Annotated in this window: 54 protein-coding genes, 2 pseudogenes and 1 riboswitch (1 of these 57 cut by a window edge); of the genes and pseudogenes, 30 read left to right on the forward strand and 26 right to left on the reverse strand. The window is 73.2% G+C overall.

Annotation, left to right across the window (positions count from 1 at the left end):
- The 4 genes in view from ACFYP4_RS17495 to ACFYP4_RS17510 are tightly spaced (at most 15 nt apart) and all read right to left on the reverse strand, a layout consistent with a single transcriptional unit that may run on beyond the window.
- Positions 1–6, reverse strand: the start of a protein-coding gene (locus tag ACFYP4_RS17495; RefSeq protein WP_358853765.1) for an urease accessory UreF family protein. 669 nt of this gene lie to the left of the window's left edge; only the first 6 of its 675 coding nucleotides appear in the window; the start codon lies at positions 4–6; the stop codon falls past the left edge of the window.
- The gene (locus ACFYP4_RS17500) at positions 6–1727 is read right to left on the reverse strand and encodes an urease subunit alpha (RefSeq protein WP_358853766.1); all 1722 of its coding nucleotides are present in this window, start codon (positions 1725–1727) and stop codon (positions 6–8) included. Before ACFYP4_RS17500 ends, ACFYP4_RS17495 begins: the two co-directional genes overlap by 1 nt.
- Positions 1720–2031: an urease subunit beta gene (locus ACFYP4_RS17505; protein ID WP_358853767.1), complete on the reverse strand. Its 312-nt coding sequence runs from the start codon at positions 2029–2031 to the stop codon at positions 1720–1722. Before ACFYP4_RS17505 ends, ACFYP4_RS17500 begins: the two co-directional genes overlap by 8 nt.
- Positions 2032–2046: 15 nt before the next feature.
- Positions 2047–2349, reverse strand: a complete 303-nt coding sequence (locus ACFYP4_RS17510) for an urease subunit gamma (RefSeq protein ID WP_358853768.1) — start codon at positions 2347–2349, stop codon at positions 2047–2049.
- Between the two features lie 697 nt (positions 2350–3046).
- Positions 3047–3243, forward strand: a riboswitch (cyclic di-AMP (ydaO/yuaA leader).
- A gap of 3 nt (positions 3244–3246) precedes the next feature.
- On the opposite strand from ACFYP4_RS17510, the gene ACFYP4_RS17515 reads away from it, so the two are divergent.
- Both ACFYP4_RS17515 and ACFYP4_RS17520 read left to right on the forward strand, forming a co-directional pair.
- Positions 3247–3720: a C40 family peptidase gene (locus ACFYP4_RS17515; RefSeq protein ID WP_358853769.1), complete on the forward strand. Its 474-nt coding sequence runs from the start codon at positions 3247–3249 to the stop codon at positions 3718–3720.
- A gap of 81 nt (positions 3721–3801) precedes the next feature.
- Complete coding sequence (locus ACFYP4_RS17520) at positions 3802–4335, forward strand: DUF6328 family protein (RefSeq protein ID WP_358853770.1); 534 nt, start codon at positions 3802–3804, stop codon at positions 4333–4335.
- 43 nt (positions 4336–4378) lie between these two features.
- On the opposite strand, the gene ACFYP4_RS17525 is transcribed toward ACFYP4_RS17520, so the two are convergent.
- On the reverse strand, positions 4379–4831 hold the full coding sequence (locus ACFYP4_RS17525; RefSeq protein ID WP_358853771.1) for an ATP-binding protein: 453 nt from the start codon (positions 4829–4831) through the stop codon (positions 4379–4381).
- 248 nt (positions 4832–5079) lie between these two features.
- Between ACFYP4_RS17525 and ACFYP4_RS17530 the strand changes: the two genes are divergently transcribed.
- Positions 5080–5934 (forward strand): helix-turn-helix domain-containing protein, encoded by an 855-nt coding sequence (locus tag ACFYP4_RS17530; RefSeq protein ID WP_388786116.1) that lies wholly within the window; start codon positions 5080–5082, stop codon positions 5932–5934.
- 9 nt (positions 5935–5943) lie between these two features.
- The gene (locus ACFYP4_RS17535; RefSeq protein ID WP_358853773.1) at positions 5944–6168 is read left to right on the forward strand and encodes a DUF397 domain-containing protein; all 225 of its coding nucleotides are present in this window, start codon (positions 5944–5946) and stop codon (positions 6166–6168) included.
- 30 nt (positions 6169–6198) lie between these two features.
- Here ACFYP4_RS17535 and ACFYP4_RS17540 read toward each other — a convergent pair whose 3' ends face one another.
- Positions 6199–7332 carry an 8-amino-7-oxononanoate synthase gene (locus tag ACFYP4_RS17540; RefSeq protein ID WP_388786118.1) on the reverse strand — a complete coding sequence of 378 codons (1134 nt, stop codon included), beginning with the start codon at positions 7330–7332 and terminating at the stop codon, positions 6199–6201.
- Between the two features lie 156 nt (positions 7333–7488).
- On the opposite strand from ACFYP4_RS17540, the gene bioB reads away from it, so the two are divergent.
- From bioB to bioD, 3 genes are read left to right on the forward strand one after another with little or no spacing between them, the layout of a single operon-like run.
- Positions 7489–8709, forward strand: a complete 1221-nt coding sequence (bioB, locus tag ACFYP4_RS17545) for a biotin synthase BioB (RefSeq protein WP_388786120.1) — start codon at positions 7489–7491, stop codon at positions 8707–8709.
- Positions 8702–9982, forward strand: a complete 1281-nt coding sequence (locus ACFYP4_RS17550) for an adenosylmethionine--8-amino-7-oxononanoate transaminase (RefSeq protein WP_358853776.1) — start codon at positions 8702–8704, stop codon at positions 9980–9982. Before bioB ends, ACFYP4_RS17550 begins: the two co-directional genes overlap by 8 nt.
- Position 9983: 1 nt before the next feature.
- The gene (bioD, locus tag ACFYP4_RS17555; protein WP_358853777.1) at positions 9984–10709 is read left to right on the forward strand and encodes a dethiobiotin synthase; all 726 of its coding nucleotides are present in this window, start codon (positions 9984–9986) and stop codon (positions 10707–10709) included.
- Between the two features lie 23 nt (positions 10710–10732).
- Here bioD and ACFYP4_RS17560 read toward each other — a convergent pair whose 3' ends face one another.
- Both ACFYP4_RS17560 and ACFYP4_RS17565 read right to left on the reverse strand, forming a co-directional pair.
- Entirely contained in the window at positions 10733–11107 is a 375-nt protein-coding gene (locus tag ACFYP4_RS17560; RefSeq protein WP_358853778.1) for a fic family toxin-antitoxin system, toxin component, read from the reverse strand.
- Positions 11108–11111: 4 nt separating this feature from the next.
- Complete coding sequence (locus ACFYP4_RS17565) at positions 11112–11351, reverse strand: toxin-antitoxin system HicB family antitoxin (RefSeq protein WP_358853779.1); 240 nt, start codon at positions 11349–11351, stop codon at positions 11112–11114.
- Between the two features lie 206 nt (positions 11352–11557).
- On the opposite strand from ACFYP4_RS17565, the gene ACFYP4_RS17570 reads away from it, so the two are divergent.
- The 8 genes from ACFYP4_RS17570 to mug all read left to right on the forward strand — a co-directional run bounded on the left by ACFYP4_RS17570 (position 11558) and on the right by mug (position 21405).
- A complete protein-coding gene (locus tag ACFYP4_RS17570) occupies positions 11558–12460 on the forward strand; it encodes an ABC transporter ATP-binding protein (RefSeq protein ID WP_388786123.1) in 903 nt (300 codons plus the stop codon).
- 7 nt (positions 12461–12467) lie between these two features.
- A complete protein-coding gene (locus ACFYP4_RS17575; protein WP_388786125.1) occupies positions 12468–15035 on the forward strand; it encodes an ABC transporter permease in 2568 nt (855 codons plus the stop codon).
- 172 nt (positions 15036–15207) lie between these two features.
- Positions 15208–15633, forward strand: coding sequence for a GNAT family N-acetyltransferase (locus ACFYP4_RS17580; protein ID WP_388786127.1), 426 nt, complete (start codon positions 15208–15210; stop codon positions 15631–15633).
- 170 nt (positions 15634–15803) lie between these two features.
- The gene (locus tag ACFYP4_RS17585) at positions 15804–17144 is read left to right on the forward strand and encodes a hemolysin family protein (protein ID WP_358853783.1); all 1341 of its coding nucleotides are present in this window, start codon (positions 15804–15806) and stop codon (positions 17142–17144) included.
- Positions 17141–18154 (forward strand): hemolysin family protein, encoded by a 1014-nt coding sequence (locus ACFYP4_RS17590; protein WP_358853784.1) that lies wholly within the window; start codon positions 17141–17143, stop codon positions 18152–18154. Before ACFYP4_RS17585 ends, ACFYP4_RS17590 begins: the two co-directional genes overlap by 4 nt.
- A 301-nt stretch (positions 18155–18455) precedes the next feature.
- Positions 18456–19238, forward strand: coding sequence for an SGNH/GDSL hydrolase family protein (locus ACFYP4_RS17595; RefSeq protein ID WP_388786130.1), 783 nt, complete (start codon positions 18456–18458; stop codon positions 19236–19238).
- A 176-nt stretch (positions 19239–19414) separates the two neighbouring features.
- On the forward strand, positions 19415–20857 hold the full coding sequence (purB, locus tag ACFYP4_RS17600; protein ID WP_358853786.1) for an adenylosuccinate lyase: 1443 nt from the start codon (positions 19415–19417) through the stop codon (positions 20855–20857).
- Positions 20854–21405, forward strand: coding sequence for a G/U mismatch-specific DNA glycosylase (mug, locus tag ACFYP4_RS17605; protein ID WP_358853798.1), 552 nt, complete (start codon positions 20854–20856; stop codon positions 21403–21405). The genes purB and mug overlap by 4 nt, the downstream gene beginning before the upstream one ends.
- A 124-nt stretch (positions 21406–21529) precedes the next feature.
- Here mug and ACFYP4_RS17610 read toward each other — a convergent pair whose 3' ends face one another.
- The 3 genes from ACFYP4_RS17610 to ACFYP4_RS17620 all read right to left on the reverse strand — a co-directional run bounded on the left by ACFYP4_RS17610 (position 21530) and on the right by ACFYP4_RS17620 (position 23722).
- Positions 21530–21973 (reverse strand): hypothetical protein, encoded by a 444-nt coding sequence (locus ACFYP4_RS17610; protein WP_388786132.1) that lies wholly within the window; start codon positions 21971–21973, stop codon positions 21530–21532.
- Positions 21974–22058: 85 nt separating this feature from the next.
- Complete coding sequence (locus tag ACFYP4_RS17615; protein ID WP_388786134.1) at positions 22059–22781, reverse strand: ABC transporter permease; 723 nt, start codon at positions 22779–22781, stop codon at positions 22059–22061.
- Positions 22782–22783: 2 nt separating this feature from the next.
- Positions 22784–23722 carry an ATP-binding cassette domain-containing protein gene (locus tag ACFYP4_RS17620; RefSeq protein ID WP_388786136.1) on the reverse strand — a complete coding sequence of 313 codons (939 nt, stop codon included), beginning with the start codon at positions 23720–23722 and terminating at the stop codon, positions 22784–22786.
- A gap of 107 nt (positions 23723–23829) precedes the next feature.
- On the opposite strand from ACFYP4_RS17620, the gene ACFYP4_RS17625 reads away from it, so the two are divergent.
- The 3 genes from ACFYP4_RS17625 (at position 23830) to ACFYP4_RS17635 (ending at position 26927) form a co-directional block, all read left to right on the forward strand.
- Entirely contained in the window at positions 23830–24993 is a 1164-nt protein-coding gene (locus ACFYP4_RS17625) for a sensor histidine kinase (protein ID WP_388786138.1), read from the forward strand.
- Positions 24994–25007: 14 nt separating this feature from the next.
- Complete coding sequence (locus ACFYP4_RS17630) at positions 25008–25670, forward strand: response regulator transcription factor (RefSeq protein WP_358853791.1); 663 nt, start codon at positions 25008–25010, stop codon at positions 25668–25670.
- A 99-nt stretch (positions 25671–25769) separates the two neighbouring features.
- Positions 25770–26927 carry an ROK family transcriptional regulator gene (locus ACFYP4_RS17635; RefSeq protein ID WP_358853792.1) on the forward strand — a complete coding sequence of 386 codons (1158 nt, stop codon included), beginning with the start codon at positions 25770–25772 and terminating at the stop codon, positions 26925–26927.
- 172 nt (positions 26928–27099) lie between these two features.
- On the opposite strand, the gene ACFYP4_RS17640 is transcribed toward ACFYP4_RS17635, so the two are convergent.
- Complete coding sequence (locus tag ACFYP4_RS17640) at positions 27100–27861, reverse strand: GntR family transcriptional regulator (RefSeq protein WP_358853793.1); 762 nt, start codon at positions 27859–27861, stop codon at positions 27100–27102.
- 358 nt (positions 27862–28219) lie between these two features.
- Here ACFYP4_RS17640 and ACFYP4_RS17645 point away from each other — a divergent pair, with 358 nt between their 5' ends.
- Positions 28220–29050, forward strand: a complete 831-nt coding sequence (locus ACFYP4_RS17645; protein ID WP_388786141.1) for an alpha/beta fold hydrolase — start codon at positions 28220–28222, stop codon at positions 29048–29050.
- Positions 29051–29143: 93 nt separating this feature from the next.
- Here ACFYP4_RS17645 and ACFYP4_RS17650 read toward each other — a convergent pair.
- Positions 29144–29932: pseudogene (locus ACFYP4_RS17650) on the reverse strand (EamA family transporter); the annotation flags it as partial.
- Positions 29933–29978: 46 nt separating this feature from the next.
- Here ACFYP4_RS17650 and ACFYP4_RS17655 point away from each other — a divergent pair.
- The 4 genes from ACFYP4_RS17655 (at position 29979) to ACFYP4_RS17670 (ending at position 36231) form a co-directional block, all read left to right on the forward strand.
- The gene (locus ACFYP4_RS17655) at positions 29979–31433 is read left to right on the forward strand and encodes a PLP-dependent aminotransferase family protein (RefSeq protein WP_388786143.1); all 1455 of its coding nucleotides are present in this window, start codon (positions 29979–29981) and stop codon (positions 31431–31433) included.
- A 151-nt stretch (positions 31434–31584) separates the two neighbouring features.
- On the forward strand, positions 31585–33171 hold the full coding sequence (locus tag ACFYP4_RS17660; RefSeq protein WP_388786145.1) for an alkaline phosphatase D family protein: 1587 nt from the start codon (positions 31585–31587) through the stop codon (positions 33169–33171).
- Between the two features lie 260 nt (positions 33172–33431).
- The gene (locus ACFYP4_RS17665; RefSeq protein WP_388786147.1) at positions 33432–34637 is read left to right on the forward strand and encodes a DUF6493 family protein; all 1206 of its coding nucleotides are present in this window, start codon (positions 33432–33434) and stop codon (positions 34635–34637) included.
- Positions 34638–34776: 139 nt separating this feature from the next.
- Entirely contained in the window at positions 34777–36231 is a 1455-nt protein-coding gene (locus ACFYP4_RS17670; protein WP_388786149.1) for a GNAT family N-acetyltransferase, read from the forward strand.
- A 124-nt stretch (positions 36232–36355) separates the two neighbouring features.
- Here ACFYP4_RS17670 and ACFYP4_RS17675 read toward each other — a convergent pair whose 3' ends face one another.
- Complete coding sequence (locus ACFYP4_RS17675; protein WP_388786151.1) at positions 36356–37585, reverse strand: trans-sulfuration enzyme family protein; 1230 nt, start codon at positions 37583–37585, stop codon at positions 36356–36358.
- A 59-nt stretch (positions 37586–37644) separates the two neighbouring features.
- On the opposite strand from ACFYP4_RS17675, the gene ACFYP4_RS17680 reads away from it, so the two are divergent.
- Both ACFYP4_RS17680 and ACFYP4_RS17685 read left to right on the forward strand, forming a co-directional pair.
- The gene (locus tag ACFYP4_RS17680) at positions 37645–38184 is read left to right on the forward strand and encodes an Lrp/AsnC family transcriptional regulator (protein ID WP_358852833.1); all 540 of its coding nucleotides are present in this window, start codon (positions 37645–37647) and stop codon (positions 38182–38184) included.
- A gap of 33 nt (positions 38185–38217) precedes the next feature.
- On the forward strand, positions 38218–39909 hold the full coding sequence (locus ACFYP4_RS17685) for a DUF885 domain-containing protein (RefSeq protein ID WP_388786153.1): 1692 nt from the start codon (positions 38218–38220) through the stop codon (positions 39907–39909).
- A 146-nt stretch (positions 39910–40055) separates the two neighbouring features.
- Here the strand turns inward: ACFYP4_RS17685 and ACFYP4_RS17690 are convergent.
- Together ACFYP4_RS17690 and ACFYP4_RS17695 are read right to left on the reverse strand one after the other, a co-directional pair.
- Positions 40056–40223 (reverse strand): annotated as a pseudogene (locus tag ACFYP4_RS17690) (Imm21 family immunity protein); the annotation flags it as partial.
- 89 nt (positions 40224–40312) lie between these two features.
- Entirely contained in the window at positions 40313–40810 is a 498-nt protein-coding gene (locus tag ACFYP4_RS17695; RefSeq protein WP_388786249.1) for a rhodanese-like domain-containing protein, read from the reverse strand.
- A 160-nt stretch (positions 40811–40970) separates the two neighbouring features.
- Here ACFYP4_RS17695 and ACFYP4_RS17700 point away from each other — a divergent pair, with 160 nt between their 5' ends.
- On the forward strand, positions 40971–41417 hold the full coding sequence (locus tag ACFYP4_RS17700; RefSeq protein ID WP_358852831.1) for an Lrp/AsnC family transcriptional regulator: 447 nt from the start codon (positions 40971–40973) through the stop codon (positions 41415–41417).
- 36 nt (positions 41418–41453) lie between these two features.
- Here the strand turns inward: ACFYP4_RS17700 and ACFYP4_RS17705 are convergent, their stop codons facing one another.
- From ACFYP4_RS17705 to ACFYP4_RS17725, 5 genes are all read right to left on the reverse strand, one after another.
- Positions 41454–44447 carry an AAA family ATPase gene (locus ACFYP4_RS17705; protein ID WP_388786156.1) on the reverse strand — a complete coding sequence of 998 codons (2994 nt, stop codon included), beginning with the start codon at positions 44445–44447 and terminating at the stop codon, positions 41454–41456.
- 142 nt (positions 44448–44589) lie between these two features.
- Positions 44590–45753 carry an exonuclease SbcCD subunit D gene (locus tag ACFYP4_RS17710; protein WP_388786158.1) on the reverse strand — a complete coding sequence of 388 codons (1164 nt, stop codon included), beginning with the start codon at positions 45751–45753 and terminating at the stop codon, positions 44590–44592.
- A 59-nt stretch (positions 45754–45812) separates the two neighbouring features.
- Positions 45813–46439, reverse strand: coding sequence for a YigZ family protein (locus ACFYP4_RS17715; protein ID WP_388786160.1), 627 nt, complete (start codon positions 46437–46439; stop codon positions 45813–45815).
- A gap of 79 nt (positions 46440–46518) precedes the next feature.
- On the reverse strand, positions 46519–47076 hold the full coding sequence (locus ACFYP4_RS17720; RefSeq protein ID WP_358852827.1) for a histidine phosphatase family protein: 558 nt from the start codon (positions 47074–47076) through the stop codon (positions 46519–46521).
- A complete protein-coding gene (locus ACFYP4_RS17725) occupies positions 47073–47774 on the reverse strand; it encodes a hypothetical protein (protein ID WP_388786162.1) in 702 nt (233 codons plus the stop codon). The genes ACFYP4_RS17720 and ACFYP4_RS17725 overlap by 4 nt, the downstream gene beginning before the upstream one ends.
- 183 nt (positions 47775–47957) lie before the next feature.
- Here ACFYP4_RS17725 and ACFYP4_RS17730 point away from each other — a divergent pair, with 183 nt between their 5' ends.
- Positions 47958–48365 carry a CoA-binding protein gene (locus tag ACFYP4_RS17730; RefSeq protein ID WP_358852825.1) on the forward strand — a complete coding sequence of 136 codons (408 nt, stop codon included), beginning with the start codon at positions 47958–47960 and terminating at the stop codon, positions 48363–48365.
- Between the two features lie 52 nt (positions 48366–48417).
- On the opposite strand, the gene ACFYP4_RS17735 is transcribed toward ACFYP4_RS17730, so the two are convergent.
- Complete coding sequence (locus ACFYP4_RS17735; protein ID WP_388786164.1) at positions 48418–48969, reverse strand: DinB family protein; 552 nt, start codon at positions 48967–48969, stop codon at positions 48418–48420.
- 60 nt (positions 48970–49029) lie between these two features.
- Entirely contained in the window at positions 49030–49680 is a 651-nt protein-coding gene (locus tag ACFYP4_RS17740) for a TetR/AcrR family transcriptional regulator (RefSeq protein WP_388786166.1), read from the reverse strand.
- Positions 49681–49832: 152 nt separating this feature from the next.
- On the opposite strand from ACFYP4_RS17740, the gene ACFYP4_RS17745 reads away from it, so the two are divergent.
- Positions 49833–50393: an NAD(P)H-dependent oxidoreductase gene (locus ACFYP4_RS17745; protein WP_388786168.1), complete on the forward strand. Its 561-nt coding sequence runs from the start codon at positions 49833–49835 to the stop codon at positions 50391–50393.
- Positions 50394–50613: 220 nt separating this feature from the next.
- Here the strand turns inward: ACFYP4_RS17745 and ACFYP4_RS17750 are convergent, their stop codons facing one another.
- Entirely contained in the window at positions 50614–51186 is a 573-nt protein-coding gene (locus tag ACFYP4_RS17750; protein ID WP_388786170.1) for a helix-turn-helix domain-containing protein, read from the reverse strand.
- Positions 51187–51280: 94 nt separating this feature from the next.
- Between ACFYP4_RS17750 and ACFYP4_RS17755 the strand changes: the two genes are divergently transcribed.
- On the forward strand, positions 51281–52147 hold the full coding sequence (locus ACFYP4_RS17755; RefSeq protein ID WP_388786172.1) for an EamA family transporter: 867 nt from the start codon (positions 51281–51283) through the stop codon (positions 52145–52147).
- A gap of 140 nt (positions 52148–52287) precedes the next feature.
- Here ACFYP4_RS17755 and ACFYP4_RS17760 read toward each other — a convergent pair whose 3' ends face one another.
- Positions 52288–53091 (reverse strand): acyltransferase, encoded by an 804-nt coding sequence (locus ACFYP4_RS17760; protein WP_388786174.1) that lies wholly within the window; start codon positions 53089–53091, stop codon positions 52288–52290.
- A gap of 136 nt (positions 53092–53227) precedes the next feature.
- On the opposite strand from ACFYP4_RS17760, the gene ACFYP4_RS17765 reads away from it, so the two are divergent.
- Positions 53228–53761, forward strand: a complete 534-nt coding sequence (locus ACFYP4_RS17765) for a gamma carbonic anhydrase family protein (RefSeq protein WP_358852818.1) — start codon at positions 53228–53230, stop codon at positions 53759–53761.
- 12 nt (positions 53762–53773) lie between these two features.
- Here ACFYP4_RS17765 and ACFYP4_RS17770 read toward each other — a convergent pair whose 3' ends face one another.
- On the reverse strand, positions 53774–54460 hold the full coding sequence (locus ACFYP4_RS17770; RefSeq protein WP_388786176.1) for a DedA family protein: 687 nt from the start codon (positions 54458–54460) through the stop codon (positions 53774–53776).

Consider the following 54460-nt stretch of genomic DNA (forward strand, 5'->3'; position numbering starts at 1 on the left):
CGTCATCAGAAGAGGAAGTAACGCTGGGCCATGGGCAGTTCGGCCGCCGGTGTCGCCTCGACCAGTTCCCCGTCAATGTGCACGGCGAAGCTGTCGGGGTCGACGCGCACCTGCGGACGCGCGTCGTTCTCCCGCATGTCGGCCTTGGTCACCGCCCGCGTGGACTCGATGGGTACGAACCGCTTGCCGAGCGCGAGCCGTTCGGGCAACCCGTCCTCGATCGCCGCCGGAGCCACGAAGTTGAACGAGTTGGCGGCGGGGGCCCGTCCGATCGCGCCGAACATGGGCCGGGGCAGAATCGGCTGCGGGGTCGGGATGGAGGCGTTCGCGTCGCCCATCTGCGCGTAGGCGATCTGCCCGCCCTTGATGACGAGGTGCGGCTTGACGCCGAAGAAGGCGGGCTCCCACAGCACGAGGTCGGCGAGCTTGCCGGTCTCCACCGAGCCGATCTCGCGGGCGAGTCCCTGCGCCACGGCCGGGTTGATCGTGTATTTGGCGACATAGCGACGTACCCGGCGGTTGTCCGCGCGTCCGTCGCCGGGCAGCGCCCCGCGCCTGCGCTTCATCACGTGCGCCGTCTGCCAGGTCCGCATGACCACCTCGCCGATCCGGCCCATCGCCTGCGAGTCGGAGGAGATGATCGAGATGGCGCCCAGGTCGTGCAGGATGTCCTCCGCGCCGATGGTGGACGGCCGGATCCGCGACTCGGCGAAGGCCAGGTCCTCGGGGACGGACGGGTTGAGGTGGTGGCAGACCATCAGCATGTCGAGGTGTTCCTCGGCGGTGTTGACGGTGAAGGGCCGGGTCGGGTTGGTGGAGCTGGGCAGCACGTGCGGCTCGGAGACCACGGTCATGATGTCCGGCGCGTGACCGCCGCCCGCACCCTCGGTGTGGTACGCGTGGATCGTGCGGCCGGCGATGGCGGCGAGGGTGTCGCCCACGAACCCGGCCTCGTTGAGGGTGTCCGTGTGGATGGCGATCTGGACGCCGGTCTGCTCGGCGACGGTGAGCGAGGCGTCGATGACGGCCGGGGTGGAGCCCCAGTCCTCGTGCAGCTTCAGTCCGAGGGCGCCGCCGCGGATCTGGGACAGCATCGCCTCGTGCGAGACGGTGTTGCCCTTGCCGAGCAGGCCGATGTTGAGCGGGTACCGCTCCATCGCCTCCAGCATCCGGGCCAGGTGCCAGGGGCCGGGGGTGACGGTGGTCGCCTTGGAGCCCTCGGCCGGTCCGGTACCGCCGCCGACCAGCGTGGTGATACCGGCCGCCAGCGCCTCGTCGGCGATCTGCGGGCAGATGAAGTGGACGTGCGCGTCGATGGCGCCGGCCGTGAGGATCCGCCCGTTGCCCGCGACGATCTCGGTCTCGGGGCCGATGACGAGGTCCGGGTGGACGCCGTCCATCGTGTCGGGGTTGCCCGCCTTGCCGATGCCGGTGATCCGGCCGTCGCGGATGCCGACGTCGGCCTTGACGACGCCCCAGTGGTCGATGATCACGGCTCCCGTGATCACCGTGTCCGGGGTGCCGTCCGCGCGCGTGGCGCGCGCCTGGCCCATGGACTCGCGGATGACCTTGCCGCCGCCGAACACCGCCTCGTCGCCGGCGCGGCCGGGACCGCCGCAGCGGTCCTCCTCGATCTCGACGAGCAGATCGGTGTCGGCGAGCCGGATCCGGTCGCCGGTGGTGGGCCCGAACAGATCGGCGTACGCGGCACGCGAGATCTCAGGCATCGAGGGCACCTCCGGTCTCACCGCGCAGGCCGGGCACCACCCGGGCACCGGCGAGCGGAACGAGTTCGACGTCGACGGGGATACCGGGCTCGAAGCGCACGGCGGTGCCCGCGGCCACGTTCAGCCGCCTGCCGCGGGCGGCGGCGCGGTCGAAGTCCAGACCCGGGTTGGCCTCGGCGAAGTGGTAGTGGGAGCCGACCTGGACGGGGCGGTCGGCGGAGTTGAGGACGGTCAGCCGGGTGACCTCGCGGCCTTCGTTGAAGGCGACGGGCCCGTCGGCGAACAGGATCTCTCCGGGGATCATCGGGCCGCTCCCCCGTCAGACGATCGGGTCGTGGACGGTGACGAGCTTGGTGCCGTCCGGGAAGGTCGCCTCCACCTGGACGTCGTGGATCATCTCGGGGATGCCCTCCATGACGTCGTCCCGGGTGAGCAGCCTGCGCCCGGAGGCCATGAGCTCGGCGACGGTACGGCCGTCACGGGCGCCTTCCAGGAGGTGCGAGGTGATGAGGGCGACGGCCTCGGGGTGGTTCAGTCTCAGCCCGCGGGCCCGGCGCTTCTCGGCCACGTCGGCGGCCACGTGGATCAGCAGCCTCTCTTGCTCGTGCGGGGTCAGTTGCACGGCGTCCCACCTCACAGTCCTCGCCCGGACCGTGCGGGGTCCGGTTGCCGCAGCCACCGCGACGGGATAGGTGTAACACACAGGCAGATTGGGCGGTCAGGCTCAATCCGGATAAGGAAACCCCTGGTGGCGTGGATCGGCAGGCTAGTTGGACGGAGTTTCAACTACGTTAACCAGCTCTTGATCCGCTCATGACCCCCGGCTGGGCCGGCCCTGCCCGTCGGGCACCGCACGCGCCCACTCCGATGGACCAACGGGGCGGAAGCGAAGTCCACGCGCCGCCCGTGGAGCGGACCGTACGGATCCGCGGAGGCGAACGACGGGCCTCCCGCGTCACCTTGCCGCCGACGGCGGACACCCGGCGCGCCGTCGCCCGGGGCCGGCGGGCGCCGGCTTCGCGCGGCGTCCGGTCCGGGACACAAACGCACCAAACGGCGTACCCCCCAACGGCGTAGACGCACCCCCGGTCATAGACCCCCTCAACTTGCGCAACGCGTGGAGAGCCGGGGCGGAATGAAGCGTTCCGCCGCAGGTGCGGGCTTGGTCGACACCCCCAACTTCCGTTCGAAACAGGGGGTGTCCACCCGAACGGGTGAGTGGTGAGTAACCCCACAAATCTCCGATTCCGTTCGGATTTTCGGACTTCCATGAGTGAAGATCCCTGCGACGACAAGCCCCCGCCGAAGCGGCGGGGCGATCCGGGCGGACGCCGAGTCCTGCCGCCGCCCGGATGACCGGTCGACAGAAGTGGATCGGCAGGAGTGGAGGACCCAGCACGACGGGCCGCCGGAGAGATCCGGGCGGTCCTTGGGGTGAAGCCGCACATCGCGGCCGGGCTACTTCGCCAGCCCGAATCCGACAGGTCATCCTTCACAGGCGGCTGACGAAGGGTTGCGCATGACTGCGCTCAATCGTGTCCCGTCGCTGTGGACCCGGGCCGGTACGGCCTCGGCCCTCACCATCGCCGCCGTCGGCGGCAGCCTCGTGGTCCCCGGCGCCGCATCCGACGCCGCCGCGGCCACATCGGCGACGAAGGCGCTTCAAATCGCGGCCTCCAAGAAAGGTGCCCCGTACAAGTACGGCGCGACGGGGCCGCGCCGCTTCGACTGCTCCGGGCTCACGCTCTACTCGTACAAGAAGGCCGGCAAGAAGCTGCCTCGTACGGCCGCGGCGCAGTACAACAAGACCAACCACGTCTCCGCCTCGCACCGCAGGGCGGGAGACCTCGTGTTCTTCCATTCGGGCCGGAACGTGTACCACGTCGGCATCTACGCCGGGAAGGGACGGATCTGGCACTCCCCGAAGACCGGGGAGGTCGTGAAGCTCACGAAGATCTGGACGAAGAGCGTCTGGTACGGCCGGGTCGGCTGACCGGCTCCCTCCGGGGGCGGCGGCGGGCGCCGCCGCCCCCGGAGGGCGTGACCATGGCCGGAAACGGATACTCGTCCGCCCATGGACGACCGACACCCTCGATCCGCGCGGAACGAGACGCCCCCGGAGCGCGCCGACCGCAACTTCGCCGAGCTGCTCCAGGAGCTGCGCGTCGTCCAGACCGGCGTGCAGATCCTCTTCGCCTTCCTGCTGACCCTGGCGTTCACCCAGCGGTTCCCGACCCTCGACACGGTGCAGCGCGTCACGTACGTCACCACGCTGCTGCTCGCCGTGCTGGCCGCCGCGCTCTTCGTGGCCCCGGCGGCCCTGCACCGGTCGCTGTTCCAGCAGAACGCCAAGGCCACCATCGTGCGGGTCTCCTCCCATCTGGCCACGGCCGGGCTGTGCGTCCTGATGCTGGCGTTCACCGGCTCCGTCCTGCTCGTCGTCGACGTGACCCTGGGCAGGGGCGGCGGAATCGCCGCGGCGGCGGGCACGCTGGTCGTCTGCGCGGCGCTGTGGGGCGTCCTGCCCCGGCTCGTGCGGCGCGCCCTCCGGGCGAAAGGGGCTCCCTCGGGGACCCGGGAGCACGAAGGTCCGGGCCGGCGCCCGTGAGGGCCGCCACGGCCCCCGGCGGCGCGGCTGCGGGGTGGCGGTGTCAAGGTTCCCGGCCCGGCGTCACCGGCCGGGCCGGGAGGGACCACGGCAGCTCGATCACGACCGTCTTGCCGCCCTCGCGGGTGGGCCGCACGCTCAGCCTGCCGCCGCACTCGGCGGTCAGCCAGCGGATGATGACCAGTCCCCGGCCGTTGTCCTGCTGGACGGCGGCGGGCAGTCGCTTCGGGAACCGCGGGTGGCTGTCGGTGACTCCGATGCGCAGCTGTTCGTCACGCTCGAGCGCGACGTCCACGGTGAAGGTCGGAGACTGCCCGAGGGTGTGCTGGACGGCGTTGGTGGCGAGCTCGGACACGATCAGGCGTACGGTCTCGGCGGCCTCCGTGCCACTCGGCAGGCCCCAGTCGGCGAGGACACCGATGACGTAGGTCCGGGCCGCGCAGACCGATGCGGGATCGCTCGGGAGAGTGACGGATGCTTCCTGGTGATCTGCCATGGCGACGTCGTCCCTTTCCCACGGGACCCGTAGTCCGACACGGAGCGGATGATTCGAGTACGGTCCCGGACCGGTGCTTCGCGCCAGACTGCCATCGCCGCACCCGTCGCGGGCGCGATCCACCGGGATGTGCATATATCTGTCGCTCGATGCGGTGAACTCCACGCGAACGAGCCCGTTCGGCCGGGCACCGGGCGCATCCTCTACCGTCGCCGGGGACGCCGCTCACCGGGCGGAAGGAGGCGGCCATGCGACACGGTCCAGCGGTGCGGCGCCGCAAGCTCGGCGCCGAACTGCGCGCCCTGCGCGGCCGGGCGGGGCTCACCAGCGGCGAGGCGGCCCGGCTGGTCGGCTGGCACCAGTCGAAGGTCAGCCGGATCGAGACCGGCACCAGCGGCGCCAAGCCGCCCGACGTACGGCGGCTCCTCGACGCGTACGGCGTCCAGAGCCCCGAACTGCGCGAACTGCTCGTCGCCCTGGCCGGCTCCGACGGCGACGGGCGCCACTGGTGGCACGCCTACCGCGGCGTGCTCCCTCCGGCGTACCGCGACTTCATCAGCCTGGAGTCGCAGGCGAGTGCCATGCGCACACTGGAGACCTGCGTGGTGCCGGGCCTGCTGCAGACGCCGGAGTACGCCCGCGCCGTCACCCGGGCCGCCGTGGAGGGCCTGGAGGACGGCAAGCTGAACGCGCTGGTGGAGGTGCGGCTGGCCCGGCAGGACGTGCTGCGTTCGCATCCGCCCCTGGAACTGAGCGCCGTGCTGGACGAGGCCGTGCTGCGGCGGACCGTCGGCGGACGCGCGGTGATGCGACGGCAGCTGGAACGGCTCCTGGTGGCGGCGCGCCTTCCGCACGTACGGCTCCAGGTCCTGCCGTTCGCGTCCGGAGCCCACGTCGGGATCAGCGGCCCTTTCGTTATCTTCTCATTTCCGAACACATCTGATCTGGATGTGGTTGTTCTTGACCACATGACGAGTAGCTTCCACCTCGAACGGAAAGAAGACCTCCGGGCCTACACCGAGGCCTTCAACACCCTTCGGGCGCACGCTCTTTCGCCCGGGGACTCCGTGGACTACATCGCCGCGATACGTGACGGCGCGTGAGGAGGCATCATGTCGGCACCGCCTCGGTCCGTACGTTCCAGTACGTCCCTGCACGGCGTGCGGTGGCTGCGCAGCAGCCGCAGCACCGGAATGAACAACTGCGTCGAGACCGCGCGACCGGGGCCGGGCCCGTGGGCCGGGCTCGTGGCCGTCCGCGACTCGAAGAACACCGCGGGACCCGCCCTGCTCCTCGCCCCCGCCGCGTGGGAGCAGTTCATCGCCGCACTGGGCTGATCCCCCCACCGGGGACGGCCCCCGCCGTGTTCACCTCGTCCGGCTGATCACCCGTACGGCGTGCTCGATCTGGTCCTCCGTGAGATCGGCGCGGGCGGTCAGCCGCAGCCGCGAGATGCCGTCGGGCACGGACGGCGGGCGGAAGCAGCCGACGGCGAGACCCGCCTTCCGGCAGTCGGCCGCCCAGGCCACCGCCCGCTCCGGGGACGGCGCCCGTACGGACACCACCGCCGCGTCCGGCCGGACCGCTTCGAGGCCCTCGGCCGTCAGGCGGGTGTGCAGGGTCGTCGCCACCCGACGGGCCCGCGCGGCCCGGTCCGGCTCGCGGCGCAGCAGGCGCAGCGCCGCGAGGGCCGCACCCGCGGCGGCCGGCGCGAGGCCGGTGTCGAAGATGAACGTCCGGGCCGCGTTGACGAGGTGGTCGATGACCGGTGCGGGCCCGAGCACGGCGCCGCCCTGGCTGCCGAACGACTTGGAGAGCGTGACGGTCACCACGACGTCGGGCGCGCCCGCGAGGCCGGACGCCCGCGCGGCGCCCCGGCCGCCGTCGCCGAGCACGCCGAGGCCGTGCGCGTCGTCGAGGACGAGTCCCGCGCCGTACTCCCGGCAGGCGGCGGCGAGCCCGGCCAGCGGTGCCGCGTCCCCGTCCACCGAGAAGACGGTGTCGGAGACGGCGACGGCGGGCCCTTCGTGGGTGCCGAGGGCCTTGCGGACGGCCTCCGGGTCGGTGTGCGCGACGACCTGTGTCGTCCCGCGGGCCAGCCGGCAGCCGTCGATCAGCGAGGCGTGGTTGCCCGCGTCGGAGACGATGAGGGAGCCGTGCGGCGCGAGCGCGGTGACGGCGGCGAGGTTCGCGGCGTAGCCGGAGGAGAAGACGAGGGCGGACTCGAAGCCGCAGAAGGCGGCGAGTTCGCGCTCGAGTTCACCGTGCAGCTCCGTCGTGCCCGTGACCAGCCGGGAACCGGTGGCGCCGCCGCCCCAGCGCCGCGCGGCCTCCGCCGCGGCCTCGGTGATCTCCGGATGCCGTGCCAGCCCGAGGTAGTCGTTGCTCGCGAGGTCGAGGAGCGGCGACTCGGCGGGGCGCGGGCGCAGCGTGCGGACCAGACCCGCCCGGCGGCGCCGGTGCGCCTGCTCGTCGATCCATGCGAACGGCGATCCGGCCATGCTGGAGCCTCCGGGCCCTGTCGTTTTGTAGGCAATGGACAGACCCTAGCCGCCGGGCCCGCCGCCCAGGATGTGGCAATACCCACACCTCGAACGGTCTCTGTTGTGCAAACTCTCCTTGGCCCCGGGCGGTCGCATAGGCCAGGATCGACCCTCATGGACCTGCTGAACACGCTGGTGGACAAGGGGCTTCGGCGCGAGCTGCCGACCCGGGACGAAGCTCTGGCCGTGCTGGCCACGTCCGACGACGACCTGCTCGATGTGGTGGCGGCGGCGGGCAAGGTGCGCCGGCACTGGTTCGGCCGACGGGTGAAACTCAACTATCTGGTCAACCTGAAGTCGGGGCTGTGCCCCGAGGACTGCTCCTACTGTTCGCAGCGGCTCGGGTCGAAGGCCGAGATCCTGAAGTACACCTGGCTCAAGCCGGACGAGGCCTCGCAGGCCGCCGCGGCGGGCCTGGCGGGGGGCGCCAAGCGCGTCTGTCTGGTGGCGAGCGGGCGCGGCCCGACGGACCGTGACGTCGACCGGGTGTCCGACACCATCAAGGCGATCAAGGACCAGAACGAGAGCGTCGAGGTGTGCGCCTGCCTCGGGCTGCTCTCCGACGGGCAGGCCGAGCGGCTGCGGGAGGCGGGCGCGGACGCCTACAACCACAACCTGAACACGTCCGAGGGGACGTACGGGGAGATCACGACCACGCACACGTACGCCGACCGGGTGGACACGGTGCACAAGGCGCACGCGGCCGGACTGTCCGCCTGCTCCGGTCTGATCGCGGGCATGGGCGAGAGCGACGAGGACCTGGTCGACGTCGTCTACGCGCTGCGTGAGCTGGACCCCGACTCCGTTCCGGTGAACTTCCTGATCCCGTTCGAGGGCACTCCGCTCGCCAAGGAGTGGAACCTGAGCCCGCAGCGCTGCCTGCGCATCCTCGCGATGGTCCGCTTCGTCTGCCCCGACGTCGAGGTCCGCATCGCGGGCGGGCGCGAGGTCCATCTGCGCACGATGCAGCCGCTCGCGCTGCACCTCGCCAACTCGATCTTCCTCGGCGACTACCTCACCAGCGAGGGCCAGGCGGGCAAGGCCGACCTGGAGATGATCGCGGACGCCGGGTTCGAGGTGGAGGGCGCGGGTGAGGTCACGCTCCCCGAGCACCGGGCCGCGGCCGGTGGCTGCGGGGCCGCGGAGGGCGCGGGCTGCGGCTCGCACGGCTCCGCGGGCTGCGGATCCCACGAGACGGCGGGCTGCGGCTCGCACGAGAGCGGCGGGGTCTGCGGGTCCGCGCCCGCGCCCGCGCCGCAGGCGAGTGAGGCGCGGACGGACCTCGTCGCGGTGCGCCGGCGGGGCGCCGGAACGGACCTCGCGCCCAATGCCTGAGCTGTCCGTGCCGGAACTGCTCGACCTGGACCGCCGGCACGTCTGGCACCCCTACGGACCGATGCCGGGCCGGCAGGAGCCGCTCGTCGTGGAGGCGGCGAGCGGCGTGCGGCTGAAGATGGCCGACGGGTCGGGTGAACTGATCGACGGGATGTCGTCCTGGTGGGCGGCGATCCACGGTTACAACCACCCGGTGCTGAACGACGCGGTCCGCGGCCAGCTGGAGCGCATGAGCCACGTCATGTTCGGCGGGCTCACCCACGAGCCGGCCGTACGGCTGGCGAAGCAACTTGTCGATATGTCACCCGAGGGTCTGGAGCACGTCTTCCTCGCCGACTCCGGTTCGGTCTCGGTGGAGGTCGCCGTGAAGATGTGCCTCCAGCACTGGCGTTCGCTCGGCCGCCCCGGCAAACAGCGGATGCTGACCTGGCGCGGCGGCTACCACGGCGACACCTGGCAGCCGATGTCGGTGTGCGACCCCGACGGCGGGATGCACGGGCTGTGGCAGGGAGTGCTCCAGCGGCAGGTGTTCGCGGACGCTCCGCCGGTGGCGTACGAGGAGTCGTACGCGGATCATCTGCGCGACCTGATCGAGCGGCACGCGGACGAGCTGGCCGCGGTGATCGTGGAACCGGTGGTGCAGGGCGCGGGCGGGATGCGGTTCCACTCCCCCGCGTATCTGCGGGTGCTGCGCGAGGCGTGCGACGCGCACGACGTGCTGCTCGTCTTCGACGAGATCGCGACCGCGTTCGGCCGCACGGGCACGCTGTTCGCGGCGGAGCACGCCGGTGTGACACCGGACGTGATGTGCGTCGGCAAGGCGCTGACCGGCGGCTATCTGACGATGGCGGCGACGCTGTGCACGGCCCGGGTGGCCGACGGCATCTCGCGGGGCGAGGTCCCGGTGCTCGCCCACGGGCCCACGTTCATGGGGAACCCGCTGGCGGCGGCCGTGGCCTGCGCCTCCATCGACCTGCTGCTCGGGCAGGACTGGCAGAGCGAGGTCAAGCGCGTCGAGAGCGGGCTGCGGGAGGGACTCGCGCCCGCCGCGGAGCTGCCGGGCGTACGGGACGTGCGGGTGCTCGGCGCCATCGGCGTGATCCAGCTGGACCACGCCGTCGACATGGAGGCGGCGACCCGGGCGGCTGTGCGCGAAGGTGTGTGGCTGCGGCCGTTCCGGGATCTCATCTACACGATGCCGCCGTACGTCACGAGCGACACGGATCTGGCACGCGTCACCCGCGCGGTGTGCGCGGCGGCACGGGAGGGATGACATGCGGGACACACCGGTACTGGTGATCACGGGAACCGGCACGGAGGTCGGCAAGACCGTCACGACCGCCGCCGTCGCTGCGGCCGCGCTCGCGGCCGGGCGGTCGGTGGCGGTGCTCAAGCCCGCCCAGACGGGGGTGGGGCCGGACGAGCGCGGGGACGCCGACGAGGTGGCCCGGCTCGCCGGCCGGGTGACGACACTCGAACTCGCCCGCTATCCCGAGCCGTTGGCGCCCGCGACGGCGGCCCGCCGGGCCGGCCTCGCGCCGGTGCGGCCCAAGGAGGTCGCGGACGCGGCCACCGAACTGGCCGCGGATCACGACCTCGTCCTGGTCGAGGGCGCGGGCGGCCTGCTCGTACGGTTCGACGAGGCGGGCGGCACGCTGGCGGACGCGGCGCGGCTGATCGGCGCGCCGGTGCTGGTCGTCGCCTCGGCCGGTCTCGGCACCCTGAACACGACCGAGCTCACTGCCCACGAGCTGCGTGTTCGCGGGATCGACTTCGCGGGCGTCGTGATCGGCAGCTGGCCCGACTCCCCCGATCTGGCGTGCCGTTGCAACCTGGCCGACCTTCCGGAGGTGTCCGGGGCGCCGCTGCGCGGAGCGGTGCCGGCCGGAGCCGGTTCGCTGACCCCGGCCGACTTCCGTGCCGGGGCGCCGGGCTGGCTGTCACCCCGCCTGGGCGGTACCTGGGACGCGGACGCGTTCACGGCCGGCGAGGCGCCGTAGCCCCCGGCCCAGGAGCCGGGGGTTCACAGGCTCCACCGGCGCAGTTCGCGTTCGATGTCCTGGACCGAGGCCTCGCCGCTCTTCACCAGGCGGGCGAGGTCGCGGACCTGCTCGGGCGAGATGACGACCTTGATGCCGTCGGCGACGAGATAGCCGTACGCGACGGCGGAGGCGAACAGCGCGTTGGACCGCTCCAGGGCCGGTACGTGCAGCAGGAGTTGGAGCAGCGCCGCGGCGCGGGCCTGCGGGCTGTCGTAGACGGGGGTGCCGAATATCTCCGCCTCGTGCCGGCTCACGGCGGCGACGAGGGCGCCCCAGTCGGTGACCTGGGGATCGCCGGGCGTCTTCCGTTCGGCGATCATGAGGAGCCAGGCGAGATCGATTCTGAGGTGGCTCAACGGATCAACGACGACCTTCGCGCTTGCCCTCACGCTCCGCGCCGAACTCCTCGGCGAAGACGGTCTCGTACTGCTTCATGAAGTCGGCCGCGGCGTCCACGAACGTGTGGCCCGCCTCTCCGGCGTCCTGTCTGACCAGCTCCTCGATGTAGCGGTTCACGCTCATGCCGCGCTCCAGGGCACGCTCCCGGGCGGCCCGGGCGGTGCCCTCGTCCACCCGAACGTTCAGCTGGGTCTTCGCCATACCTCGAAGCTAGCGCCGAAGCGCTAGCAGCGGCAAGGGCGCGCGGCGTCCACCCGGAGGTGGAAAGTGCCCCCTACACGAGTGTCGGGGGCCAGACCTGGGGCGGAGGGCGTCCGGCACTTCGGGAGGATATCGGGTGTGCCCCCGGTCACCCTAAGCTCGGCCGGGACGAAGGAGCCGGCACGTCGATGACCCGGGAGGCGGCCTTGTCCATACCCGCAGCGGAGCGTACCGCCGGGCCGGCGGACGCCGACGGGACCGCGGCCCGCGCCCGCGCACTGACCAAGGCGTACGGCTCCGGCGAGACGACCGTGCTGGCTCTCGACTCGGTCGACGTGGACATCGCGCGCGGCCGGTTCACCGCCGTCATGGGCCCCTCGGGTTCGGGAAAGTCCACGCTCATGCACTGCCTGGCCGGTCTCGACACCGTCTCGGCCGGTCAGGTGTGGCTCGGGGACACCGAGATCACCGGCCTGAAGGAACGCGAACTGACCCGCCTGCGCAGGGACCGGATCGGCTTCATGTTCCAGTCGTTCAACCTGATCCCGACGCTGAACGCGGCCGAGAACATCACCCTGCCCATGGACATCGCCGGGCGGAAGCCGGACCAGCAGTGGCTGGACCGGGTCATCGGCACGCTGGGTCTGCGCGACCGGCTGAAACACCGTCCCGCGCAGCTGTCCGGCGGACAGCAGCAGCGCGTCGCCTGCGCCCGCGCGCTCGCCTCCCGCCCCGAGCTGATCTTCGCGGACGAGCCGACCGGCAATCTCGACTCGCGCGCCGGACTCGAGGTGCTCGGGTTCCTGCGCGAGGCGGTGGACGACCTCGGGCAGACGGTCGTCATGGTCACGCACGATCCCGGCGCCGCCGCCCACTCCGACCTCGTGCTCTTCCTGGGCGACGGGCGGATCGTGGACGAGATGGCGCGGCCGACCGCGGAGACCGTGCTGGAGCGCATGAAGCGCTTCGACTCGGCTCGCACCGGCTCCACCGACGGGACGGGCGGCGCGCCCGTGGTGCCGGCGCGACGCGACTCAGGCGCGGAGTCCGCCGACCATGACAGGCCTTCCGGCGGCGGTTCTGCCGACGTGACCCCCGACAAGGACTGAGGCGGTCGTGCTCAAGGCGACTCTGCGGAGCTTTCTCGCACACAAGGGGCGGCTGCTGCTCTCGGCGCTGGCCGTCGTGCTGTCCGTCGCGTTCGTCGCGGGCAGTCTGATCTTCTCGGACACCGTCACCCGCACATTCGACCGGCTCTTCGCCTCGACGTCGGCCGACGTGACCGTCTCCCCCAGGGAAGATCTCGAGTCGCGGATCCCGTCCGGAGCGACCCCCACCGTGCCGGCCTCGCTCGCCGACCGGGTGGCGGAGGTCGACGGCGTGGCGAGCACGCACGGCGACGTGTCCGTGCAGAACATCACCGTCGTCGACAGCGAGAACGAGTCCGTCGGACCGACCACGGGCGCGCCCACCATCGCCAACGACTGGTTCGTCAACGACCGCAGCCCGGTGAAACTGACGTCGGGGCACGCGCCGCGGGGTCCGAAGGAGGCGCTGCTCGACGCGGACACCGCGCAGAACAAGGACGTGCAGATCGGCGACACGCTGACCGTGCTCGCCCGGCCCGGGTCGTTCAAGGTACGGGTCGTCGGAATCGCCACCTTCACCACCACCAACCCCGGGGCCGCACTGCTCTATCTGGACACGCGCACCGCGCAGTCCGAACTGCTCGGCCGGACCGGCGTGGTCACCAGCGTCTCCGTGATCGCCTCACCGGGGGTGGGCGACGCCGCGCTCAAACAGCGCATCGCCGCCGAACTCGGCACCGGCACTTACGAGTTGCAGACGGCCGACGAGGAGGCCGAGTCGGCGGCGGCCAGACTCGGCGACTTCCTCGACGTGATCAAGTACGTGATGCTCGGCTTCGCCGGGATCGCGGTTCTCGTCGGGGTCTTCCTGATCGTCAACACGTTCTCCATGCTCGTCGCCCAACGTACGCGCGAACTCGGCCTGTTGCGGGCTCTCGGAGCCGACCGGCGGCAGGTGCGGCGGTCCGTGCTGACCGAGGCGGCGCTGCTCGGCCTGGCCGGTTCGACACTCGGACTCGCCGCCGGGATCGGTCTGGCGGCCGGACTGATCGAGCTCATGGGCGTGTTCGGCATGAACCTGAAGTCCACCGAGATGGTGATCGGGTGGGCGACTCCCGTCTCGGCGTACGCCGTCGGGGTGGGCGTCACCTTCCTGGCCGCTTATCTCCCGGCCCGCCGCGCGGCGGGCGTCTCACCGATGGCGGCCCTGGCCGACGCCGAGATCGCCGGGGTGGGGCGGCCGCTGCGGACGCGCGCGATCGTCGGCACGGTCGTCGGGGTGGCGGGTGCCGCCGCCCTCGTGGGCTGCGTGACGGCGACGAGGACCTCGTCGGCGGCGTCCCTGCTGGCCCTCGGCGTCGTCCTCACCCTCGTCGCGACCGTGATCGCCGGCCCGCTGCTCGTGCGGCCCGTGATCCGGGTGCTGGGCGCGGCCTTCCCCGCCCTGTTCGGGTCCGTCGGCCGGATGAGCCAGCGCAACGCGCTGCGCAACCCCCGGCGCACCGGGGCCACGGCCGCCGCCCTGATGGTGGGTCTCGCCCTGGTCGGCGGGATGTCGGTGGCAAGCGCCTCCATGAGCAAGTCGTTCGACCAGCAGATCGACAACACACTGGGCGCCGACTTCGTCGTGCAGAACAGCAACTTCCTGCCGTTCCCGCAGGAGATCACCGAGAAGGTCCGTGCCACCGACGGCGCCGGGCTCGTCGTACGGCAGCGGTTCACGCCGGTGGCGGTGCGGCTGCCGGACGGCGAACGCGTCGAGACCACCGCCGCGGCCTACGAGTCCCGGCTGGACGACGTCGCCCACGTCAGCTACGCCCGGGGTGACACCGCGGCCGCCCTGGCCGAGGGCCACCTCGCGATGGACGCCGGGTTCGCGAAGGACCACGGCGTGCGGATCGGCAGCAGAATCCCCGTCGAGTTCCCGGGAGGGCGCGGAACCGAACTTCAGGCGGCCGCCTTCACCGACCAGGACTCCGCCGAGGGCTTCGGCGTGCGGGGCGGCCTGTACTTCGGCTTCGCGACGATCCAGAAGTACGTGCCCGACGGCCAGGACTCCGCGCTGTACGTGAACGCGGCGGCCGGCACCGACGCGGACGAACTGCGCTCCGGCCTGGAGAAGACGCTCGACCCCTATCCGCAGGTCCAGGTGCGTGACCTCGCCGACTACAAGAAGCTGATCCACGACCAGATCGCCGTACTCCTCTACCTCGTGTACGCGCTGCTCGGCCTCGCGATCGTCATCGCCGTGCTCGGCGTCGTCAACACCCTCGCCCTGTCGGTCGTGGAACGCACCCGCGAGATCGGCCTGCTGCGCGCGATCGGCCTGGCCCGCCGTCAGCTGCGCCGGATGATCCGCCTGGAGTCGGTGGTGATCGCCGTGTTCGGTGCGGTGCTCGGACTCGCGCTCGGTCTCCTGTGGGGGCTGTGCGTGCAGCAGGTGCTCGCACTCCAGGGCATGACGGCGCTCGCGATCCCCTGGACCACCATCGTCGCGGTGGTGGTCGGCTCGGCGGTCGTGGGCATCGTCGCCGCACTGCTCCCCGCGCTGCGCGCCTCCCGCATGAACGTCCTGGCGGCCATCGCGCACGAGTGAGGGGGGGGCGAGCCGGTCGCGGACGGGTGAAGGGGAGCGCGCCGGTCGCGTACGAGTGGAGGGGAGCGCGCCGGTCGCGTACGGGTGAAGGGGAGCGTGAGCGTTCCGCGAGCGCGCGTCCGGATCGTGGAATCCCCGTTTCACCCACGAAGGCCCGTGGTGGGATCGCGGCATGACTGATCTGCGGATACGGGCCGCGACGCCTGACGACCTGGACACCGTGCTCGCCTTCTGGACGACGGCGGCCGAGGGCACGAGCATCAGCGACGACCGGGACGGCGTGGAAGGGCTGGTGCGCCGCGACCCCGAGGCGCTGATCCTCGCGGAACGGGACGGGGAACTGGTCGGCACGGTCATCGCGGGCTTCGACGGCTGGCGCTGCCATCTGTACCGGCTGGCGGTGCACCCGTCACGGCGGCGCCTCGGGATCGGCTCGGCGCTCCTGGCCGCCGCCGAGGAGCGGTTCGTGCGGCTCGGCGGACGCCGCGGGGACGCGATGGTGCTGAAGCGGAACGAGACGGCGCATCATGCGTGGCGCGCTGCGGGGTACACGCCCGAGGAACACTGGCGCAGGTGGGTCAAACCACTGCCCCGGTGATTCACTTTGCCGATCCTTTACTATTGGTAAGATCAGCCGTCCTCCCGCATGGAAAGGTGTGAGCGTCCGCCCATGGGCGAACCTCCCGGTCAGCGGCACTGCCGTCCTCCCGGTCTCCGACATCGCGCGATCCCCCCGCCCCTGGCCGACCATGGGACGGAGGTGACCCAATGACCGAAGTGCTCCTTCTCCTGGTGGCGATCCTGCTCTCCGTGGCCTGTGGTGCCTTCGTCGCGGCCGAGTTCTCCCTCACCACGATCGAGCGCGGCGAGCTGGAGCGCGCCGTCGAGCGCGGCGAGCGCGGCGCGGCCGGTGCGCTCAAGGCCGTACGGAACCTGACCTTCCAGCTGTCCGGCGCGCAGCTCGGCATCACGGTGACCAACCTGGTCGTCGGCATGCTCGCCGAACCGTCCATCGCCAAGCTGATCGCCGGCCCGCTGGAGGCCGCGGGCGTGCCCGCGTCGGCGTCGCACTCCGTCGCCCTGGTGCTCGGGACGGCCCTGTCGACCGTCTTCCTGATGGTCGTCGGCGAGCTGGTGCCCAAGAACTGGGCGATCTCGTCGCCGCTCGCCGTGGCCCGGCGGGTGGCCAGCCCGCAGCGCTGGTTCAGCGCCGCGTTCCGCCCGTTCATCACCCACCTGAACAACACCGCGAACCGCCTGGTGCGCCGTTTCGGCATCGAACCGGCGGAGGAACTGGCCTCCGCGCGCGGCCCCAAGGAGCTGGTGGCGCTCGCCCGTCACTCCGCCAAGGCCGGCGCCCTGGAGCCGGACACCGCCGAACTCTTCGTCCGCACGCTCAACCTCGCCGACCTCTCCGCGGAGAACGTGATGACTCCGCGCGTCCAGGTCATCGCCCTGGACATGCAGGCGACCTGCGAGGACGTGGCGAACGCGACGCGGGCGACGGGCCTGTCCCGGTTCCCCGTGTACCGCGGGAACCTCGACTCGGTGGTCGGTGTGGTGCACATCAAGGACGTCCTGACCGTGCCCGCCGGCCACCGGGCGCGTACGTCCGTCTCGCACATCACGCGCGAGCCCCTCTTCGTACCGGAGTCGCTGACCGTCGACCGGCTCCTGGACCGGCTGGCAGTCAAGCGCACGATGGCCGTCGTCATCGACGAGTATGGCGGTACCGCGGGCGTCGCCACGCTCGAGGACATCGTCGAGGAGGTCGTCGGGGAGGTGCGGGACGAGCACGACCCGCACGAGACGCCCGACCTGGCCCCGGCCGGCACGGACCCGGACGGCCGCACGCTGTACTCCGCCGACGGGTCGGCCCGCACCGACCAGCTCGCACGGGTCGGCCTGCGGGTGCCGGACGGGCCCTACGAGACGCTGGCCGGCCTCGTCGCCGCCGAGATCGGCCGCATCCCGGCCGTCGGCGACACCGTCGAGGTGGCCGGCTGGCTGCTCGACGTGACGGACGCCTCCGGGCGCCGCGCCGCCCGCGTACTGCTGCACGCGCCGGACGGCGGGCACCGTGCCGAGGAGAAGGAGGGGGCGCGATGACCGTCGTACAACTGCTGATCGGCCTGGCCACGCTCGTGGTGAACGCGTTCTTCGTGGGCGGCGAGTTCGCCCTGATCTCGGTGCGCCGCAGCCAGATCGAGCCGCACGCCGAGGACGGTGACCGCCGGGCGCGCAGCGTGCTGTGGGGCCTGGAGCACGTGTCCGCGCTGCTGGCGGCCGCGCAACTGGGCATCACTCTGTGCACGCTGGTTCTCGGCGTGGTGGCCGAACCGGCGATCGCGCACCTGCTGGAGCCCGTGTTCCACGCGGTCGGTGTCCCCGCCGGCGCGGGGCACGCGGTGTCGTTCGTCATCGCGCTCACCGTGGCGACCTACCTGCACATGCTGCTCGGCGAGATGGTGCCGAAGAACGTCGCGCTGGCGGAGCCGGTACGGACCGCGCTGCTGCTCGGGCCGCCGCTCGTCGCGCTGGCCCGGGGACTTCGCCCGGTGATCTTCGCGGTGAACGCCTTCGCGAACGGGATTCTGAAGCTGCTCAGGGTGGAGGTCAAGGACGAGGTCACGGCCACGTTCTCGGACGACGAGCTGGCCCGTCTGGTCGCGGACTCCGGCGAGGCCGGCCTCATCGACGACCGGGCCAGGGAGCGGCTGCACGACGCCCTGGAACTCGGCCGCCGACCCGTGCGGGACGTCGTGCTTCCGCTGGAGAGCGTGGTCTACGCGCGCGTGGGCGTCACTGCCGAGCAGTTGGAGCGGCTGTCCGCCGAGAGCGGGTTCTCCCGCTTCCCCGTGGTGGACGACGGCCGCCGGATCGTCGCCTATCTGCACGTCAAGGACGCGCTCGACGTGATGCCGCGCGACCTGCCGTTCGCGGTCCGGGACATGCGCCCCATCGCGCGGGTCCGTGAGGACACCCCGCTGGACGATGTCCTGACGGCCATGCGCAGGAGCCGCACGCACCTGGCGGCGGTACTCGGCGAGGACGGGCGCCTGTCGGGTCTGGTGACCATGGAGGACGTCCTGCGGGAGCTGTTCGGACAGCCCGTGTAGCCGGTGCGGGACCGGCGTACGCCGGTGGTGTGCCCGCCCGGGCGGAGCCCGGCGCATGGGTGCGCTGATACGTGCGGTCGGCCCGTCTGGTCTCCGGTCGGCGCATCGGTGGTTGCGGGGCCGCCCGGTGACGCCGTCGCTTGGCGTGGGGCGGCGGCCCCGGGGCGACACGGTGTCCGGCGCCGTACCCCCGGGCCCGCCCCCGCCGTACCGCCGGGCAGCCCGGCCCCGCCGGTCGGCCGCCCGTGGCGGCAGGGCGACCGACCGGCGGGTATGGAGCCGCGTTACCATCGCTTTCGCCATGCAGACGAATCCCACCTACTCCAGCCTTGTCGCGGTCGGCGACTCCTTCACCGAGGGCATGTCGGACGTGCTGCCCGACGGCTCGTACCGGGGCTGGGCGGACCTCCTCGCCGCCCGGATGGCCGCCCACACGCCCGGCTTCCGGTACGCCAATCTCGCGGTGCGCGGCAAGCTGATCCGGCAGATCGTCGACGAGCAGGTGCCGCTGGCCTCCGCCATGGAACCCGACGTCATCACGCTGGTCGGCGGTCTCAACGACACGCTGCGGCCCAAGTGCGACATGGGCCGGGTCCGCGCGCTCCTGGAGGAGGCCGTCGAACGGCTCGCCCCCTCGTGCAAACAGCTCGTGCTCATGCGCAGCCCCGGCCGCAACGGCCCGGTACTCGAACGGTTCCGGCCGCGCATGGAGGAGCTGTTCACCTGCATCGACGACCTCGCGGCCCGGCACGGCGCGCTCGTCGTCGACCTGTACGGGGCCGCCTCGCTCTCCGACCCCCGCATGTGGCACGTGGACCGGCTCCATCTCACGTCCGAGGGCCACCAGCGGGTCGCCGAGGCGGTCTGGCAGTCACTCGGCTACGACCCGCAGGACGCGGACTGGCACGCGCCGATACCGCCCACCCCGCCGCCCGGCTGGATCGCCCGCCGCACGGCCGACGTCCGTTTCGCCCGTCAGCATCTGCTGCCGTGGATCGGACGCCGGCTGACCGGCCGCTCGTCCGGCGACGGGCTGCCGGCCAAGCGGCCCGACCTGCTGCCGTGGGAGAGGCCGGACGCGTAGGCGGGACACCTCAGGCCGGGAGGGGCCGGACGCATAGGCGGGACACCTCAGGCCGGGAGGGGCCGACCCGGGCGGGACGGGAGGCACCGTGCCCGCCGCCCCACCACGGACTCGTAGCTTCCGACGAAGAACCCCGCGGCGCTGGCCTGCACGAATCGCCAGTAGAATCCGTACACGTGACTGCCGCGCCTGCAAAGCCCCGCATCCCGAACGTCCTCGCCGGACGCTACGCCTCCGCCGAGCTCGCCACGCTCTGGTCCCCCGAGCAGAAGGTCAAGCTGGAGCGTCAGCTCTGGCTCGCCGTGCTCCGGGCCCAGAAGGACCTCGGGATCGAGGTGCCGGACGCCGCCCTCGCCGACTACGAGCGCGTGCTCGACCAGGTCGACCTGGCCTCGATCGCGGAGCGCGAGAAGGTCACGCGGCACGACGTCAAGGCGCGGATCGAGGAGTTCAACGACCTCGCCGGGCACGAGCACGTGCACAAGGGCATGACGTCCCGGGACCTCACGGAGAACGTCGAGCAGCTCCAGATCCGGCTCTCGCTCGAACTCGTGCGCGACCGTACGGTGGCCGTGCTGGCGCGTCTCGGCAAGCTGGCGGGCGAGTACGGCGAGCTGGTCATGGCCGGCCGCTCGCACAACGTGGCCGCGCAGGCCACGACCCTCGGCAAGCGCTTCGCGACCGCCGCCGACGAACTGCTCGTCGCCCACGCCCGGGTCGAGGAACTGCTCACCCGCTACCCGCTGCGGGGCATCAAGGGCCCGGTCGGCACGGCCCAGGACATGCTCGACCTGCTCGGCGGCGACGCCTCGAAGCTCGCCGACCTGGAGCAGCGCATCGCCGGGCACCTCGGCTTCTCGCAGGCCTTCACCTCCGTCGGCCAGGTCTACCCGCGCTCCCTCGACTACGAGGTGGTGACCGCGCTGGTGCAGCTGGCCGCCGCCCCGTCCTCGCTGGCCAAGACGATCCGGCTGATGGCAGGGCACGAGCTGGTCACCGAGGGCTTCAAGCCGGGCCAGGTCGGCTCGTCGGCGATGCCCCACAAGATGAACACGCGCTCCTGCGAGCGCGTCAACGGCCTGATGGTGATCCTGAGGGGCTACGCCTCCATGACGGGCGAGCTGGCGGGCGACCAGTGGAACGAGGGCGACGTGTCGTGCTCGGTCGTGCGCCGGGTCGCACTGCCGGACGCGTTCTTCGCTCTGGACGGCCTGCTGGAGACCTTCCTGACCGTCCTCGACGAGTTCGGCGCCTTCCCGGCCGTCGTCGCCCGCGAGCTGGACCGCTACCTGCCCTTCCTCGCGACCACGAAGGTCCTCATGGGCGCGGTGCGGGCGGGTGTCGGCCGCGAGGTCGCGCACGAGGCCATCAAGGAGAACGCCGTCGCCTCCGCCCTCGCGATGCGCGAGCAGGGCGCCGAGCGCAACGAGCTGCTCGACAAGCTCGCCGCGGACGAGCGCATCCCGCTGGACCGTGCGCGGCTCGACGAGCTGATGGCCGACAAGCTGTCCTTCACGGGGGCCGCCGCCGATCAGGTGACCGTCGTCGTCGGCCGGATCGAGGAGATCGTGAAGCGGTACCCGCAGGCCGCGGGCTACACGCCGGGGGCGATCCTCTGACCCGGTTCACTCCGGCGGAGCTGGAGGCCGCTCGCGACCGGCTGGTGCCGGATGTCGTCGCGGACGGCCTCCGCGTCCTGTTCTGCGGCATCAACCCCGGCCTGATGACGGCCGCCACGGGTCATCACTTCGCCCGGCCCGGCAACCGCTTCTGGCCCGTGCTGCACCTGTCGGGCTTCACGCCGCGGTTGCTGAAGCCGTCCGAGCAGGACGAGTTGCTCTCGTACGGGCTCGGCATCACGAACGTGGTGGCCAGGGCGACGGCACGGGCCGACGAGCTGACCGCCGAGGAGTACCGCGAGGGCGGCCGGCTGCTCGGCGCCAAGGTGGAGCGGCTGCGCCCCCGCTGGCTGGCGGTGGTCGGCGTCACGGCGTACCGCGCCGCGTTCGACGACCGCAAGGCGAAGGTGGGGCCGCAGGAGCGGACGATCGGGAACAGCCGCGTGTGGGTGCTGCCCAACCCGAGCGGACTGAACGCCCATTGGACGGCCGCGACGATGGCGGAGGAGTTCGCACTCCTGCGGGAGACGGCAGACGCCGGCGTCTAGGCAGCCCGGGGCCGCCCGCACCGCCGCACCGCTCGCCAGGAACCACGGCACGCATGCCAGGAACCCGTGCCACACACGCGCGCCAGGAAACACGGCCCGCGGGTCAGGGCCTACGGCCTGCGGGTCAGGGTGGGTCTATGTCCGTGACCAGGGCCATGAGTTGGAACGGGAGTTCCTTGTCCCACTGGGAGACCCCGAGCGCGACCCAGCGGCCGTGCCGGCCCTCCTTCCAGAGGTGCAGGTCCGGCACGTGCGCACTCAGCGTGCCCCACGGCTCCGGTATCTCCTCCCCGTCGGCCGACCGCTCCAGGACGCTCGCCAGTGAGAAGCGCTGCGGGCTCCCCCACCGGCCGGTGAGCCGCTCGGTGAGTCCGTCCCGGTCGGCCTCGTACTGCTCCTCCGTCTCCTCCCGGCCCGTGCCGTCGTCCTCCCAGAAGTCGCCGCTCGTGGCCAGCTCGGCCAGGTGGTAGCCCGGTCCCCCGGTGCCGACGTCGGACCGGCCGGGTTCCGCGGGGAAGGCCTCGGAGCACAGCCGGTCGATCGTGGCGAGTTGCCGCGCGATGGTCATGCCGTCCAGTAAACCCGCAACCACTGACAATTGGCGGACCGTCAGCCGGTGCGCGCGGGCCCCCGACGGGAGCGGACTCGCGAGGTCAGGCGTCCCGGCGTCGTACGCTCCACGCTCCCGCGCACAGGGCGGCGGCCGTCCAGGCGGCGGTGACGGCGAGTCCGGTCCACGGTCCGAGGGCACCGTCCCAGGTCTCGTGCAGCACCACCTGGCCCGCCCTGTCCGGCAGATAGTCCGCGGCACCGCCCGACATGCCGCCGATCACGAAGGAGACGATCAGCAGGAACGGGATCAGGATGCTCAGCGTCGCCACCCCGCTGCGCAGCACGGCGGTGAGTCCGGCCGCCAACAGGGCCATGAGAGCCAGGTAGCCGCCGCATCCGACGACGCCGCGCAGCCCCTCGCCCCAGGTCACGCCGCTCCACCGGTTCCCGAGAACGGCGCTGCCCACGGCCAGGCCCGCACCTCCCGCGGCGAGCCCGGCTGCCAGCGCCGGTACGGCGACCGCCAGTGCCTTGGCCGCGAACCAGCGCAGCCGGTCCGGCACCGCGGTGAGCGAGACCCGCAGCGCACCGCCGCGGAACTCGGCCGAGACGGCCTGGGCGCCGAAGGCGATCGCCGCGATCTGCCCGAAGCTGACGCCGAACAGCGCCGAGAACAGCGGGTCGGACGCGCTGTCCGAGTCGTCCAGACCGGCGAGCGCGGAGAAGGCGGCCGTGACGAGAACGACGGCGAGCAGCACGCCGAGGAGCGAGCGCAGTGTACGGATCTTGATCCACTCCGCGCGGAGTACGGGGGTGAACGGCATGGTCAGTTCTCCAGGGACCGGCACGGCGGGGACGGGACGGCGGTGAACTCGGTCGCCGCGCCGGTGAGATCGAGGTAGGCCTGTTCCAAGGTGGCCTCCTCCGAGGCCAGTTCGAGGACCGGCACTCCGGCACCCGATGTGAGGTGCCCGATGTCCTCCACGCGCGCGTGCAGCACGGTCCAGCGTCCGTCCCCGCCCTCGACGGCCTCGTAGCCGTGCCGTGCGAGCAGGCCGCTCAGCGCCGGGCCGTCCGTGGTGCGCACCCGGACGCGCGGCTGCACGCGGGCGTGGACGAACTCCCGCAGCGGGGTGTCGGCGAGCAGGCGCCCGCGGCCGAGGACCACCAGGTGGTCGGCGAACGACGCCGTCTCGTTCATCAGGTGGCTGGAGACCAGGACGGTGCGGCCCTCGCGGGCGAGCCGGCGCAGCAACTCGCGGATCCACACGATCCCTTCGGGGTCCAGCCCGTTGGACGGCTCGTCGAGCAGCAGCACGGGCGGGTCCCCGAGGAGCGCGGCGGCGATACCCAGCCGCTGGCGCATGCCCAGGGAGTAGGTGCGCACCCGGCTCCGCGCGACCGAGGAGAGTCCCGTCTCCTCCAGTACGTCGTCCACGCGTCGCCCGGGGATCCGGTTGCTCGCGGCGAGCACCCGCAGATGGTCGCGCGCGGTGCGTGATCCGTGCGGGGCCCGCGCGTCGAGCAGGGCGCCGACGTGCCGCAGGGGCCGGTGCAGCGAGGCGTAGGCGCGTCCCGTGATCGTGGCGGTGCCGGACGTCGGCCGGTCCAGGCCGAGCACGAGCCGCATGGTGGTGGATTTCCCGGCGCCGTTGGGCCCGAGGAAGCCGGTGACCCGGCCGGGGAGCACTCGGAAGGTGAGGTGGTCCACGGCGCGCCCGGTGCCGTACTCCTTGGTGAGGTCCTGCACGTCGATGCTGGTCATGGTGCCAGCGTGGCCTTCTCGGCCCGCTCGGTCCTCCCCCGCCGGTGGGGACCGTCTCCCCCGCCCGGGGGAGGTCCGCTGTCGGTGCCGCCTGGCACGATGACGTCGTGGCCCGCCTTCTGCGCCCGCTGAGCCGCGGGACGACGTACACGCGTCTGCTGCACCTGTGGGTGCCGATGCTGTTCGTCAGCGTGTGGCTGTTCATCGACATGTCCAAACCGTGGGTGCCGGCCCTGCTGCTGATCCCGCTGGGGCTGGTCCCGGCCGTGCGCACGGGCGAGGGCGTGCAGGCGCGGTTGCTGCTGTCGCCGGGCGGGGAGGACGGCCGGGACGCTGCGGTCTCCGTCACCCGGTCGCTCACGTGGCGGGACCGGGTGCGGACCGTGCTGTGGCTGGAGGTGCGGATGGGCCTCGGCGCGGTGACGACGGCGGTCACCGTGTGGCTGCCGGTGCTCGTCGTCGACCTGCTCCGGGCCGCGTTCGGCCACGTGCCGGTCCACGATCCCCTCATGACGGTGTCGCAGCCGCACTGGGCCTACGTGCTGCTCGTCCCGCTGCCGCTGCTCGCCCTGTACGGGGCGGTGGTCGGTCTCGGCGAGCTGGTCACGTTCCTCGCGCGCCGGTTCCTCGGCCCCTCTCCCGCCGAGCGGCTCGCCGCCCTGGAGGAGCGCACCGAGCAGCTCCTGGAACGCACCCGTATCGCCCGTGAGCTGCACGACTCCATCGGGCACGCTCTGACGGTGGCCGTCGTGCAGGCGGGGGCGGCGCGGGCGGCCGGCGACCCGGAGTTCACCGACCGGGCCCTGGCCGCCATCGAGGACACCGGACGGGCCGCGCTGGAAGACCTCGAACGGGTCCTGGGCGTACTGCGCGAGGTGGAGCGCCCCGCGGGCGGCCGTCCCACGCTCGCTGATGCGGACCGGCTGCTGGAGTCCGCCCGCACGTCCGGCGCGAAGGTCGACGCCGAGGTGACGGGTCCGGTGGAGAGCGTGCCGGGGCCGGTCTCCCGCGAGGGGTACCGCATCCTGCAGGAGTCCCTCACGAACGTGCTCCGGCACGCGGGCGGTGTGCCGGTGAGGGTCCGGGTCGCGGTCGCGGACGGCACCCTCGGTCTTGAGGTGCGCAATCCGCTGACGGCCGCCGTCCCGGGGCCGGGGCGGGGCAGCGGGCTGCGCGGGATACGGGAGCGCGCGGCGCTGCTCGGCGGCCTCGCGCGGACGGGTCCGGACGAGGGCGAGTGGCAGGTGCGCGTGGAGCTCCCGCTGCGCTGATCTACGCTGGCCGGATGCCGGTGTCCGTACTGCTCGTCGACGACGAACCCCTCGTCCGCGCGGGCCTGCGCGCCGTCCTCCAGGCGCAGCCCGACATCGAGGTCGTCGGGGAGGCGGCCGACGGCGCCGCGGTGATCCCGCTGGTGCGGCGGCTGCGGCCCGACGTCGTCGCCATGGACGTGCGGATGCCGCTCCTGGACGGCATCGAGACCACCCGGGCGGTGCTGCGGACCGTCGCCGACCCGCCGAAGATCCTGGTCATCACCACGTTCGAGAACGACGAGTACGTCTACGAGGCACTGCGCGCCGGTGCCGACGGGTTCCTGCTGAAGCGGGCCCGCCCGGCCGAGATCGTGCACGCGGTGCGGCTCATCGCCGAGGGCGAGTCGCTGCTCTTCCCCGCTTCGGTCCGGCAGTTGGCCGCCGAGTACGGCGACGGGGACGGGAACCCCGCGGCGCGGGCGCTGCTGGACCGGGCCGCCCTGACCGGGCGGGAGGCGGAGGTGCTGCGCCTGATGACCCGGGGCCTGTCGAACGCGGAGATCGCCGGGCGGTTGACCGTCGGGACGGAGACGGTCAAGTCCCACGTCAGCGCCGTACTGGCCAAACTGGGCGCCAGAGACCGCACCCAGGCCGTCATCACGGCGTACGAGTCGGGGTTCGTGGCACCCGGCTGAAAGGGACCCGCCGGTCGACCTGGGGGTCCCGGCACTCGCCGGGGCCCGCCGCGCCGAGTACGATCCGGCCAACACGCGCACGAGCTGGGAGGAAAGACGTTGGGGCAGTTGACCGGCGGGGACCCCTCTCTGCTGCGAAGGATCAATTCCGCGGTCGTGCTGCACGCGCTGCGTGCCACGGACTGCGCGACGCTCACCGAGATCACCCGGGTGACCGGACTGTCCCGGCCCACGGTCGAGGGCGTCGTCGAGGGGCTGATCGAGGGCGGGCTGGTCGTCGAGAAGGCGGCCGACGACAGTGCCGCGCGGCGTCAGGGGCGGCCGGCGAGGCGGTTCAGGTTCCGGGCCGAGGCCGGGCACCTGCTGGGCCTGGAGATCGGCCCGCACCGGGTCGCCGCGCTCCTCGCCGACCTGGACGGCCGGGTACTGGGCGCCATCTCCAAGGACGTCGAGGAGACCGCTCCCGCGGACGAGCGGCTGGAGCGGCTGCGCGGCGCGGTGGCCGAACTGCTGCGCCGGGCGGGCGTCGCGCGCAGCTCCCTGCGGGCGGTGGGCGTGGGCAGCCCCGGAATCGTCGAGGCGGACGGCACCGTACGTCTCGGCACGGCGCTGCCGGAGTGGACGGGTCTGCGTCTCGGTGAGCGGCTGAGCCGCTCCTTCAAGTGCCCGGTGCTCGTCGAGAACGACGCGAACGCGGCGGCGGTCGCCGAGCACTGGAAGGGCTCGGCGACGGAGTCCGACGACATCGTGTTCGTGCTGGCCGGCCTGAGCCCGGGCGCCGGATCGCTGATCGGCGGGCGGCTGCACCGGGGCTACGGCGGCGCCGCCGGGGAGATCGGGGCGCTGCATCTGCTGGGCCGCGGGGCGACGCCCGAGACGCTGCTGTCGACGACGGACGAGCCGCTGCACCCCCTCGACGAGCAGGCCGTCGCCGATGTCTTCGCCCTCGCGCGCGAGGGCGATGCGCGGGCCCGTGCCGCCGTGGACCGGTACATCCAGCGGCTGGTCCACGACGTCGCCGCGCTCGTGCTGGCGCTCGATCCCGAGCTGGTCGTGATCGGCGGCTGGGCCGCCGGTCTGGACGGCGTACTGGAGCCGCTGCGAAGCGAGTTGGCCCGCTACTGTCTGCGGCCGCCGAAGGTGGCCCTGTCCCTGCTGGGCGAGGCGGCGGTCGCGACGGGGGCGCTGCGGCTGGCCCTCGACCATGTGGAGGAGCAGTTGTTCGCGGTGGAGGGGACGGTCACCGCACGTCGCTGACGCCCGCGGCGGACGTAAACGTCACGCCTCGTGGTGGACGGGAACGTCACGCCTCGCGGTGAACGGAAACGTCACGCCCTGCGGTGAACGGAAACGTCACGCCCCGCAGGCCGGGGCGTGACGTGTGCGGCTCGCGCGGCGGGGCCGTGTACGGGCGCCGGGTGCCGGTGGTTCAGGAGGCGCGGCGCTCCGGGTCGTGGTGGATCTCCACGCCGCCTGAGTCCCCGAAGGTCAGCCGGCAGGTGTCGGCGCGATAGGTAGCCAGCGAGACGGCCGCGGTGCGGCCCTCGGCGAAGAACCGCGTCGTGACGACGAGGACGGGTGCCCCGGGGAGGCGGTCGAGTTCCTTGGCGTCGTCCGCGCGGGCGGAGCCCAGCTCCACCGCGCGGTCCTGGCTCTCCAGCCCGAGGCGCTGGAGCTCGCGCAGCACGGCACGTGCGCGTGCCGGACCCGAGGGCGCGTCGATGGAGGTGAGGTCCGGCACCGAGGAGGCCGGCACGTAGAGCAGCTCGGCGGCGACCGGCTGCCCGTGCGTCACGCGTGACCGCCGCACCGTGTGCACGGCCTCGTCGCGGTCCGTCTCCAGCATGGCGGCCACCGGCGCGGGCGGCACGGCCAGCGCGCAGTCCGCGGGCTGCCAGGCGTCGCCGGAGCCGCCCGGCCAGGTGTGCTGTTCGGACCCGACGGCGACCCCCACGCGCGGTGGCGCGACGGTGGTGCCCACCCCGCGCCGGCGCTGGAGCCGGCCTTCCAGCTCGAGCTGTTCGAGGGCCTGACGCAGCGTGGCGCGCGCGACGCCGAAGCGGGCCGCGAGGTCACGCTCGTTGGGCAGGATCTCGCCCACCGAGAACTCGGAGTCGAGTGCCTCGCTGAGCACGGTCTTGAGATGCCAGTACTTAGGCTCCGGCACCGTTTCCAGCTGCGTGGTCCCCACCCTGTCCTCCGCAATCGCCGTGGCCCGGCGGCGTTTTAGCGCCCTTGTTTATTAAAGGTTCCTGCACTATCCCTGCGACCATAGGACGGGCCCCACCCTTGGTCAAGACCAATCCTCGATCCCTTACGGATTGCTCAGGTGCCGTGCCGCGAAGCGTTCATGAGGCGTTCGCGCCGGGTGACGCCGGTGACACGCGGATGAGGGCCGGGTTCCGGCCCCATGGACGAACCGGCGCACGACGCGGCGAAGCCCTCGTCGGCACGACGAGGGCCGCACGGGGGCTACCCGTCAGTAGCGGTTGCTGACAAGCTGTCTGTGACAGCGTCCGTCAGCGTGTCCCAGGCGAGGAGCAGCACTCATGTCCGCCACGGTCTCCTTCGACGTCCCCTCCCCGCACGGCCCGCGGTCCGTGAGCCTGTCCTACACGCGCATGGGCACCGGCGAACCGCTGCTCCTGCTGCACGGCATAGGCCACCACCGGCAGGCGTGGGACCCGGTCGTCCACATCCTGGCGGCGGAGCGTGACGTGATAGCCGTGGACCTCCCCGGGTTCGGCGAGTCCCCGGTGCTGCCCGACGGGCTCCCGCACGACCTCGCGACGATGAACTCCGCGCTGAGCGCGCTGTGCGCGGCCCTGGAGCTCGACCGCCCGCACGTGGCCGGCAACTCCCTGGGCGGGCTGCTGGCCCTCGGGCTGGGCCGCGACCGGGCCGTGCGGTCCGTCACGGCGCTGTCGCCCGCCGGGTTCTGGACCCGGGCCGAACGGCGGTACGCCTTCGGTGTGCTGACGGCGATGCGGCAGGCCGCCCGGCGCCTGCCGCTGCCCCTGGTGGAACGTCTCTCCCGCACCGCCGCCGGACGCACGGTGCTGACGAGCAGCATCTACGCGCGCCCGGGCCGCCGTTCACCGGAGGCGGTCGTCGCCGAGACGCTCGCGCTGGCCCGCGCCGAGGGCTTCACCGAGACCCTCAGGGCCGGCAGCGCCGTCCAGTTCACGGACGACGTACCGGACGTGCCCGTCACCGTCGCGTGGGGCACCCGGGACCGGCTGCTGGTCCGGCGCCAGGGCGTCCGCGCCAAGCAGATCATCCCCCGCGCCCGCCTGGTCCGCCTGCCCGGCTGCGGCCACGTCCCCATGAACGACGATCCTGCCCTGGTGGCGCGCGTCATCCTGGACGGCAGCCGCTGAGCGACGCCTCCGCGCGGTCAACGCCCCGGACCCCAGAGCGACTCCGGCACCTACGAGGGCACTGCCGACGCCCTGGGCGGCACCGTAGGACCCCGTGCCCACGAGCGGCGCGGTGCAGGCGGCGGCGACGGGGATGAGGCCGGAGAAGAGCGTGGCGCGCTCCGCGCCGATGCGCTGCATGCCCGTGTACCAGCAGACGAACCCGACGACCGTGACGACGACCGCCTGCCACAGCAGCGCGGCCGCCTCGGTGGGGTCCGGCACGCGCAGCCACCCGCCGCCGTCCGCGAGGACGCCGGCCGCCGCCGACTCGGCCGCGGCGATCCCGCAGACCGTCGCCGACAGCAGCCGGGGCCCGAGGGGCCGCAGCACCGGCACGGCGAGGACCGCGAAGCCGACCTCGCCGGCGAGCGCGCACCCGGAGAACGCGATGCCCGCGCCGTCCGTACGGCCCCACCCCTGCACCGTGAAGGCGCCGACCGCGACCAGCAACGCCCCGTACAGAACCAGGCGTTGGGGACGGCGACCCTCCAGGAGGGGGACGACGACGGCGACGACCACCGGGGCGCAGCCGACGAGGACCCCGGGGACCGCCGGTTCCGCGGTGCGTTCGGCGGCGATCACGGCGAGGTTGAAGCCGACCATGCCGACCGCCGCGAGCAGGGCGAGCCGCGCCCACTGACGCGGCCGGAGCAGGCGCAGCGGGGCCGCGCCGCCCCGGCCGACGAGAGGCAGGAGCAGCAGGCAGGCGAGGGCGTAGCGCAGGAACTGGCCGCCCGCGTACGGGTAGTGGCCCAGCACGCTGTTCGCGGTGAAGGAGCCTCCGACGAGGACGCAGGCGAGGGCGGCGAGGAGGGCCCCGCGGGTGGTGGTGACGTTCATACGGCGACGCTATGAGCGGCGGCGGCCCGGTTTAAGGTCCACTCCCATGACGTCATCGGGGACCAATCGTGAGGCGGGGACGGGCGCGGCACCGGGTGGGGAGTCGCCGTGGGCCACCGCCTGGGAGCTGCTGATGCCGGCCGCTTCGGCGCCCGCACGCACGCGTGGCCGCACCCTCCAGGCGGCGCTGCGGGAAGCGGTCCGCTCGGGACGGCTCACGCCGGGTACCAGGCTGCCGTCGAGCCGGGAACTCGCGGCCGACCTAGGTGTGTCGCGCGGGCTGGTCACCGAGGCGTACGAGCAGCTGACCGCGGAGGGCTACCTGCGCAGCGGCCGGGGTGCCGGGACCTGGGTGGGCGGCGCCGTGCGGGCGGCCCGCCCGCACGCGCGTGATCTCGCCCCGCGCTCCCCCGGCGCCCGCGCCGACTTCCTGCCCGGCACGCCGGACCTGTCGCTGTTCCCGCGGGCCGCCTGGGGGGCCGTGCAGCGCGGGGTGCTCGCCGACCTGCCCCACCACGCGCTCGGCTACCCCGACCCGCGGGGGCTCCCCCAGCTGCGGACCGCGCTCGCGGAGCTGCTGGCCCGGCGCCGGGGCGTGGTCGCCGATCCGGAACGGGTCGTCGTGGTCTCGGGGGTGGCGCAGGCGACGACACTCCTCGGGTTCGTGCTCCACGCGCGCGGGTTGCGCGCGGTCGGCGCGGAGGATCCCGGGAGCCCCGAGCACGGCACCCTGTACGCCTCGGCCGGGCTGCGCGCCGTCCCGCTCCCGCTGGACGGCGAGGGGCTGGCGACCGGCCCCCTGTACGAGTCGGGCGTGCGCGCGGTCGTCACGACGCCGGCCCACCAGTTCCCCACGGGCATCGCCTACTCCGCGCGGCGTCGTGCCGAGCTGCTCGACTGGGCCCGCGCGGTGGACGGCCTCGTGGTCGAGGACGACTACGACGGGGACTTCCGCTACGACCGTGCCCCGGTCGGCGCGCTCCAGGGACTGGACCCCGAGCGCGTCGCCTACACCGGGTCCGTCAGCAAGTCTCTGGCGCCCGGCCTCCGGCTCGGCTGGCTCCTCGTCCCCGCGTCCCTGGCGGAGGAGGTCGTCGAGCGCAAGCGGACCATGGATCTCGGCCACCCGGCGATCGACCAGGCGCTGCTGGCACGGTTCCTGGAGCGCGGCGACTACGACCGGCAGCTGCGACGCTGCCAGCGCGCGTACCGGGAGCGGCGCGACACGCTCGTGTCCGCCCTGGACGAGCACTTCCCCGGCACGAGGGTGTCCGGCATCGCCGCCGGTCTGCACGCCATCGCCGAACTCCCCGACCGGTACGGGCCCCCGGCCTCCTTCCTGCTCGAGGTGGCCGCCGCCGGGGTCGCGGTCCGCACCGTGGCGGACTACGGAACGGCGGCGGACGACGGCGTACGGCTGGTGCTGGGGTACGCGCATCTGGCACCGGCGCGGATCCGCGAGGGGGTGCGGGTGATGGCGGAGGCGGTGGGGGTGCGGTGACGGACCCGCACAAGGGGGTGCGGTCCGTGGGCGCACACCGGTTCCCCCACCGGTGCGGTCAGTTGTTCACTTGGGGTTTGCGCGTGCGCTGCGGCGCACCAGTAGTTGTGGCACTGCACACTGGCCGGAACCCGTCCCTGGAGGCGCATCCATGTCACACCCTCTGCTCCCCGGCCGTCGCGGCGTCCTGCGCGGCTCCCTCGCCGCCTCGGCGGCACTGGCCCTGCCCGCCGCGGCCGGCACCGCACCGGCGTTCGCCCTGTCCGGGCGGCCGAAGGCGGGCTGGGGCGTCCAGGCCGGCGACGTGAGCGCCGACTCCGGTCTGGTGTGGGTGCGTTCCGACCGCCCGGCCCGCATGATCGTCGAGACGTCGGCCACCGAGTCCTTCCGCAACCCCCGGAGATGGCGCGGCCCGCTGCTCGGCGCCGACACCGACTTCACCGGTACGACACGGCTGCGCGGACTGCTCCCGGGTGAGCAGATCCACTACCGCGTCCTGCTCGCCGACCCCGACGACCCGCGCCGCACCGGTGAGCCCGTACCCGGTACCTTCCGCACCGCGCCGGCCGGACGGCGCCACGGGGTGCGGTTCCTGTGGTCGGGCGACCTGGCCGGGCAGGGCTGGGGCATCAACCCGGACCGCGGGGGCTACCGGATCTACGACGCCATGGCCGCCCTGGACCCGGACTTCTTCCTGTGCAGCGGCGACAACATCTACGCCGACGGACCGATCTCGGCGACCGCGGCCCTGCCCGACGGAAGCGTCTGGCGCAACGTCACCACCGAGGAGAAGTCCAAGGTCGCCGAGACACTGGCGGAGTTCCGCGGCAACTTCCGCTACAACCTCCTGGACGACAACCTGAGGCGCTTCAACGCCCAGGTGCCGTCAATCGTCCAGTGGGACGACCACGAGGTGCGCAACAACTGGTACCCGGGTGAGGTGATCGCGGCGTCGGACACGCGGTACACCGAGAAGAGCGTCGACGTGCTGGCCGCCCGCGCGAGCCGCGCGTTCAGCGAGTACTTCCCGGTCTCCACCCTGCGGCCGGGCGCCCGTGAGGGCCGGGTGCACCGGGTGGTGCGCCACGGTCCGCTGCTCGACGTCTTCGTGCTGGACATGCGGACGTACCGCAACGCCAACTCCCCCGGTACCCAGACCACCGACCCGCAGGGCATCCTCGGCGCGGAGCAGCTGGCGTGGCTCAAGCGGGAACTGGCGCGGTCCCGCGCCGTGTGGAAGGTGATCGCCTCCGACATGCCGCTCGGCCTGGTCGTCCCGGACACCACCGAGGGCAGGAAGAACATCGAGGCGGTGGCCCAGGGCGACCCCGGGGCTCCCCTCGGACGCGAGCTGCAGATCGCGGAGCTGCTGCGCCACATCAAGCACCGCAGGATCACGGGCACGGTGTGGCTGACGGCCGACGTCCACCACACCTCGGCCCAGCACTACCGGCCGGAGCGGGCCGCCTTCACCGACTTCGAGCCGTTCTGGGAGTTCGTGTCCGGCCCCCTCAACGCCGGAGCGTTCCCGGCGACCGCGCTCGACGGCACCTTCGGTCCTGACCGGGTGTTCGTGAAGGCGCCCACCGCCTCGAACGTCTCGCCCGCCGGGGGTTACCAGTTCTTCGGCGAGGTCGACATCGACGGCGGCAGCGGCGAACTCACCGTACGGCTGCGCGAGCAGGACGGCACCGTGCTGTTCACGAAGGTCCTGCAGCCGGGCCGGGTCGGGCAGTGAGGCGTCGCTGATCCCGCGGTCCCGTACCCTCGAAGCGATGGGCAGCGCACCGGAGTCATCCCCCGGTGCGCCGCTCCGTTCGCCGCGCGTCATCGGCGTGCCGTTTTCACAACCACCGTCGGCACGGGGGTCATTGGCGGTGGTCGCCTCTACGGTTCTTCCATGACGCGATCTCCGCACGCCCCGGTCTCCGCCCGCGCGCCGACACCGGCCGTGCGCAGAGCGGGGGCCGGGAGACCGAGGATCGACGGGGGTGTGCGATGAGTTCACTGATGGAGGCCGTACGGGCCGGGCGGACGGCCGAGGTCGTCAGCCTTCTCGACGGGATGACCGACGCCGAACGCAGGGCATGCCTCCCGGGCCTGAGACAGCTCCGCAAGGATCTGGGAGCGGCGCCCTGGAACGCGGAGTCCCGCCGTGCCCAGCCCGCGCTGCACGCGGCCGGAGCGGCCTGCCAGCCCGGGGCCGCGGCGGCGGCCGGCTGGCTCGTGGGAGCCGATCCGCGCTGGTCACAGGCGTCACCCGGCCTCCTTCTCGACGTACTCGGGGACCGGGACCCCGCCTGGCTCGCCGATGTGACGCACCGGCTCGCCCGGCGCCCGCCGTCCTCCGGTGTGCCGTACGCGCTGATGGCCGGGCTCGTGCGGCTCTCCGGGTGTGCCGCTCCGACGACCGACGCCTACGTCCAGGGCTGGATGGAACACCTCGGACACGTCTGGCAGCGCGGGGACACCGTCCTCGACCGGCTGCGGAGGGATCCTCATCTGACGGAGCTGGTGGCCGCCCTCTTCACCACCGACGACATCGGCTCCCGGGTGGAGTGGCAGTACGGGGAGGGACCCGACAGCTGGACGGTGGCGCTGGCCCGGCTCGGCGAGGAGGGTGTCCTGGACCGCCGGACCATGGTCGACGCGTGTGTCACCCGGCTGCTGCGCGGCGCCTCGTCCGCCGACCACCGGGTGTTTCTGCGGCTGTTGGTCTCGTTGGATCTCACGCCGGACGAGCGGCGGGAGCGCACCGCCGACTGGATCGCCCTGGTCCGTGACGCGCCGTCCGCGGTGGCCTCGTACGCCCAGACGATGCTCGGGACGCTCGCGCTCGACGGCGAGCTGACCGCCCGCCGGCTCTCGGAGATGTCGGGCGGGGTGCTGCCGCGCGGGGAGAAGAAGCTGGTGCGGACCCAGCTGATCCTGCTGCACAAGGTCATCAGACGCGATCCGTCCACGGTGCCCGAGCTGCTGCCCGCGGTGGCTCCGGCGTTCGCGCACCACGACTCGGCGGTGCAGGAGCGGGCGCTCAAGCTCGTGGAGCGGCACTTCGACCGGCTGGAGGACTCCGCCGCACGGTCCGAACTGGTGAGGGCGGCGGACCGGTTGGCGCCCGGGCTGCGTGCGCGTGCGGCACGGCTCCTGCGGACGGACCCCGGGGGCGAAAGGGAGTCCCACGTACTCCTCGCGTCCGGCTGACAACGGCCCGGGGCGTCACCCGGCCGGAGTCCGGAGGCGCTGCAATCGTAGAAACTGGAACAAAAGGAACAGAGGACACTTTACCGATCGGTCACAATGCGTTCGCGATCACGCAACACCATTCCTTCACAGTGGCTGCATGACTCCAGACCTTTCTGACGTGACGCGTGCGAAGCACGGTCGTCCTGTGCACCACTGGCGACGGGACCTCGTCGAACTCGCCGCCCTGTTCACCGCCGTGGCGGTGGCGGACGCCGTGGCCAACCTGATCGGGCACAACCCCGGCGGCCCCGCCCTGCTGGCGATCTCGGCCGTCGTCCTGGTCGCCACGGCCGGATTCCACATCTGGTGGGCACGACGCCACGGTCATGCGCCGCCGACGGGCGATACCGGCGCCCGGCCGGCCGCCGCGGGGCGGCCGGCCGGGCGCGACGGGCGGACGGTTCCGTCGTCGTCGGCACCCGGGGCCGCCTCGGGGGCCACCGTCCTGTGGCGGATGCGGACCACGGTGCAGGACGCACCCGGCTCGCTGGCCGCTCTGTGCACCGCCATGGCGGCGCACGAGGTGGACATCCTGAGCCTGCAGACCCATCCGCTGACCGAGGGCACCGTGGACGAGTTCCTGCTGCGGGCCCCCGCCGGTCTGGCCGCCGCCGAACTCACCCGGGCCGTCGCGCGGGCGGGCGGCACCGGCACCTGGATCGAGCGGGCCGACGCCCACGATCTGGTGGACGCTCCGACCCGGGTCCTGGGGCTGGCCACCCGGACCGCGCTGGACGCCGCGGAACTACCGCTCGCGCTGCGGCAGTTGCTCGGCCGCTGCACCATCCGCTCGCTGCCCGCCAGGTCCCCGGGCTCCGGCCGTGCGGTCGAGGCCGCACCCGTCGAGGGCGCGCTGGAGGACACGGTGATGCGCCTGCGCGCACCGGAGGGCGGGGTGATCACGGTGGAGCGGCCGTATCTGCCGTTCACGCCGACCGAGTTCGCGCGGGCGCGGGCCCTGGTGGAGCTGGACGCCCGGCTCGGACCGAGGATCCCGCGCGCCCAGGACGTCCTGACCCTGCCCGAGGGCAACGCCATCACCGTGCGCCGGGCCGACGCCGCCGACCACGAGGCCGCGAAGGCCATGCACGAGCGGTGCTCGCCGCGCACGCTGAGCATGCGCTACCACGGTCCCGTGAGTGACGCGGACCGCTACCTGAACCACCTGCTCAGCCCCCGTTTCGGGCGCACGCTGACCGTGCAGACCGCGTCGGGGCGCATCGTCGGTCTCGGCCACCTCCTGTGGGACGGCGACGAGACGGAGGTCGCCCTGCTCGTCGAGGACGAGTGGCAGCGGCGGGGTATCGGCGGTGAACTCCTCGGCCGCCTGGTGGCGATGGCGGCCGAGGCGGGGTGCGCGAGCGTGTACGCCGTGACGCAGGCCTCCAACACGGGCATGGTCGCCGCGATGCGGGCCCTGGATCTTCCCCTCGACTACCAGATCGAGGAGGGCACCCTCGTCATCACCGCCCGGCTGGAGGCGGCCTCGGCCGCGCCGCCGGCCCACGGGCAGCCGCGGGGCAGGGCCGGCGAGCCGGCCGCGCGGGACTGACGGCGGGGCGGGCGCCCCGCCGCCCCTGACGCACGCGTACGCACCGGCCCGGCACATCCCGCCGGGCCGGTCCCCGTCCGGCCGCGCCGCTCGTACCCGTGTCGTACTCGCGCCCCGCGCCGCGTCATCGCCTCACGCCCCCCCGCGTCACCGCTTCCCGTCCCGCCGCCGGGGCCCGCAGGACCGTCCGCGCTCCCAGGGCCCCGTCCAGGTCGGCCCACAGGTCCTCCACGTCCTCCAGCCCCACCGAGAGGCGCAGCAACTGGTCGCTGACGCCCGCCCCGTGGCGGTCCGCCGGAGCGACGATGCGGTGGCTGATGGACGCGGGGTGCTGGATGAGGGTGTCCACGCTGCCGAGGCTGACGGCGGGGGTGACGAGCCGGACGGCCGCGATGACCTCGTGCGGGTCGCCGAGGACCTCGAAGGCGACCATGGCACCGCCGATGCGCGGGTAGTGCACGCGGGCGACCCGCGGATCGGCGGCGAGACGGCGGGCGAGTTCCGCGGCGTTCGCGGAGGCCGCCGCGACCCGCACCGGGAGGGTGGACAGGCCCCGCAGCAGCAGGTAGCCGGCGAGCGGGTGGAGGACCCCGCCCGTCGCGAACCGCACCTGTCGCAGCTGTCGCGCGAACTCCTCGTCGCAGGCCACCACGCCGGCCATGACGTCGCCGTGACCGCCGAGGTACTTGGTCGCGCTGTGCAGGACGAGACGGGCGCCCTGTTCCGCCGGCCGTTGCAGCACCGGGGTGGCGAAGGTGTTGTCCGCGAGCAGCGGCACCGAGCCGCAGGCGTGGGCGACGGCTCTCAGGTCGATCTCGGCGAGCGTCGGGTTGGCCGGGGACTCGACCATGACCAGTCCCGTATCGGGGCGCAGCGCGTCCGCGATGCCCGCCGGGTCGACCCAGGTCACCTCGGAACCGAGCAGCCCCGCGGTCAGCAGGTGGTCGCTGCAGCCGTACAGCGGGCGGACGGCCACCACGTGGCGCAGCCCCAGGGCGTTGCGCACGAGCAGTACCGCGGTCAGTGCCGCCATGCCGCTGGCGAAGGCGACCGCGCTCCCGGTGCCTTCGAGGCGGGCGAGGGCGGTCTCGAAGCGGGCGACCGTCGGGTTGCCGAGCCGCCCGTAGACCGGCGGTCCCTCCGGCTCGGCGCCGTCCGCGGCGAACGCGTCGATGCGGGCGGCCTCGCCGCGGCTGTCGTACGAGGGGTAGGTGGTGGACAGGTCGATCGGCGGGGCGTGGAGTCCCTGCCGTGCGAGGTCGTCGCGTCCGGCGTGCACGGCCTCGGTGGCCAGCTTGCGGGGCGCGGGGCGGGAAGCGGGGACGCGATACGCGTTCGGGGTGCCGGAGTCCATGTCCGCAGCCTGAACACCGAGCGGGTCCACGGCGGCGAACCCCGTGCTACGTTCGGGCCATGGCCGAAACCGTCGTACTGGATCCGGTGGATCTTCATCTGCTGCGGCTGTTGCAGAACGACGCACGGACCACGTACCGGGATCTCGCCGCACAGATCGGTGTCGCCGCGTCGACGTGCCTGGACCGGGTGACCCGGCTGCGCCGCGCGGGTGTCATCCTCGGCCACCAGCTGCGGCTGGATCCGGCGAAGCTGGGACGCGGCCTGGAAGCGCTGCTGTCCGTGCAGGTCAGGCCGCACCGGAGGGAGCTGGTGGGCCCGTTCGTGGACCGGATCCGTGCGCTGCCGGAGTCCCGGACGGTCTTCCATCTCACCGGTCCCGACGACTACCTGGTGCATGTGGCGGTCTCGGACATGGCAGATCTGCAGCGCCTGGTCATCGACGAGTTCACCTCGCGCCGCGAAGTGGCCCGCGTGGAGACCCGGTTGATCTTCCAGCAGTGGGACTGCGGCCCGCTGCTGCCGCCGCAGCGCGACGCGCCCGCGACCACATCGGCGCATGCGGCACAAGGGGCCACGCCCTCAGCGGAATCGGGCTGACGCGGACGGTGTCCTCGTACGAGGATTGTCCGCATGTCAGACACCAAGAGCCCGCTGCCCCGCGAACTCGCCGACGCCTATGTCGACGAGCTCATCGCCCTCGACCCGGTCACCGGCACCTACCTCGGCGACAAGGCAAGTTCGACCCGGCTGCCGGACTCCTCGCCCGCCGGTCAGGAGGCCGTGGCGGAGCTGGCCCGCAGAACGCTGGCAAGGCTGGAGGAGGCCGAACGGCAGCCGGGCGCGGACCGTGGCATCGAGCGCCGCTGTGCCCGTCTGCTGCGTGAGCGTCTGACCGCGGAACTCGCCGTGCACGACGCCGACGAGGGCCTGCGCCTGGTGAGCAATCTGCACTCCCCCGCGCACTCGGTGCGGGAGGTCTTCTCCCTCATGCCCACGGAGACGGACGAGGACTGGGCCGACGTCGCCGAGCGGCTGCGCGCGGTGCCCGCCGCGCTCGAGGGGTACCGCGAGTCCCTCGCCCTCGGCCTGGAGCGCAAGCTCTACGGAGGTCCGCGCCCGACCGCCACCTTCATCACGCAGCTCACCGAGTGGTCCGACCCGGGCGGGCAGGGCCGCGGGTGGTTCGAGGACTTCGTGGCGGCCGGTCCCGACGCCCTGCGCACGGACCTGGACACGGCCGCCCGCACCGCGACGGCGGCGCTGGTGTCCCTGCGGGACTGGATGCGCGACGTGTACGCGCCCGCGATCGAGGGCGCGCCCGACACGGTGGGCCGCGAGCGGTACGCCCGCTGGTCGCGGTACTACAACGGCACGGACCTCGACCTCGACGAGGCGTACGCGTACGGCTGGTCCGAGTACCACCGGCTGCTCGGCGAGATGAAGCGGGAGGCCGAGAAGGTCCTGCCGGGCGCGGCGACCCCGTGGGTGGCGCTCGCGCACCTCGACGAGCACGGGACGCACATCGAGGGTGTGGACGAGGTCCGCGACTGGCTGCAGGGCCTGATGGACGAGGCGATCGACGCCCTCGACGGCACCCACTTCGAACTCGCCGAGCGGGTGCGCAGGGTGGAGTCCCGTATCGCACCGCCGGGTGGCGCGGCGGCCCCGTACTACACGGCGCCGTCCGAGGACTTCTCGCGCCCCGGACGTACGTGGCTGCCCACCATGAGCCAGACCCGCTTCCCCGTGTACGACCTGGTCTCCACCTGGTACCACGAGGGGGTCCCCGGCCATCACCTGCAGCTCGCCCAGTGGGCGCACGTCGCCGAGGACCTCTCCCGCTACCAGGCCACCGTCGGCGGGGTGAGCGCCAACTGCGAGGGCTGGGCGCTGTACGCGGAGCGGCTGATGGACGAGCTGGGCTTCCTCACGGACGCCGAGCGGCGGCTGGGCTACCTCGACGCGCAGATGATGCGCGCGGCCCGGGTCATCGTGGACATCGGCATGCACCTGGAGCTGGAGATCCCGGCCGACTCGCCCTTCCACCCGGGTGAGCGCTGGACTCCCGTGCTGGCCGAGGAGTTCTTCGGCGCGCACAGCAGCCGCCCGGCGGATTTCGTGGAGAGTGAGCTCACCCGCTACCTGTCCATCCCCGGTCAGGCCATCGGCTACAAGCTCGGCGAGCGGGCCTGGCTGCTGGGCCGGGAGAACGCGCGGAAGCGGCACGGCGCCGCCTTCGACGCCAAGGCCTGGCACATGGCCGCGCTCTCCCAGGGGTCCCTGGGGCTGGACGACCTGGTGGACGAACTGTCCCGGCTGTGACCGGTCCTCGCCCGCGGCGGTCCGGCCCGCGCCACGGCGCGAGCCGGACCTCCCGGCCCCTCCCGCCCCGACCGGTCCGGTCGGTTCAGGTCGCCGGCCGGCGCAGCCGGACGAGCCGAGCCACGTCTCGGGGCCCGGGTTCCACGTAGGCGGCCGATGAACCCCTCGACATCGCACGCCCGGTCGTAGTCGGACGACGGGTCGTCGCCGTCGGCCCCCGACCAGAACGGCAGCACCACCTCGGGAACCGCTGTGAGCGGCCCGCCGCCCGACTCGACCCACTCCACCGCACCCGGTTCCGCGCAACGCGCCATGGGCAGAAAGTACCGGCCGGGTTCCGGGCGGGTTCTCCCGCTCGCCCGCTCCGTCTGAAATCCGCTGTTCCGCCCCCGGGGCGGCGGACTCAGCAGCCGCAGTCCTCGGAGTCGACCGGCGCGGTCAGCGCGTCGGCGGCACGCCGCCGGGACCCCTCCCAGGTCTCGTACGCGAAGCCCTCGCGCACCCAGTACTCGAACCCGCCGAGCATCTCCTTGACCTGGAAGCCGAGTTCGGCGAGCGCCAGGGCCGCACGGGTCGCGCCGTTGCAGCCGGGGCCCCAGCAGTACGTGACGACCGGCACCGACCTGTCGAGGAGCCGTCCGGCCTGCTCGGGGACGAGCGCGGTGGGCAGGTGCACGGCGCCGGGCACGTGTCCCTGGTCCCAGGACGCGGTGGACCGTGAGTCGAGGACGACGAAACCGGGGTCGCCGCCGGCCGCGAGAGCGGAGGCGACGTCGGACACGTCGGCGTGGAAGGCGAGGCTCGCGGCGAAGTGGGCGGCGGCAGCGGCCGGGGTCGCGGGGGCGACCCGCAGGACGGGGTTCGCGGCGTTCGCGGTGCCGGCACGGGCGGTCGCGTTCATGGTGGGGCCTTCCTCCCGGTCCCGCCGCACCGGCGCTCTCTCCGCGCCGGCCGTACGGGACGTCATGTCCGGAAACCTACGGTTCGTGACGCGGTCGCTGAAGTGGCGATCCACGGCATGCCCCTTGATCGACCGGGGATTTCCCTGTTGTCTCTCGGACATGACCGCGTATTCCCCGGACGCCACCGACTGGCGCATCCTCGACGTCCTGCAGCGTGAGGGGCGGGCCAGTTTCGCCGAACTGGCCCGTGCCGTCTCCATGTCCGCGAGCGCGGTCACCGAACGGGTGCGCCGGCTGGAGGAGGCGGGCGTCATCCAGGGGTACGCGGCCGTCGTCGATCCGGAGCGTCTCGGCCTGTCGATCCTCGCCTTCGTCCGGCTCCGCTATCCGAACGGCAACTACAAGCCCTTCCACGACCTCGTCTCGGTGACACCCGAGATCCTGGAGGCGCACCACGTCACGGGCGACGACTGCTTCGTCATCAAGGTCGCGGCACGCTCGATGAGCCACCTGGAGGAGGTCTCGGGCAGGATCGGCGCCCTGGGCTCGGTGACGACCAGCGTCGTCTACTCCTCGCCGCTGCCCCGGCGCCCGCTGGGCCGCTGAGCGCGGCGGGCGCGAACGGGTCCCGCGACGGGGCCCTCAGCCCGCGCCGCGCTGCCGGACGACCGATCCCGTCCGCCCCTTCACGATCTCCAGCTGGGCGTGGATCCGCCGCCGCAAATCTGCGACATGGCTGACGATGCCGACGCTGCGGTCGCGTTCCCGCAGGGAGTCCAGCACGTCGAGGACCTCGTCGAGGGTCTGGTCGTCCAGGCTGCCGAAACCCTCGTCGATGAAGAGGGTGTCGAGCCGCACGCCGCCCGCCTCGTCCGTCACGACGTCCGCGAGGCCGAGCGCCAGCGCGAGGGAGGCGAAGAACGTCTCGCCCCCGGAGAGCGTGGCCGTGTCCCGCTCACGGCCGGTCCAGGCGTCGACGACATGCAGACCGAGCCCGCTGCGGCCCCGGCCGGAACGGTCGTCGGAGTGGACCAGGGTGTAGCGCCCGGAGGACATCCGCTGGAGCCGCGCGGTCGCCGCGGCGGCGACCTGTTCCAGGCGGGCGGCGAGCACGTAGGACTCCAGGCGCATCTTGCGCTCGTTGTCGGCGGAGGTGCCCGCGGCGAGCCCGGCCAGCCGGGCCACCCGGTCGTACTCCGCACGCAGGGGACCGAGGCGGCGCACGCCCGCGGCCGCGCGCGCGGACAGCCGGTCGAGTTCGGCGCAGCGCCGTGCCGCCGCGTCCTGCGCCGAGACGGCGTCCTGGAGCCGCCGGGCCGCGGTCTCGGCGGCCCGTTCGGCGGCCCGCAGGTCGACGGGCGTCTGCTGGGCGGCGGCCGAGGTGTCCGCCTCGGCGAGCACCGCGCGCACCGCCGTCTCGTCGTGCTGCCAGGCGTCCAGGCGGCGTTGCAGCTCGCGGTGGGCCGTGTCGTCCAGGAGCGCGGCGGCCGCGGCCTGCGGGGTGTCGAATCCGGCGCGGAAGGCCGCGTCGGCGAGCCGGGCGTCCGCCGCCTTGAGCCGCTGGGCGGCCTCTTCGGCGCCGCGCGCCGCGTCCGCCGCGTCGCTGAGCCGCGCGGCCTGCCGCTCCAGCTGCGCCGACCGCGCGGCGACACTGTCGGCGTCACCTCTGACGTGCGCCAACTCCTCTTCCAGGGCGGACCTTTCGCGGTCCAGCGCGTCCCGGCGAGCTGCCCGGGACGCGGCCCGCACCTCGGCCTCCCGCTGGGCCGCGACCCTGCGCTCGTGCTCCCGCTCGGCCTGCGCGAGCGCTTCACGCGAGGCGTGCAGGCCGGACGCGGCAGCGCGCGCCTCGGTGTGCAGTCGCTCCAGCTCGTCCATGTCGTCGGCGAGTTGTCCGGTGGGCGTGTCGCCCGCCTCGGCGGTGGCGGCGGCCAGCGCCTCGCGTACGAGGCCGAGCCGCCGTTCGTCCTCGGCGCGCTGCCCGTCGGCGTGCTGGTAGGCGGCGAGCGCCCGCTCCTCGGCCTCCCGGTCCACGTGCCCGTCGGTCTTCTGTGCGGGCGCGGGGTGTTCGGTGGCTCCGCAGACGGCGCAGGGGGCGCCGTCCGTCAGGTGCGCGGCCAGCTCGGCGGCGATGTTGTTCAGTCGCTGCTCCTTGAGGTCCAGCCAGTGGGCGCGGGCCTCCGTGGCCCGCTCGCGGGAGGCGAGCGCCTGTTCCTGGGCGTCGTCCGTGTCACGGGCGAACCGGTCGCGCCGGCGGGCCGCGTCGAGCCGCCTGCGGGCCGGCTCGCGCTGGACGGCCAGCTGCTCGGCACGGGTGGCGGCGTCCTGGGCGTGCTCGATGTCCGCCTGACGGGCGGCCCGGGTGGCGTCCCAGCCGGCCAGCCAGCTCGCGGCGTCCTGGAGGACGTCCTCGTCGGCACGCTCCTGCCGGTCCAGGGTGTCGCGCTCCGCGACGAGTCCCGCCAGCCGCTGCTCGGCGCGGCGCGCCGACTCCAGACCGCCGAGCTCCTCGGCCGCCTTGCGCGCTGCGACGGCGAGCCCGGCGGCGCCGGCCCCGGCGAACGTCTCGGGGAGCAGCTCACGGGCGCGTGCCTCCCGCGCGGCGGCGCGCCGGTGCTCGGCCTCGGTGCTGTCGCGCAGGTCGAGCGCGGGGGCCACCGCCTCCGCCTTGCGGCCCCGCTCCATGCGCGCCCGCGCCTGGCGGTACGCGTCGGCGTGCTCCTCCAGGCGCGCGGCCCGCTCGCGGGCGTCGGCGAACCGGCGCTGTAGCCGGGCGACTTCGCGCACGTCGTCCAGCTCCCGCTCGGCCGAGTCGTGCGCGGCCGCCGCGGCCGTCCGGGCCGAGTGGGCGACGGTGAGCCGCTCACGGGCCGTGCTGCGGGCGACGGCGGCCCACGTCAGGACGGCCTCGGCGAGTCCGGGGTCCCCCGGCGCGAGGTCGGGCAGGGCCTCGGCGTCACCCGCCGCCTGGTGCATGCGATGCGCGTCGGCGAGCAACTCGGTGTCGGCGGCGCGCACCTGCGCCTCGGCGGTCCGGCGCCGCTCGGCGAGGCGCTTCTCCACCTCGGCGAAGCGCTGGGTGTCGAAGAGGCGGCCGAGGAGCTTCCCGCGGGCTTCGGCGTCGGCCCGCAGGAAGCGCGCGAAGTCGCCCTGGGGCAGCAGGACGACCTGGCAGAACTGCTCGCGGCTCATGCCGAGCAGTTGGGTGATCTCCTCACCGATCTCCTGGTGCGAGCGGCTGAGGTCCTTCCAGGCGGCCGCCGCGGCGTCGTACTCGCGCAGCCAGCTCTGGGCCTTGTCGGTGGTCGTGCCCGAGCCGCGTTTCTTGGGGCGCGCCCAGGGCGGCTGCCGGGTGATCTCCAGCCGGCGTCCGGCGACGGTGAGTTCGAGGCGGATCGCGGTGCGGGTGCCGGGGGCCGCGTGGTCGCTGCGCAGGGTCAGGCCCTGGCCGCTCTGGCGGGCCCCGGGCACGGCGCCGTAGAGCGCGTAGCAGACGGCGTCGAGGACGGACGTCTTGCCGGCGCCGGTCGGCCCGTGCAGCAGGAAGAGTCCCGCCGCCGACAGCTCGTCGAAGTCGACGTGCTGTTCGCCGCCGAAGGGGCCGAAGGCGGTGATGTCGAGGCGGTGCAGTCTCATCGGGGGGTTCCCTCCGCGTGCGCCCGGGCAGGCGCGGGCGGGCTTTCGCCGCCGTCCTGTCCGCCCGGCGTCGCCCGCCTCGCCCTGCCGTGCGTCCGGTCCGGTGCCACCGGGGACCCTTTCCTGGTCGGCCGGTGCCGGGTCACCGGGCGACCTCGCGGACGCTCTCGTCGGCGCGGACCGCGTCGAAGGCGTCGCGCAGCACGGACCGCTCGCTCGGGTCGGGTCCTGCGCCGCGCACGTGCGCCACGAAGTCCTCGGCGATCTCCTGCTCGCTGCGGCCGGCGAGCCGCCGGGCGTACGACACCTCGGGATCCTCGGGGGCCCGCTCCGGGTCGAAGGCCAGGCTGAGCGTGTGCGGGAAGCGTTCGGTCAGCCGGGCCATGGGGTCGGCGGGGCGCACCGGGTCGGTGAGCGTCGCCTCGACCCACGCGTCCTCGTGGCGGGCCAGCGCGGGGTCGGCCAGCAGGTCCTCCAGGTGTCCCCGGAGCCGGGCGAGCGCGCGGGGCACCGGGCAGTCGACGCGCTCCGTGCCGAGGGCGCCCCCGGGGCCGAGGTCCACCAGCCACATGCTCTTGCGGTGGTCGGCCTCGGAGAAGGAGTACGGCAGCGGGGAGCCCGAGTAGCGCACGCGCTCGGTGATCGTCTGGCTGCCGTGCAGGTGGCCGAGCGCCACGTAGTCCACGCCGTCGAAGACGCCGGCGGGCACGGCGGCGACCCCGCCGACGGTGATGTCCCGCTCGCTGTCGCTGGCCCGGCCGCCGGTGACGAAGGCGTGCGCGAGGACGACGGAACGGGTGCCCGGCGCGCGGGCGGCCAGGTCGGCGCGGACCCGGTCCATGGCGGCGGCGAGCACCGCCTCGTGCCCCGCCCTGTCGACGCCGAAGTGGTCCTTCACCAGGGCGGGCTCGAGGTAGGGCAGGCCGTAGAAGGCCACGTCACCGTGCGCGTCGGTGAGGACGACCGGCGTCCCGCACGCCGCGGCGTCGGTCCGCAGGTGGATGCCCGCGCGGCCGATGAGTCCCGCGCCGACGCCGAGACGGCGCGCCGAGTCGTGGTTCCCGGAGATCATCACCGTCGGCACGCCGAGGCCGGCGAGCCGGTGCAGGACGTCGTCGAAGAGCTCGACGGCGGCCAGCGGCGGCACCGCGCGGTCGTACACGTCACCCGACACGACCACCGCGTCGACGCCGCGCTCGCGCACGGTCGTGACGAGGTGACCGACGAACTCGGCCTGGGCACCGAGCATGTTCACCCGGTGGAACGCCCGGCCGAGATGCCAGTCGGAAGTGTGCAGGAGCCTCATGATTCCCGAGACTAACGGGCGGGTCGGACAGCACGGACGGCTACTCCCGTATCGGCCCGTTATGCGTCTCCATATGCCTCTCCGCCCAGTTCGAACCGAGCTGTCCCCGCCGTGACGTCGGCCAGCCAGGACCGGAAGGCGTCCACGTCGGCGTCCGGCAGCCCGATCCCGATGGTGACCGCCTCGCCGTAGGTCACCTCGCGCACCGAGCGGCCGGTGGACCGCAGGTCGTTCTGCACCTTGCCCGCGCGCTGGTGGTCGACCGTCACGGTCGCCAGCCGGAACCGCCTGCGGGTGAGCGTGCCGACCGCGTCCAGCGCCTCGCCCACGGCACCGCCGTACGCCCTGATGAGTCCGCCCGCGCCCAGCTTGACCCCGCCGTAGTAGCGGGTGACGACCGCGACGACGTACCGCATGTCCCGGCGGAGCAGCATCTGGAGCATGGGGACGCCCGCGGTGCCGCCCGGTTCGCCGTCGTCGCTCGCCTTCTGCACGGCCGCGTCGGCTCCGACGACGTACGCGTAGCAATTGTGGGCGGCGTCGGCATGCTCCTTGCGGACGCGGGCGACGAAGTCCTGGGCCTCCTGCTCGGTGGCGGCGGGGGCGAGCGCACAGAGGAAGCGTGAGCGGTTGACCTCGGTCTCGTGCACGCCCGCGCGGGCCACTGTGCGGTACTCGTCCTGCATCCGGCCAGCGTATGCGCTGCCCGTACCTCCGGATCACCGCCGGGTCCCGGATCACCGCCGGGCTCCGGAGCGGCCCGGGTCAGTGTCCCTTCTCGTCCCCGGGCCCGCCTCGCGGCACGGTCAGGTCCGTGAGCAGTGCCGTGCCGGGGGCGAGGTCCCGCCAGCCGTCTCCGTGCCACGCGAGGACCGCGACGGCCGAGGTCGGGAACTTCTCCCGCACCTCCTCCACCGTGTCGTCGAGCCCGTCCCCGGCGAGGGTGAGCACCAGTTCCGCGAGCGCCGGGTTGTGCCCGATCAGCAGCAGCGTCCCGACCGGGTCGGGGACTTCACGCACGGCCGCCAGCAGGTCCGCCCAGCCGGCCCCGTACAGCCGTGGGTCGTGCCGTACGGAGGGCGGGGTGCCCCACTGCGCGGCGACCAGGTCCCAGGTCTGCCGGGCGCGTACGGCCGTGGAGCACAGCACGAGATCGGGGAGGCAGTCCGCCGCGGCGAGCGCTCGTCCGGCGGCCGGGGCGTCGCGGCGCCCCCGCGGGCCGAGCGGCCGCTCGTGGTCGGGCACGCCCTCGGGCCAGGCGGACTTGGCGTGCCGCAGCACGACGAGCCGGCGCAGCGGCCCCGGGCCGGTGCGCGCGTTCATCCCAAGGTTCCGATGTCCCGGGTGAGTTCGAGGCCGAGGAGCCGGTCCGCGTAGGCGTACGTCTCGAAGCGGGCGCCGTCCGGCAGGCCGTCGGCGCGCTCCACGCGGTGCAGTACCTCCAGTACGGCGGGCACGTCGAGGTCGTCCTCCCAGGCCGTCCGCAGCTGCCGCTTCACGTCCTCGGGGACGGGTCTGGAGGGGCGGGTGGCCCACCTGGCGACCGCTGCGCGCCACCGGGTCAGCAATTCCCCGGCGCGGGCCGCCGTGTCGTCGTCGACGTCGACGACGTCCCGGCGCGGGCGGGCGAGGAGGGCCAGGCGCAGCACCCCGGGCTCGGCGGTGCCGTGCGCCGGGGCGACTTCGACGTGGATGCCGTCCACCGTGCCGGGCCGGCCGTCCGCAGCGGTGGCGTGCGTCCGGAGGACGTGGACGGTCCGGCCGCCCGGTGCGGTGGGGGCCTCGGCCGGCCGGATGCCGAGTTCGAGGGCGCGGGCGCGCAGTTCGGCGGGCGGATCGGCGACGGTGACGACGGGGGTCCCGCCGATCTCCAGTGCCCTGGCCAGCACGTCGGCCACGAGCAGGACGCGCAGGGACGAGGTGTCGGACCGCGTCGCATGCGCCTGGACGCGGGTCAGGCCCCGGGGGGCGGCGAAGGCGTCCGTGGACTCGCCGGTTCGGGCATCGGTGATTCGCAGCACGGGGTGAGCGTAGGCGGGGTGCGGCGCGGGCGCGGGGAGGCGGGCGCCTTTCCGGACAGGCCGCGCGCCGGAAGCCACCGGGCGCGGGTCCCGGCGACGACGGCGGGCGGAGAGGGAATGTTCGCGTGCCGTCGGCCGTTGCCCGGCTGAGTGTTGGACAACGGAACCCCGAGGAGACCGACCGTGCACGGCGATCCGGCAACGATCCGCAAGATACTCACGGAGCTCGGCGACACCTGGGCGATCGTGGGCCTGTCGTCGAACCGGCAGCGCGCGGCGTACGGCGTCGCGTCCGTGCTCCAGCGGTACGGCAAGCGCGTCGTCCCCGTCCACCCCAGGGCCGAGACGGTCCACGGCGAGCAGGGATATCCGTCCCTGTCCGCGATCCCGTTCGAGGTCGACGTGGTGGACGTCTTCGTCAACAGCGACCTGGCCGGGCCCGTCGCCGACGAGGCGGTGGCGATCGGCGCCGACGCCGTGTGGTTCCAGCTCGGCGTCGTCGACGAAGCGGCGTACGAGCGCACCCGCGCCGCGGGGCGGGACATGGTCATGGACCGCTGCCCGGCGATCGAGATCGGCAACCTGGGCTGAGGGTGCGGTCCGTGGCGGGCGGCGGGGCGGCGGGGCGGCGGGGCCGCCGCCCTCACAGCCCGATGGCGCCGTCGATCCGCTCGCGGAGCAGGTCGGCGTGGCCGTTGTGGCGGGCGTACTCCTCGATCATGTGGAGGAGGACCCACCGCAGGGACACCGTGCCGCGCCAGGAGTCGTGACCCTCGACGTCGAGGTGAGGCGCGTCCGTCACGAAGGCCTCGGCGAAGGCCACTTCGGCGTGCCAGGCATCCCAGGCGGCCGCGGCCACGGCGGAGCCCGGCACCGCACCGCCGAAGTCGCCGTCGGGGTCGGCCGCCGAGGAGAAGCGGGGCGGCGCGTCCTGTCCGGCCAGGACGGACCGGAACCAGCGCCGCTCGACATCGGCGAGATGCCGCACGAGTCCGAGCAGCGAGAGGGTGGAGGGCGGCACGGACCGGCGGCACAGCTCGTCGTCCACTCCGGTGCACTTGAGCACCAGCGTCGCGCGCTGCGCGGCGAGGATGTCGACGAGCAGGCGCCGCTCGTCACCGGTCGCGGGACCGGCGTGGCGGGTATCCCGGGCGGCGTCGACGAACAGGTCGCCTCTTCTGGTGGGAATCGTCATCCGCCCATCATCGACTCCCGCCGCCGGGCCCCGGACAGCCGGGCCCTCCGTGGCTCTGCGTCATCCCTGGGCCGTGCAGCGGTCCACGAGGTCGTTCCAGCCCGCTTCCAGGCGGTCCAGGGACATGCCCCGCTGGGTGACCAGGTGGTGCACGAGGGTCGGATCGAGGTAGGCGAGCAGGGTGTGGGCGGTCAGTTCGGTGTCGCCGCCCGGCCGCGTCTGACGCAGCAGCAGGGTGACGTGGGTCAGGCGGAGACGGTACGCGGGAGAGGTGTGACGGCGCCCGGCCTCCGCGTGCGCGGCCAGGTAGAGGCCGCGGTGGAGGTGCTCGTGGTGGATGACGGCGCCCCCGAAGGACCGCAGCCGCTCCACGGCGGGCGCGTCGGGACCCAGCGGCGGCGGGCCGGTGAGGAAGGCGGCCTGGAGCTGCTGCTCGCAGTGGTCCAGGAGCGCCATGAGCAGTCCGGTGCGGTCTCCGAACCTCCGGAAGACGGTTCCCTTGCCGACGCCGGCAGCCAGGGCGACGGCCTCCATCGTCAGATTGGCGGCTCCGCGTTCGGCAGCCAGCCGGGCGGCGACCTCCAGCAGCCGCGAGCGGTTGCGGGCGGCGTCGGCGCGCAGCTGGGGCGGCTCGTCGACCGGGGTGAGGGTGAGTTCCAGCCGTCCGGCCTTGGCTTCGTGCGCGGCTGAGGGCGGCAGGGGCGAGGTCATGCGTCCCAGCGTAGCGCTCACGGAAAGAAGTGGACCCCGGTCCGGATAGATGATAGAAAGTTGAACGGACCTTGGTCCGCTTAGTGGCGATGGAGCATCCGTGCCCTCCACTGCCACACCCCGCCTTGAACCGCTCTCTGAGGAGTTCCGCCATGTCCGTACGCATCCTCGCGCTCGTCGGCAGCCTTCGCGCCGGTTCGCACAACCGCCAGCTCGCCGAGGCGGCCGTCAAGCACGCCCCCGCGGGTGTCGAGATCGAGCTGTTCGAAGGGCTCGCGGAGGTGCCCTTCTACAACGAGGACATCGACGTCGAGGGCGGCGTGCCGGACTCCGCCGCGCGGCTGCGCGCCGCGGCCGGGCAGGCCGACGGCTTCCTGCTGTTCTCGCCGGAGTACAACGGCACCATGCCGGCCGTGCTGAAGAACGCGATCGACTGGCTGTCCCGCCCCTACGGCGCGGGTGCGCTGGGCGGCAAGCCGGTCGCCGTGGTCGGCACCGCGTTCGGCCAGTTCGGCGGCGTGTGGGCACAGGACGAGGCCCGCAAGGCCGCGGGCATCGCCGGCGGCGCGGTCCTGGAGGACGCGAAGCTGTCCATCCCCGGCTCCGTGACCCGCTTCGCCGAGACGCACCCGGCGGACGACGCCGAGGTCGTCACCGGCCTGACCGAGGTCCTCCGGCAGCTGACCTCGCAGGCTGCCCCCACGGCCGCCTGACACCGGCGCCGCGGCACGATCCTTTCAAGCGCCCGGCACGCGGACACCGCCAGGGGCAGGACGCCCCGCGCGAGGGGTACGCCCCCCGGACTCCGCCAGGACTCAGGGCACTTGAACCCGTGAGGGGTACGGCAAACCGAGCCGTACCCCTCACGTGCGTCGCCCCCAAGCAGTGGCCGCACCGGCACCACGGCGTTACGGGCGCGCTCCGCCCGGCGTCTCAGTGCACGGGCGGCACCGACACCGCCATGATCATCTCGAGTGGCCCGGCACCGGAATTGCCGTACGTGTGGGGGACGTTGGCCTCGAAGGACACGCTCGCCCCGGTGGGGACGCGATGCGGGACCCCGTCGAGCGTGAGTGTCAGCTCCCCGGCCGTGACGTGGATGAGTTCGACCGTGCCGCCGGGGTGCGGGTCGGAGTCGCTGCCCTCTCCCGGCATCAGCCGCCAGTCCCACATCTCCAGCGGGCCGGGCGCCTCCGTGCCCGCGAGCAGCCGGTTGTAGCTGCCGGTGTCGGTGTGCCACAGCCGGACCGCCTGCTCGGCCGGGACGATGCGGACCTTGGGGCCCTGCTCGTAGTCGAGCAGCGTCGTGATGCTGACCCCGAGCGCGTCACCGATCTTGACGACCGTGCCGATGCTGGGATTGGTCCTGGCCTGCTCGATCTGGATGAGCATGCCGCGGCTGACGCCCGCCCGGGCCGCGAGCGCCTCCAGGGTGAAGCCCCGCTCGGTGCGCCAGCGCTTGACGTTGCGGGCCAGGGACTGGTTCAGCAGGTCGAGGTCCGACACATTCCGTCCAATATTCTGGATAGCAGAGTCCATTGAGTTGAACTACGGTGTGGTGCACCGAATTGTTCACTGCACTGTACTGCGAGGCGCCCCCATGACAGCACTCTTCGCGCTGGCCACCAGCGTCCTGTGGGGCCTGGCCGATTTCGGCGGCGGGCTGCTGACCCGGCGCATGCCGGCACTGACGGTGGTCGTCGCCTCGCAGGTGATCGCGACGGTGGTTCTCGGGGCGCTCGTGATGGCCACGGGCGGCTGGCGCGAAGCGGGGCCGCAGCTGTGGTTCGCCGTGGCCGCCGGCCTGGTCGGACCGGTCGCGATGCTCGCCTTCTACAAGGCGCTGGCGCTCGGCCCGATGGGCGTCGTCTCCCCGCTCGGCTCCCTCGGCGTGGCCGTCCCGGTCGCCGTCGGCCTGGTGCTGGGCGAGCGCCCCGGTGTCCTGCAGTTCGCGGGCATCGCGGTGGCCGTCACCGGGGTCGTACTCGCCGGCGGCCCGCAGCTCAGGGGCGCCCCCGTGCAGCGTCAGGCGGTGCTGCTCACGCTGCTCGCCGCGTTCGGGTTCGGTGCGGTGATGTCGCTGATCGCCGAGGCCTCCACGACGCTCACCGGCCTCTTCCTCGCCCTGTTCGTGCAGCGCGTCACCAATGTCGTGGCGGGCGGCACCGCACTCCTGGTCTCCGTACGGCGGGGCGGCCGGGCCCTGCCGGAGGGCGGCGGACGGACCGTCGTCCGGCACTCGCTGCCGGCTCTCGCCTTCGTCGGCCTCGCCGACGTCGCGGCCAACGGGACGTACTCGATCGCGGCCCAGCACGGTCCGGTCACCGTGGCCGCGGTGCTCGCCTCGCTCTACCCGGTGATCACGGCCCTGGCGGCCCGCGGCATCCTCAGCGAGCGGCTCCGCGGCATCCAGGCCGCCGGGGCGGGCCTGGCCCTGATAGGCACACTGCTGCTGGCCACCGGCTGAACAACCCCGGGTCACGGACGGAACCGACGGCCGCACACCGGGCCTTCAGGCCGCCGGGCCACCGGGCCACCGGGCCACCGGGCCACCCCGGCACACGACCCCGGCACACGTCACCCGTGTTCAGCACCACGGGTTCCCGGTCAGGACTCCGCGCGTACGTCCTCCGCCACCGCGACCCCCGCGTCCAGGCAGTCCGGTTCCGTGAGGCGGGCGATCTCCTCCGCGCCGAGATCCGACAGCGCACGCAGTTGCTGCGGGGTCACACCGTCGGGGATCGGCACGGGCGCCGGTGTGCGCAGCGGCGGCTGCCAGCCGTTCCGCGCGTCCCAGCGGCGTACGACCTTCGCGGGGGCGCCGGCCACGACCGCGTGGTCGGGCACGGTCCCGCGCACCACCGCTCCCGCGGCGACCACGACATTGCGCCCGATCCGCGCCCCCGGCAGGATCACGGCACCCGTCCCGATCCAGCAGCCGGGCCCGATCGACACCGGGTCCATCCGCGGCCACTGCTTGCCGATGGGCTCGTGGGGATCGTCGTACGAATGGTTCGTGGACGTCACGTACACGTACGGCCCGAAGTAGCAGTCGCTGCCGATCGTGACCGTCGTGTCGGCGATGACGTGGCTGCCCCGGCCGAGGACGACACCGTCCCCGATGCGCAGGATCGGGTCCGGGCCGAGGTCGAGGTCGGGCATCAGTCCGGCGGTCAGCGTGACCTGCTCGGCGATGATGCAGTGCGAGCCGAGCCGGATCCAGGGCTCACCGAAGACGGTACCGAGCGGGAAGGCCAGCCGGGTGCCGGTGCCCATCGCGCCGAACCGGAACCGCCCCGGGTGCGCGGCCGTGACCGCGCCGGTGCGCTGCACCCAGGCCCAGCCCGCGTGGACGGCGCGCTGCGCGAGGCCGCGCCGCCATGATGAGAACGTGTTCTTGCTCCTGGGCACCCGCTCACCGTACTCAGCGTGCCGAGCGGCCACCCGGCCGGACACCTGTGATCTTCGCCCCACCCGCCCGCTCCCGCCCGGCGCCCGTCGCCTACCGTGCCGGTGACGAGAGCCATCGACGGACAAGGAGAGTGCCATGACGCACCGGGCGCTGATCGCGGCAGTGGGCGGCAAGGAGCCGCAGGTGGACCAGGAGGCGTTCACGGCCCCGACCTCCGTGGTGCTCGGCGAGGTGACCCTGCACCCGGGCGCGAGCGTCTGGTACGGCGCGGTGCTGCGCGCCGACTGCGGGCCCGTCGTCATCGGCGCCGACAGCAACATCCAGGACAACTGCACCCTGCACGTCGACCCGGGCTTCCCGATCACGGTCGGCGAACGAGTCTCGGTCGGGCACAACGCCGTGATCCACGGGGCCACCGTCGAGGACGACTGCCTGATCGGGATGGGTGCGACGGTGCTCAACGGGGCGGTCATCGGCGCGGGATCGCTGGTGGCGGCGCAGGCACTGGTGCCGCAGGGCATGCGCGTGCCGCCGGGCTCCCTCGTCGCGGGTGTGCCCGCCAAGGTCAGGCGGGAGCTGACCGCCGAGGAACGTGAGGGCATCTCGCTGAACGGCACGCTGTACGTCGAGCTGGCCAAGGCGCACCGCGCCGCGCACGAGGAGCGGTGACGGCGGGCGCGGTCAGTCGGTGGCGGGGGCCGGGACGGGCTCCGGCTCGACCGCGCCGGTCCCGGCCGCCGGGGTCCCCGCCGCCTCGGCGTGGGCCGCCGCCTGCTTCGTCTTGCGCCGGACGATCAGCAGCGAGGCGGCCCCGATGAGCAGTGCCACCACGAGGCCGAGCCAGGAGAAGCGCTTGAGCCAGGACTCGGCGACCACACCGACGTAGTAGATGACCGCGGTCGTGCCGCCCGCCCAGAGGATCCCGCCGAAGACGTTGGCGACGAGGAACTTCCAGTACGGCATCCGCAGCACTCCGGCGAGCGGACCCGCGAAGATACGGAGCAGGGCGACGAAGCGGCCGAAAAAGACCGCCCACATGCCCCACTTCTCGAAGGACCGCTCGGCGGTGGCGATGTGCCGTTCGTCGAAGTGCCTGGGGAACTTCGCGCCGAGCCAGGCGAGCAGCGGGCGTCCGCCCTTGCGGCCGATGGCGTAGCCGATCGAGTCGCCGACGATGGCGCCCACGCTCGCGCAGACTCCGAGGATCACCGGGTTGATGCCGGCGTGCTGGGAGGAGAGCAGCGCCGCGGAGACCAGGATGATCTCGCCGGGCAGCGGGATGCCCAGGCTCTCCAGTCCGATGACCAGGCCCACCAGCGCGTAGATGCTGACCGCGGGCACCGTCTCGAGCCATTCCTGGACGTGCAA

This window comes from Streptomyces sp. NPDC005551, from assembly GCF_042871785.1.
Taxonomy (GTDB): domain Bacteria; phylum Actinomycetota; class Actinomycetes; order Streptomycetales; family Streptomycetaceae; genus Streptomyces.

Coding starts and splice junctions, on each gene's coding strand:
- bioD (WP_358853777.1), top strand. CDS start 9,984: ATGCGGGACACACCGGTACTGGTGATCACGGGAACCGGCACGGAGGTC.
- ACFYP4_RS17660 (WP_388786145.1), top strand. CDS start 31,585: ATGTCACACCCTCTGCTCCCCGGCCGTCGCGGCGTCCTGCGCGGCTCC.
- ACFYP4_RS17620 (WP_388786136.1), bottom strand. CDS start 23,722: ATGACCAGCATCGACGTGCAGGACCTCACCAAGGAGTACGGCACCGGG.
- ACFYP4_RS17700 (WP_358852831.1), top strand. CDS start 40,971: ATGACCGCGTATTCCCCGGACGCCACCGACTGGCGCATCCTCGACGTC.
- ACFYP4_RS17530 (WP_388786116.1), top strand. CDS start 5,080: ATGCGACACGGTCCAGCGGTGCGGCGCCGCAAGCTCGGCGCCGAACTG.
- ACFYP4_RS17540 (WP_388786118.1), bottom strand. CDS start 7,332: ATGGCCGGATCGCCGTTCGCATGGATCGACGAGCAGGCGCACCGGCGC.
- ACFYP4_RS17680 (WP_358852833.1), top strand. CDS start 37,645: ATGGCCGAAACCGTCGTACTGGATCCGGTGGATCTTCATCTGCTGCGG.
- ACFYP4_RS17645 (WP_388786141.1), top strand. CDS start 28,220: ATGTCCGCCACGGTCTCCTTCGACGTCCCCTCCCCGCACGGCCCGCGG.
- ACFYP4_RS17675 (WP_388786151.1), bottom strand. CDS start 37,585: ATGGACTCCGGCACCCCGAACGCGTATCGCGTCCCCGCTTCCCGCCCC.
- ACFYP4_RS17505 (WP_358853767.1), bottom strand. CDS start 2,031: ATGATCCCCGGAGAGATCCTGTTCGCCGACGGGCCCGTCGCCTTCAAC.
- ACFYP4_RS17535 (WP_358853773.1), top strand. CDS start 5,944: ATGTCGGCACCGCCTCGGTCCGTACGTTCCAGTACGTCCCTGCACGGC.
- ACFYP4_RS17720 (WP_358852827.1), bottom strand. CDS start 47,076: ATGAACGCGCGCACCGGCCCGGGGCCGCTGCGCCGGCTCGTCGTGCTG.
- ACFYP4_RS17520 (WP_358853770.1), top strand. CDS start 3,802: ATGGACGACCGACACCCTCGATCCGCGCGGAACGAGACGCCCCCGGAG.
- ACFYP4_RS17695 (WP_388786249.1), bottom strand. CDS start 40,810: ATGAACGCGACCGCCCGTGCCGGCACCGCGAACGCCGCGAACCCCGTC.
- ACFYP4_RS17615 (WP_388786134.1), bottom strand. CDS start 22,781: ATGCCGTTCACCCCCGTACTCCGCGCGGAGTGGATCAAGATCCGTACA.
- ACFYP4_RS17590 (WP_358853784.1), top strand. CDS start 17,141: ATGACCGTCGTACAACTGCTGATCGGCCTGGCCACGCTCGTGGTGAAC.
- ACFYP4_RS17655 (WP_388786143.1), top strand. CDS start 29,979: ATGACGTCATCGGGGACCAATCGTGAGGCGGGGACGGGCGCGGCACCG.
- ACFYP4_RS17705 (WP_388786156.1), bottom strand. CDS start 44,447: ATGAGACTGCACCGCCTCGACATCACCGCCTTCGGCCCCTTCGGCGGC.
- ACFYP4_RS17595 (WP_388786130.1), top strand. CDS start 18,456: ATGCAGACGAATCCCACCTACTCCAGCCTTGTCGCGGTCGGCGACTCC.
- ACFYP4_RS17740 (WP_388786166.1), bottom strand. CDS start 49,680: ATGACCTCGCCCCTGCCGCCCTCAGCCGCGCACGAAGCCAAGGCCGGA.
- ACFYP4_RS17630 (WP_358853791.1), top strand. CDS start 25,008: ATGCCGGTGTCCGTACTGCTCGTCGACGACGAACCCCTCGTCCGCGCG.
- ACFYP4_RS17735 (WP_388786164.1), bottom strand. CDS start 48,969: ATGACGATTCCCACCAGAAGAGGCGACCTGTTCGTCGACGCCGCCCGG.
- ACFYP4_RS17585 (WP_358853783.1), top strand. CDS start 15,804: ATGACCGAAGTGCTCCTTCTCCTGGTGGCGATCCTGCTCTCCGTGGCC.
- ACFYP4_RS17500 (WP_358853766.1), bottom strand. CDS start 1,727: ATGCCTGAGATCTCGCGTGCCGCGTACGCCGATCTGTTCGGGCCCACC.
- ACFYP4_RS17610 (WP_388786132.1), bottom strand. CDS start 21,973: ATGACCATCGCGCGGCAACTCGCCACGATCGACCGGCTGTGCTCCGAG.
- ACFYP4_RS17525 (WP_358853771.1), bottom strand. CDS start 4,831: ATGGCAGATCACCAGGAAGCATCCGTCACTCTCCCGAGCGATCCCGCA.
- ACFYP4_RS17550 (WP_358853776.1), top strand. CDS start 8,702: ATGCCTGAGCTGTCCGTGCCGGAACTGCTCGACCTGGACCGCCGGCAC.
- ACFYP4_RS17665 (WP_388786147.1), top strand. CDS start 33,432: ATGAGTTCACTGATGGAGGCCGTACGGGCCGGGCGGACGGCCGAGGTC.
- ACFYP4_RS17565 (WP_358853779.1), bottom strand. CDS start 11,351: ATGGCGAAGACCCAGCTGAACGTTCGGGTGGACGAGGGCACCGCCCGG.
- ACFYP4_RS17765 (WP_358852818.1), top strand. CDS start 53,228: ATGACGCACCGGGCGCTGATCGCGGCAGTGGGCGGCAAGGAGCCGCAG.
- ACFYP4_RS17710 (WP_388786158.1), bottom strand. CDS start 45,753: ATGAGGCTCCTGCACACTTCCGACTGGCATCTCGGCCGGGCGTTCCAC.
- ACFYP4_RS17715 (WP_388786160.1), bottom strand. CDS start 46,439: ATGCAGGACGAGTACCGCACAGTGGCCCGCGCGGGCGTGCACGAGACC.
- ACFYP4_RS17685 (WP_388786153.1), top strand. CDS start 38,218: ATGTCAGACACCAAGAGCCCGCTGCCCCGCGAACTCGCCGACGCCTAT.
- ACFYP4_RS17670 (WP_388786149.1), top strand. CDS start 34,777: ATGACTCCAGACCTTTCTGACGTGACGCGTGCGAAGCACGGTCGTCCT.
- ACFYP4_RS17580 (WP_388786127.1), top strand. CDS start 15,208: ATGACTGATCTGCGGATACGGGCCGCGACGCCTGACGACCTGGACACC.
- bioB (WP_388786120.1), top strand. CDS start 7,489: ATGGACCTGCTGAACACGCTGGTGGACAAGGGGCTTCGGCGCGAGCTG.
- ACFYP4_RS17515 (WP_358853769.1), top strand. CDS start 3,247: ATGACTGCGCTCAATCGTGTCCCGTCGCTGTGGACCCGGGCCGGTACG.
- ACFYP4_RS17745 (WP_388786168.1), top strand. CDS start 49,833: ATGTCCGTACGCATCCTCGCGCTCGTCGGCAGCCTTCGCGCCGGTTCG.
- ACFYP4_RS17755 (WP_388786172.1), top strand. CDS start 51,281: ATGACAGCACTCTTCGCGCTGGCCACCAGCGTCCTGTGGGGCCTGGCC.